At 53.0% G+C, this 57,671-nt stretch carries 55 protein-coding genes and 1 tRNA gene (2 of these 56 cut by a window edge); 35 read left to right on the top strand and 21 right to left on the bottom strand.

Annotation, left to right across the window (positions count from 1 at the left end; genetic code table 11):
• Both CBW42_RS10745 and CBW42_RS10740 read left to right on the top strand, forming a co-directional pair.
• Nucleotides 1-529, top strand: the 3' portion of a protein-coding gene (locus CBW42_RS10745) for an NAD(P)H-dependent glycerol-3-phosphate dehydrogenase (RefSeq protein ID WP_087021199.1). The gene continues 479 nt to the left of window position 1, outside the view; 529 of the gene's 1,008 nt are visible here — the last part of the coding sequence; its start codon lies off the left edge, out of view; the stop codon is at nucleotides 527-529.
• 24 nt (nucleotides 530-553) lie between these two features.
• Nucleotides 554-820: a hypothetical protein gene (locus tag CBW42_RS10740; RefSeq protein WP_087021196.1), complete on the top strand. Its 267-nt coding sequence runs from the start codon at nucleotides 554-556 to the stop codon at nucleotides 818-820.
• 492 nt (nucleotides 821-1,312) lie between these two features.
• Here CBW42_RS10740 and rpmB read toward each other — a convergent pair whose 3' ends face one another.
• Entirely contained in the window at nucleotides 1,313-1,501 is a 189-nt protein-coding gene (gene rpmB / locus CBW42_RS10735; protein WP_087021193.1) for a 50S ribosomal protein L28, read from the bottom strand.
• A gap of 240 nt (nucleotides 1,502-1,741) precedes the next feature.
• Here rpmB and hprK point away from each other — a divergent pair, with 240 nt between their 5' ends.
• Both hprK and CBW42_RS10725 read left to right on the top strand, forming a co-directional pair.
• Complete coding sequence (gene hprK, locus CBW42_RS10730) at nucleotides 1,742-2,680, top strand: HPr(Ser) kinase/phosphatase (RefSeq protein ID WP_087021190.1); 939 nt, start codon at nucleotides 1,742-1,744, stop codon at nucleotides 2,678-2,680.
• 59 nt (nucleotides 2,681-2,739) lie between these two features.
• Nucleotides 2,740-3,468: a phosphatase gene (locus tag CBW42_RS10725; protein WP_087021188.1), complete on the top strand. Its 729-nt coding sequence runs from the start codon at nucleotides 2,740-2,742 to the stop codon at nucleotides 3,466-3,468.
• Nucleotides 3,469-3,697: 229 nt separating this feature from the next.
• Here the strand turns inward: CBW42_RS10725 and CBW42_RS10720 are convergent.
• Nucleotides 3,698-3,771 (bottom strand) — tRNA-Gly (locus tag CBW42_RS10720).
• A 179-nt stretch (nucleotides 3,772-3,950) separates the two neighbouring features.
• Here CBW42_RS10720 and CBW42_RS10715 point away from each other — a divergent pair.
• A complete protein-coding gene (locus CBW42_RS10715; RefSeq protein ID WP_087021185.1) occupies nucleotides 3,951-4,325 on the top strand; it encodes a TetR/AcrR family transcriptional regulator in 375 nt (124 codons plus the stop codon).
• Nucleotides 4,326-4,333: 8 nt separating this feature from the next.
• Nucleotides 4,334-4,522 (top strand): TetR/AcrR family transcriptional regulator C-terminal domain-containing protein, encoded by a 189-nt coding sequence (locus CBW42_RS10710; RefSeq protein WP_133058301.1) that lies wholly within the window; start codon nucleotides 4,334-4,336, stop codon nucleotides 4,520-4,522.
• Between the two features lie 53 nt (nucleotides 4,523-4,575).
• On the opposite strand, the gene CBW42_RS10705 is transcribed toward CBW42_RS10710, so the two are convergent.
• Entirely contained in the window at nucleotides 4,576-4,770 is a 195-nt protein-coding gene (locus tag CBW42_RS10705; protein ID WP_087021179.1) for a hypothetical protein, read from the bottom strand.
• Nucleotides 4,771-5,144: 374 nt separating this feature from the next.
• Here CBW42_RS10705 and pyrR point away from each other — a divergent pair, with 374 nt between their 5' ends.
• From pyrR to CBW42_RS10675, 6 genes are all read left to right on the top strand, one after another.
• Complete coding sequence (gene pyrR / locus CBW42_RS10700; RefSeq protein WP_087021176.1) at nucleotides 5,145-5,696, top strand: bifunctional pyr operon transcriptional regulator/uracil phosphoribosyltransferase PyrR; 552 nt, start codon at nucleotides 5,145-5,147, stop codon at nucleotides 5,694-5,696.
• A 31-nt stretch (nucleotides 5,697-5,727) separates the two neighbouring features.
• Nucleotides 5,728-6,636, top strand: a complete 909-nt coding sequence (gene pyrF, locus CBW42_RS10695; RefSeq protein ID WP_087021173.1) for an orotidine-5'-phosphate decarboxylase — start codon at nucleotides 5,728-5,730, stop codon at nucleotides 6,634-6,636.
• A 71-nt stretch (nucleotides 6,637-6,707) separates the two neighbouring features.
• Nucleotides 6,708-7,805 (top strand): carbamoyl phosphate synthase small subunit, encoded by a 1,098-nt coding sequence (locus tag CBW42_RS10690; protein ID WP_087021170.1) that lies wholly within the window; start codon nucleotides 6,708-6,710, stop codon nucleotides 7,803-7,805.
• Entirely contained in the window at nucleotides 7,805-10,999 is a 3,195-nt protein-coding gene (carB, locus tag CBW42_RS10685) for a carbamoyl-phosphate synthase large subunit (RefSeq protein ID WP_087021167.1), read from the top strand. Before CBW42_RS10690 ends, carB begins: the two co-directional genes overlap by 1 nt.
• A 63-nt stretch (nucleotides 11,000-11,062) precedes the next feature.
• A complete protein-coding gene (locus CBW42_RS10680; RefSeq protein WP_133058300.1) occupies nucleotides 11,063-11,326 on the top strand; it encodes a hypothetical protein in 264 nt (87 codons plus the stop codon).
• A 475-nt stretch (nucleotides 11,327-11,801) separates the two neighbouring features.
• Complete coding sequence (locus tag CBW42_RS10675; RefSeq protein WP_242969856.1) at nucleotides 11,802-11,993, top strand: helix-turn-helix domain-containing protein; 192 nt, start codon at nucleotides 11,802-11,804, stop codon at nucleotides 11,991-11,993.
• Between the two features lie 41 nt (nucleotides 11,994-12,034).
• Here the strand turns inward: CBW42_RS10675 and CBW42_RS10670 are convergent, their stop codons facing one another.
• Nucleotides 12,035-12,757 carry a tRNA 2-thiocytidine biosynthesis TtcA family protein gene (locus CBW42_RS10670; protein WP_087021156.1) on the bottom strand — a complete coding sequence of 241 codons (723 nt, stop codon included), beginning with the start codon at nucleotides 12,755-12,757 and terminating at the stop codon, nucleotides 12,035-12,037.
• Nucleotides 12,758-13,059: 302 nt separating this feature from the next.
• Between CBW42_RS10670 and rplM the strand changes: the two genes are divergently transcribed.
• The 7 genes from rplM to CBW42_RS10635 all read left to right on the top strand — a co-directional run bounded on the left by rplM (nucleotide 13,060) and on the right by CBW42_RS10635 (nucleotide 21,946).
• Complete coding sequence (gene rplM / locus CBW42_RS10665) at nucleotides 13,060-13,491, top strand: 50S ribosomal protein L13 (RefSeq protein ID WP_087021151.1); 432 nt, start codon at nucleotides 13,060-13,062, stop codon at nucleotides 13,489-13,491.
• A gap of 25 nt (nucleotides 13,492-13,516) precedes the next feature.
• On the top strand, nucleotides 13,517-13,924 hold the full coding sequence (rpsI, locus tag CBW42_RS10660; protein WP_087021148.1) for a 30S ribosomal protein S9: 408 nt from the start codon (nucleotides 13,517-13,519) through the stop codon (nucleotides 13,922-13,924).
• A gap of 552 nt (nucleotides 13,925-14,476) precedes the next feature.
• On the top strand, nucleotides 14,477-15,214 hold the full coding sequence (locus CBW42_RS10655) for an isochorismatase family protein (protein ID WP_087021146.1): 738 nt from the start codon (nucleotides 14,477-14,479) through the stop codon (nucleotides 15,212-15,214).
• A 132-nt stretch (nucleotides 15,215-15,346) separates the two neighbouring features.
• The gene (locus tag CBW42_RS10650; protein ID WP_087021143.1) at nucleotides 15,347-17,434 is read left to right on the top strand and encodes a hydantoinase/oxoprolinase family protein; all 2,088 of its coding nucleotides are present in this window, start codon (nucleotides 15,347-15,349) and stop codon (nucleotides 17,432-17,434) included.
• 23 nt (nucleotides 17,435-17,457) lie between these two features.
• Entirely contained in the window at nucleotides 17,458-19,233 is a 1,776-nt protein-coding gene (locus CBW42_RS10645) for a hydantoinase B/oxoprolinase family protein (RefSeq protein ID WP_087021140.1), read from the top strand.
• Between the two features lie 47 nt (nucleotides 19,234-19,280).
• Entirely contained in the window at nucleotides 19,281-19,619 is a 339-nt protein-coding gene (locus tag CBW42_RS10640) for a P-II family nitrogen regulator (RefSeq protein ID WP_087021137.1), read from the top strand.
• Nucleotides 19,620-19,771: 152 nt separating this feature from the next.
• Entirely contained in the window at nucleotides 19,772-21,946 is a 2,175-nt protein-coding gene (locus tag CBW42_RS10635) for a cytosine permease (RefSeq protein WP_087021134.1), read from the top strand.
• 375 nt (nucleotides 21,947-22,321) lie between these two features.
• Here CBW42_RS10635 and CBW42_RS10630 read toward each other — a convergent pair whose 3' ends face one another.
• Nucleotides 22,322-23,200 carry a DMT family transporter gene (locus tag CBW42_RS10630; RefSeq protein WP_087021131.1) on the bottom strand — a complete coding sequence of 293 codons (879 nt, stop codon included), beginning with the start codon at nucleotides 23,198-23,200 and terminating at the stop codon, nucleotides 22,322-22,324.
• Nucleotides 23,201-23,404: 204 nt separating this feature from the next.
• On the opposite strand from CBW42_RS10630, the gene CBW42_RS10625 reads away from it, so the two are divergent.
• Nucleotides 23,405-24,910: a hypothetical protein gene (locus CBW42_RS10625; RefSeq protein ID WP_087021129.1), complete on the top strand. Its 1,506-nt coding sequence runs from the start codon at nucleotides 23,405-23,407 to the stop codon at nucleotides 24,908-24,910.
• Between the two features lie 142 nt (nucleotides 24,911-25,052).
• Here the strand turns inward: CBW42_RS10625 and CBW42_RS10620 are convergent, their stop codons facing one another.
• Nucleotides 25,053-25,967, bottom strand: coding sequence for a S1 RNA-binding domain-containing protein (locus CBW42_RS10620; protein ID WP_087021126.1), 915 nt, complete (start codon nucleotides 25,965-25,967; stop codon nucleotides 25,053-25,055).
• Between the two features lie 180 nt (nucleotides 25,968-26,147).
• On the opposite strand from CBW42_RS10620, the gene CBW42_RS10615 reads away from it, so the two are divergent.
• Together CBW42_RS10615 and udp are read left to right on the top strand one after the other, a co-directional pair.
• Nucleotides 26,148-26,348, top strand: coding sequence for a DUF951 domain-containing protein (locus CBW42_RS10615; protein WP_087021123.1), 201 nt, complete (start codon nucleotides 26,148-26,150; stop codon nucleotides 26,346-26,348).
• A gap of 4 nt (nucleotides 26,349-26,352) precedes the next feature.
• Complete coding sequence (udp, locus tag CBW42_RS10610) at nucleotides 26,353-27,111, top strand: uridine phosphorylase (protein WP_087021120.1); 759 nt, start codon at nucleotides 26,353-26,355, stop codon at nucleotides 27,109-27,111.
• Between the two features lie 62 nt (nucleotides 27,112-27,173).
• On the opposite strand, the gene CBW42_RS10605 is transcribed toward udp, so the two are convergent.
• From CBW42_RS10605 to CBW42_RS10540, 14 genes are all read right to left on the bottom strand, one after another.
• The gene (locus CBW42_RS10605) at nucleotides 27,174-28,346 is read right to left on the bottom strand and encodes a Gfo/Idh/MocA family protein (RefSeq protein WP_087021117.1); all 1,173 of its coding nucleotides are present in this window, start codon (nucleotides 28,344-28,346) and stop codon (nucleotides 27,174-27,176) included.
• 121 nt (nucleotides 28,347-28,467) lie between these two features.
• Entirely contained in the window at nucleotides 28,468-29,874 is a 1,407-nt protein-coding gene (locus CBW42_RS10600; protein WP_087021114.1) for an IS1182 family transposase, read from the bottom strand.
• Nucleotides 29,875-29,982: 108 nt separating this feature from the next.
• The gene (locus tag CBW42_RS10595) at nucleotides 29,983-31,824 is read right to left on the bottom strand and encodes an LTA synthase family protein (protein ID WP_165761142.1); all 1,842 of its coding nucleotides are present in this window, start codon (nucleotides 31,822-31,824) and stop codon (nucleotides 29,983-29,985) included.
• A 155-nt stretch (nucleotides 31,825-31,979) separates the two neighbouring features.
• The gene (locus tag CBW42_RS10590) at nucleotides 31,980-33,161 is read right to left on the bottom strand and encodes an LL-diaminopimelate aminotransferase (RefSeq protein WP_087021108.1); all 1,182 of its coding nucleotides are present in this window, start codon (nucleotides 33,159-33,161) and stop codon (nucleotides 31,980-31,982) included.
• Nucleotides 33,145-34,767, bottom strand: coding sequence for a CTP synthase (locus tag CBW42_RS10585; RefSeq protein WP_087021106.1), 1,623 nt, complete (start codon nucleotides 34,765-34,767; stop codon nucleotides 33,145-33,147). Before CBW42_RS10585 ends, CBW42_RS10590 begins: the two co-directional genes overlap by 17 nt.
• Nucleotides 34,764-35,606, bottom strand: coding sequence for a diaminopimelate epimerase (gene dapF, locus CBW42_RS10580; RefSeq protein ID WP_087021103.1), 843 nt, complete (start codon nucleotides 35,604-35,606; stop codon nucleotides 34,764-34,766). The genes CBW42_RS10585 and dapF overlap by 4 nt, the downstream gene beginning before the upstream one ends.
• A 197-nt stretch (nucleotides 35,607-35,803) precedes the next feature.
• Nucleotides 35,804-36,442, bottom strand: coding sequence for a hypothetical protein (locus CBW42_RS14480; RefSeq protein ID WP_133058299.1), 639 nt, complete (start codon nucleotides 36,440-36,442; stop codon nucleotides 35,804-35,806).
• A gap of 160 nt (nucleotides 36,443-36,602) precedes the next feature.
• A complete protein-coding gene (locus tag CBW42_RS10570; RefSeq protein ID WP_087021097.1) occupies nucleotides 36,603-37,172 on the bottom strand; it encodes an ANTAR domain-containing response regulator in 570 nt (189 codons plus the stop codon).
• Between the two features lie 76 nt (nucleotides 37,173-37,248).
• Nucleotides 37,249-38,571: a glutamine synthetase family protein gene (locus CBW42_RS10565; RefSeq protein ID WP_087021094.1), complete on the bottom strand. Its 1,323-nt coding sequence runs from the start codon at nucleotides 38,569-38,571 to the stop codon at nucleotides 37,249-37,251.
• Between the two features lie 94 nt (nucleotides 38,572-38,665).
• On the bottom strand, nucleotides 38,666-39,388 hold the full coding sequence (locus CBW42_RS10560) for a GltB/FmdC/FwdC-like GXGXG domain-containing protein (protein WP_087021091.1): 723 nt from the start codon (nucleotides 39,386-39,388) through the stop codon (nucleotides 38,666-38,668).
• An 18-nt stretch (nucleotides 39,389-39,406) separates the two neighbouring features.
• Nucleotides 39,407-40,645, bottom strand: a complete 1,239-nt coding sequence (locus CBW42_RS10555; protein ID WP_087021088.1) for an NAD(P)/FAD-dependent oxidoreductase — start codon at nucleotides 40,643-40,645, stop codon at nucleotides 39,407-39,409.
• Between the two features lie 5 nt (nucleotides 40,646-40,650).
• The gene (locus tag CBW42_RS10550) at nucleotides 40,651-41,079 is read right to left on the bottom strand and encodes a 4Fe-4S dicluster domain-containing protein (RefSeq protein WP_087021085.1); all 429 of its coding nucleotides are present in this window, start codon (nucleotides 41,077-41,079) and stop codon (nucleotides 40,651-40,653) included.
• A gap of 18 nt (nucleotides 41,080-41,097) precedes the next feature.
• Entirely contained in the window at nucleotides 41,098-42,603 is a 1,506-nt protein-coding gene (locus CBW42_RS10545) for a glutamate synthase-related protein (RefSeq protein WP_087021082.1), read from the bottom strand.
• A 6-nt stretch (nucleotides 42,604-42,609) separates the two neighbouring features.
• Nucleotides 42,610-43,710, bottom strand: coding sequence for a class II glutamine amidotransferase (locus CBW42_RS10540; RefSeq protein ID WP_087021079.1), 1,101 nt, complete (start codon nucleotides 43,708-43,710; stop codon nucleotides 42,610-42,612).
• A 584-nt stretch (nucleotides 43,711-44,294) separates the two neighbouring features.
• On the opposite strand from CBW42_RS10540, the gene CBW42_RS10535 reads away from it, so the two are divergent.
• The 7 genes from CBW42_RS10535 to CBW42_RS10505 all read left to right on the top strand — a co-directional run bounded on the left by CBW42_RS10535 (nucleotide 44,295) and on the right by CBW42_RS10505 (nucleotide 51,428).
• Complete coding sequence (locus tag CBW42_RS10535; RefSeq protein ID WP_087021076.1) at nucleotides 44,295-46,370, top strand: glutamine synthetase III family protein; 2,076 nt, start codon at nucleotides 44,295-44,297, stop codon at nucleotides 46,368-46,370.
• A 189-nt stretch (nucleotides 46,371-46,559) separates the two neighbouring features.
• Entirely contained in the window at nucleotides 46,560-48,272 is a 1,713-nt protein-coding gene (locus tag CBW42_RS10530; RefSeq protein WP_242969855.1) for an ammonium transporter, read from the top strand.
• 141 nt (nucleotides 48,273-48,413) lie between these two features.
• Entirely contained in the window at nucleotides 48,414-49,418 is a 1,005-nt protein-coding gene (locus tag CBW42_RS10525; protein WP_087021074.1) for an FAD:protein FMN transferase, read from the top strand.
• Nucleotides 49,408-49,794, top strand: coding sequence for a NusG domain II-containing protein (locus CBW42_RS10520; RefSeq protein ID WP_087021070.1), 387 nt, complete (start codon nucleotides 49,408-49,410; stop codon nucleotides 49,792-49,794). The genes CBW42_RS10525 and CBW42_RS10520 overlap by 11 nt, the downstream gene beginning before the upstream one ends.
• An 11-nt stretch (nucleotides 49,795-49,805) precedes the next feature.
• Entirely contained in the window at nucleotides 49,806-50,321 is a 516-nt protein-coding gene (locus tag CBW42_RS10515) for a Gx transporter family protein (RefSeq protein ID WP_242969854.1), read from the top strand.
• 11 nt (nucleotides 50,322-50,332) lie between these two features.
• On the top strand, nucleotides 50,333-50,920 hold the full coding sequence (locus tag CBW42_RS10510) for a sugar O-acetyltransferase (protein WP_087021067.1): 588 nt from the start codon (nucleotides 50,333-50,335) through the stop codon (nucleotides 50,918-50,920).
• A gap of 97 nt (nucleotides 50,921-51,017) precedes the next feature.
• Complete coding sequence (locus tag CBW42_RS10505) at nucleotides 51,018-51,428, top strand: hypothetical protein (RefSeq protein WP_087021065.1); 411 nt, start codon at nucleotides 51,018-51,020, stop codon at nucleotides 51,426-51,428.
• A gap of 58 nt (nucleotides 51,429-51,486) precedes the next feature.
• Here CBW42_RS10505 and ilvA read toward each other — a convergent pair whose 3' ends face one another.
• Nucleotides 51,487-52,698 carry a threonine ammonia-lyase gene (gene ilvA / locus CBW42_RS10500; RefSeq protein WP_087021283.1) on the bottom strand — a complete coding sequence of 404 codons (1,212 nt, stop codon included), beginning with the start codon at nucleotides 52,696-52,698 and terminating at the stop codon, nucleotides 51,487-51,489.
• A 174-nt stretch (nucleotides 52,699-52,872) separates the two neighbouring features.
• Between ilvA and CBW42_RS10495 the strand changes: the two genes are divergently transcribed.
• The 6 genes from CBW42_RS10495 to CBW42_RS10470 all read left to right on the top strand — a co-directional run.
• The gene (locus CBW42_RS10495; protein ID WP_087021062.1) at nucleotides 52,873-53,430 is read left to right on the top strand and encodes a FumA C-terminus/TtdB family hydratase beta subunit; all 558 of its coding nucleotides are present in this window, start codon (nucleotides 52,873-52,875) and stop codon (nucleotides 53,428-53,430) included.
• A gap of 20 nt (nucleotides 53,431-53,450) precedes the next feature.
• Nucleotides 53,451-54,137, top strand: a complete 687-nt coding sequence (locus CBW42_RS10490) for a YjjG family noncanonical pyrimidine nucleotidase (RefSeq protein WP_087021059.1) — start codon at nucleotides 53,451-53,453, stop codon at nucleotides 54,135-54,137.
• A 149-nt stretch (nucleotides 54,138-54,286) separates the two neighbouring features.
• Nucleotides 54,287-55,714 (top strand): 4Fe-4S dicluster domain-containing protein, encoded by a 1,428-nt coding sequence (locus CBW42_RS10485; RefSeq protein ID WP_087021057.1) that lies wholly within the window; start codon nucleotides 54,287-54,289, stop codon nucleotides 55,712-55,714.
• 111 nt (nucleotides 55,715-55,825) lie between these two features.
• On the top strand, nucleotides 55,826-56,371 hold the full coding sequence (locus CBW42_RS10480) for an N-acetylmuramoyl-L-alanine amidase family protein (protein ID WP_087021054.1): 546 nt from the start codon (nucleotides 55,826-55,828) through the stop codon (nucleotides 56,369-56,371).
• Nucleotides 56,346-57,356, top strand: a complete 1,011-nt coding sequence (locus CBW42_RS10475) for a M23 family metallopeptidase (RefSeq protein WP_242969852.1) — start codon at nucleotides 56,346-56,348, stop codon at nucleotides 57,354-57,356. The genes CBW42_RS10480 and CBW42_RS10475 overlap by 26 nt, the downstream gene beginning before the upstream one ends.
• On the top strand, nucleotides 57,353-57,671 hold the 5' end (the start) of the coding sequence (locus CBW42_RS10470) for a polysaccharide deacetylase family protein (protein WP_133058297.1). Its footprint extends 551 nt past the window's final position; only the first 319 of its 870 coding nucleotides appear in the window; it begins with the start codon at nucleotides 57,353-57,355; its stop codon lies off the right edge, out of view. Before CBW42_RS10475 ends, CBW42_RS10470 begins: the two co-directional genes overlap by 4 nt.

The following is a 57,671-nucleotide window of genomic DNA, read 5'->3' as shown; positions in this document are numbered from 1 at the left end:
GCTCGTACAGCAGGCATTTATGAATGACCGATTCCGTGTCTACATCTCGCCGGATATCATCGGTGCAGAACTGGGCGGCTGCTTTAAAAATATCATCGCACTGGCAGCAGGTATTTGTGACGGTGTCGGACTGGGCGACAACTCCAAGGCAGCACTGATGACGCGTGGTCTGACAGAGATTGCGCGCCTTGGTGTCAAATTGGGCGGACGCAGTGAGACCTTTGCCGGATTGTCCGGTATGGGCGATCTGATTGTTACCTGCACCTCGATGCATTCGCGCAACCGCCGTGCCGGTATTAAAATTGGACAGGGCATGGATGCACAGCAGGCGATGAAGGAAGTCGGCGCTGTTGTCGAGGGCTATTATGCAACCGAGGCGGGCTATATGCTGGCAAAGAAGGAAGGCATTGACATGCCGATTACCTGCGCCATGTATGACCTGCTGTATCGCGGCAAACCGGTACAGGAATGCATCCAGAAGCTCATGGAACGCCCGCGCAAGAGCGAGATTGAAGACATCTGGAGATAATCATACAGACAGAGCAGCGGACACATGCCGGAATTTTATCGGCTGCGCCCGCTGTTTTGTGTGAAAATGAAAAATCTCCCTGCTGGGAGGGCGGTTGCTGAGAGCGCATATCTGGGGCGATTTGGCATGAAAAAAGCTCCCTGCGTGTTCGCAGAGAGCCAATTTATTCCCGTTGATATCAAATCAGATTGCGCGGGTAACCTTGCCGGAACGGAGGCCGCGTCCTGCCTGTGGCAGGCGAGCAAAGCGAGAGCGGGCCCCCGGCGAACTGAAATCAAGCGCGGCGCATGAACCGGAGGCAGGAGACCGGTGCCGAAGTCTCCGGCATGAAAAAAGCTCCCTGCGTGTTCGCAGAGAGCCAATTTATTCCCGTTGATATCAAATCAGATTGCGCGGGTAACCTTGCCGGAACGGAGGCCGCGTCCTGCCTGTGGCAGGCGAGCAAAGCGAGAGCGGGCCCCCGGCGAACTGAAATCAAGCGCGGCGCATGAACCGGAGGCAGGAGACCGGTGCCGAAGTCTCCGGCATGAAAAAAGCTCCCTGCGTGTTCGCAGAGAGCCAATTTATTCCCGTTGATATCAAATCAGATTGCGCGGGTAACCTTGCCGGAACGGAGGCCGCGTCCTGCCTGTGGCAGGCGAGCAAAGCGAGAGCGGGCCCCCGGCGAACTGAAATCAAGCGCGGCGCATGAACCGGAGGCAGGAGACCGGTGCCGAAGTCTCCGGCATGAAAAAAGCTCCCTGCGTGTTCGCAGAGAGCCAATTTATTCCCGTTGATATCAAATCAGATTGCGCGGGTAACCTTGCCGGAACGGAGGCACCGAGAGCAAACATTGACATGGCACGGAGTGCCGTTAACGATAGCCTTTACGCGGCGAACGTTGGGCTTCCAAGTACGGTTGGAACGTCTGTGCGAATGGGAAACCTTGATACCAAAAGTTACACCCTTGCCGCAAACTTCACACTTTGCCATCTTTCCTGCACCTCCTTATCTTTATCATTTGAGTAACGGATATTATAATACCACAACAAACAGAGAAATGCAAGAGCAATGGACAAAAATATTTGGCAGATATAAAAAAACAGAGCGGGCGCATTGCATTGACCAGAGGTATCCGTTATAATAATATATACAGTTGAGATATCATATATCCGTACTGCCGGGCTGGCAGAAACGGTGAGAGAAATAGGATAGCATAGGAGGCTGAAGGACATGCAACTGAAAGAATTCAGCGTAACACTTGGCCAGCTGATTACTGAGTTCAAATTTGAAATTATTTACGGCCCGGAAGGGTTTGAGAAAATTGAAATTACCACAGATGACGTCAACCGTCCGGGACTTCAGCTTGCCGGTTATTTTGATTATTTTGAACCAAATCGCCTGCAAATTATGGGAAAAGTTGAGAATACCTATGTAGAACAGTTTGAAAGTGAAAAGCGCTATGAAATCTTCGATCAGCTGTGTTCTACCGGTATTCCGGCTGTCATTATCACACGTAATATTGAAGTATTCCCCGAACTGGTCGAGGCTGCAAAAAAATATGACGTAGCCGTGCTCCGAACCAACGAATTTACGTCATCCGTGATGAACGCGATTGTCGCATCTCTGAAGGTTTCGCTTGCACCGCGCATCACGATGCATGGCGTACTGGTTGAAATCTACGGCGAAGGCGTGCTCATCCTCGGCGACAGCGGCGTTGGCAAGAGCGAGACTGCCATTGAGCTGGTCAAGCGCGGACATCGTCTGATTGCAGACGACGCCGTTGAAATCAAGCGTGTTTCTGACCGTACCTTGGTCGGCACTGCGCCGGAAATTATCCGCCACTTTATCGAGCTGCGTGGTATCGGTATTGTAGATGTCCGCCGTATTTTCGGTATGGGCGCCATCAAGGACACCGAACGCATCGACCTGATTATCAATCTGGAGCCGTGGGTAGAGGGCAAAATGTATGACCGCCTTGGCTTGGACAACCAGTATAATGACATCCTGGGCCTCAGCATTCCGTCGCTGACCGTTCCGGTACGCCCCGGACGTAACCTCGCCGTTATCATTGAGGTTGCCGCCATGAACCATAGACACAAGTCGATGGGCTACAATGCGGCAAAGGAGCTCAATGAGCGCATGATGAAGTCGATGGGTATGAACCAATAAAACGTTTGACACACCGCCTGACAGCTGCTTGTCAGGCGGTTTTTTACAAGGAGGATTGTATGAAAATTGTCGCAGATATGCACACGCACACCAATGCCAGCACACATGCATACAGCTCGCTGCATGAGATGGTGCAGGGCGCAAAACGGCAGGGGCATATTGCCATCGCCATCACGGATCATGGCCCTGCCATGGACGACGCGCCGCACTGGTGGCATTTTGGAGCCAATCGCCCGTTTCCGCACAGGATTGACGGAGTCTATGTGCTGTGGGGCATTGAATATAATATTCTGCCGCCCAACGGCGGCATTGATCCCATTTCCTTGGAGGCGGCAGAATCGCTGGATTATACGATTGCCTCGTTCCATGGGCCGTGCTATTCCCCGGCAGACCAGCGCGCACATGACCTTGCGCTGGATACCATTCTGAAAAATCCACTCGTCATGTGCTTCGGCCATCTGGGCAACAGCAAATTCCCGTTCGACAAGGAAAAACTCATCTCACAGTGCAATCAGTATGGCAAAATCGTGGAGATTAACAACAATTCCACACGCGTGCGCAAGGGCAGCTGGGAGAACTGTACAGAAATCGCAAAGCTGTGCGCAAAATACCGCGTGCCGATTATGGTCACATCGGATGCGCATTCGGAATTTGCTGTCGGGCAGGTGGATGCCGCGCTGGAGCTGGTGCAGTCTGCGGGTGTGCCGGAGGAGCTGGTTATCAATGCAGATGAAAACCGCCTGCGAAATTTCCTGCTGGAACGTAGGGGCATTGATATTTTTGCATGAGGATACCGAAGCGGCAGCCTTCCGACTGCCGCTTTTGTCATTTTGGTTGGATAGAAGCCTGCTGTCAGATCGGACGCAAGTCGGGTTTCAAGGGCTCTCTCAGATTTGGTATCATACGTGCGGACACACGGTCGATCGGTGTGTCCGTTTTTTGTTTGTAGAATATCACAGGATTAGAATAACATCAAAAAAACAACCCTGCATTCATACTGAATACAGGGTTTGATTTTGGAGCAGGTAACGGGAGTCGAACCCGCTTATGCAGCTTGGGAAGCTGCCGTTCTACCGGTGAACTATACCTGCGTATCAGTTTCGTAACATATTTACTATACCATATCTGGAATTCGGTTGCAAGTAAAATATAAATTTTTATGCGGCAGGGCACGGGAATTGCGCATGGAACTGTTGCTTATCGGCACGCTGTATAGTATAATACAAATCAAATAAAATTGTACAGTGAAGGCTGTATTGGAGGAGTATATATGGCAGCGCAGAAAGAAGACAGAAGAATTCGGCGCACAAAGCGGCTGCTGCGGCAGGCGTTGGCGGAGCTGATGAACGAAAAGGAGTTCAAAGATATCACAGTAAAGGAAATTACAGACCGCGCGGATCTGAATCGCGGTACATTTTATTTCCATTACACGGACACCTATGATCTGCGTGAAAAAATCGAGGATGAATTGGTACATGATTTTAAGGAGGTCATTTCCAGCTACAGTCCAACGCCGGAAAATTATTCTGCAAGGCATATGCTGGAGCAGGCTATGGGATATATTCAGGAACAAAAATTTCTGATTCGGACGCTATTTCACAGCAGCAGCGTCGGGATGGCCTGCAAAGCAAATTCACAGTGGTGATCGAGGACATGATTACCAGGGTGCAGGAGCAGCTGAATCTGAATGATACCGGCAAACAGGCAAAATATATCTGCCGGTTCTGCTCGAGCGGCATCATCGGATGCCTGAACATGTGGCTTCAGGAGGGAGAAGGCATGACCGGCAAGACGCTGGTTGACTGTCTGGATGATATGATTAACCGCGCGATTGTGATCTGAAGATCGTATGTAACCGGGGACGGCTTCTGTCGGAAGAGCCGTCCCTTTCTGCATCATTGCACCATTTTGTCGACCGTGTTTGCGGCATCCTGTACCGCCTGACTGACCATGCCTGCCGTTTTGTGCGCTGTGCGTGAGATTGTGCGTCCGGTGTTCGTTCCGGCGAGCGTATAATTGACTGCCATTACTGTTGCGGCAGCACCTGCAAATCCGGTGATGACACCAGTTAGAAAAGAACCTGTACGCATCGCTGCATTCCCCTTTCTCCGAGTCTGGTATCAGCATGCCCGTCGGACGCGAAACGTATGCAGGAAAATGCAGGGGATGGTTTCAAAATGTATATTTTTTGATAACTGGACAAAATATTTGGCGAAAACAGGCGCATCCTGTGCATTTCGACGGAAAGTTTGTCCGCATTTCGGTTTACAAAATCCGCCGTGCGGTATATAATAAAACACAAGAAAAAACTGCACCTTTAAGCCGTTCCCGTGAGTTCGGCAAGGCGTTCGGAACAGTAAGTGAAGAAGGGGAATTGGGTTCAAATTACCCACCTTTGGCTTTTCGGCTTCCCGCCTGTTTGGTGCGGTGAGCCGTTTTTTATTTTCCGATGGGAGGGGAACGGATGAAGCAGGTGAAAAAGGCGGAAATCATGGATGAAAACGCCATGCGGCGTGCGATTAATCGGATTTCATATGAGATCATTGAGCATAACCACGGCAGCACGGGGATTGTTCTGGCGGGTGTGCGCACGCGCGGGGTGTTCCTTGCCGAACGCATTGCGGACAAAATCGGTGAGGTGGAGGGCACACGCCCGCCTCTGGTTTCGCTGGACATCACCGCATTCCGCGACGACAAGCAGGGCGGTACCGATGCCGCACAGCTGCCGGTGATCGAGGATATTGAGCACAGCAGCGTGATTATAGTCGATGATGTACTGTCTACCGGCCGAACAGTGCGTGCGGCGATGGAAGCCGTACTGCATATGGGGCGCGCGCAGTGCATTCAGCTCGCCGCGCTCATCGACCGCGGTCACAGAGAACTCCCCATCCGTCCGGATTATGTCGGCAAGAATCTGCCGACCTCGCGTGCGGAAACCGTTCGCGTTTATATGAAGGAATATGACGGCAGGGATTGCGTCGCCATTCTGACTGACGCAGAAGCCGAACAGGAATAAGACACACACCAATCCACAGGAGGAAGAGATTATGTCTGTCAATGCACTGGTAAGCAAGATTCGCGAGAAAAACAATCCGACTGTTGCGGGGCTGGATGCCCGTCTGGAGTATATCCCGGACCATATCACCGAAAAATATGTTGCAGAGTACGGTAAGACGCTGAAGGCAGCAGCTGCGAGTATGATGGAGTTCAATAAGGGCCTGATTGACGCGCTGTGTGATATCGTGCCGGCGATCAAGCCGCAGGCGGCATATTATGAGCTGCTCGGCCCGGAGGGTGCGATTGTCCTGCGCGATACCATCGCGTATGCACACGAAAAGGGCATGTATGTCATCGCGGACATCAAGCGCAACGACATTGGTGCAACGGCAACCGCCTATGCACAGGCATATCTGGGTCGCAGCGAGGTCTGTGGCGAGAGTCTGCCGGTCTACGACAGCGACTCCTGCACCGTGAATGCTTATCTGGGTACGGACGGCATCAATCCGTTCCTGACTGAGTGCAAAAACCGCGACAAGGGCATTTATGTCCTCGTCAAGACATCCAACAAGTCTTCCGGCGAGTTCCAGAACCGCCTGATGGGTGACCAGCCGCTGTATGTCCGCATGGCGGAGAAGGTCGCGGAATGGGGCGAAGACCTCATGACGGAGTGCGGTTACTCGCAGGTCGGTGCGGTTGTCGGTGCAACCTATCCGGAGGAGCAGAAGATCATCCGCAAGATTATCCCGCACAGCTACTTCCTCGTACCGGGCTACGGCGCACAGGGCGCAACCGCAAAGGATATTGCCAATGCGTTTAATGACGACGGCCTGGGCGCAATTGTCAACTCTTCCCGCGGCATCATGTGTGCATGGAAGAAGTGCGACCTCGATTATCAGGAAGCCGCGCGTCAGGAAGCAATCCGCATGCGCGATGATATCGTAAGCGCAATCCGCTGATCTGCGGACAGCATCTTAATTTCAGTTTGTTAAAGTTTTTTTCACATAGAAGATAAGGAGTGTATGGAACCTTGAAGAAAGCCTATCTCCTGCTGGCTGACGGCACGCTGTTTGAAGGCGTAAGCGTCGGTGCAGAGGGCGCATCTATTGCGGAAATCGTGTTCAATACCGGCATGGCGGGCTATCAGGAAGTGCTGACCGACCCGTCCTATTACGGACAGAGCGTCTGCATGACCTATCCGCTCATCGGCAACTATGGCCTGAATGCAGACGACTTTGAGTCGCGCAAGTGCTGGGTTTCCGGCTTTATCATGCGCGAAGCGTGCGATTATCCGTCCAACTGGCGCTGTGACCGTTCGCTGGATGCCTACCTGAAGAAGGAAGGCGTTGTCGGCCTGGCGGGGATTGATACCCGCCGCCTGACCCGTATTCTGCGCAACAGCGGTGTTATGAACGGAATCCTCTATTCCGAAAGCCATGAGCCGGACGAAGCGATGATCGAACAGATGAAGGCATATAAGGTGACCGGCGCAGTGAAGGCGGTCACCATCTGTGAGCCGGAGGTTTATCCGGCAACGACCGAGCAGAAGCATCGCGTTGCGCTGCTCGACTTCGGTGTGAAGCGCAACATCCAGCGCGAGCTGTGCGCACGCGGCTGTGAGGTCACTGTCATGCCGGCGTACACCGACCCGCAGACCATCCTGAACGGCGGTTATGACGGCGTGATGCTGTCCAACGGCCCCGGCGACCCGTCGGAAAATACCGAGATCATCGAAAACCTTAAGGTTCTGATCGGTTCGGGCATGCCGATTTTCGGCATCTGCCTCGGCCATCAGCTGCTGGCACTCGCCATCGGTGCGGAGACCAGAAAGATGAAGTTCGGTCACCGCGGCGTCAACCATCCGGTCAAGGATCTGGCCAAGGATCGCACCTATATTACCAGCCAGAACCACGGCTATGCGGTTGTGGGCGATACCGTCAACCCGGAAATTGCCCGCGTCAGCCATATCAACATCAACGACAATTCCTGTGAAGGCATTGAGCACATCAACGCCCCGATTTTCACCGTTCAGTATCATCCGGAAGTCAAGCCGGGCCCGCAGGACACTGCGTATCTGTTCGACCAGTTTGTTTCCCTCATGGATGAGAAGAAAGGAGGCGCTCAGTAATGCCGCTGCGCAACGATATTCATAAGGTAATGGTACTCGGCTCCGGCCCGATTGTCATCGGTCAGGCAGCAGAGTTTGACTATGCAGGCACGCAGGCCTGCCGCGCGCTGCGCGAAGAAGGTCTTGAGGTCATTCTGGTAAACTCCAACCCGGCGACCATCATGACGGACAAGGCGATGGCAGACAAGGTTTATATTGAGCCGATGACCATCCCGTGTGTACAGGAAATCATCAAGAAGGAGCGTCCGGACTCCATTCTGCCGACGCTGGGCGGCCAGACTGGTCTGAACATTGCGATGGAGCTGGTTGCCAACGGCTTCCTCGACGAGTATGGCGTCAAGCTGCTGGGTGCAAACCCGACCACCATCGACAAGGCGGAGGATCGCCAGCTGTTCAAGGACACGATGGAAAAGATCAACGAACCGATCATCGCGTCCAAGGTCGTGCACACGGTTGAAGATGCGGTTGCCTTCACCAAGGAAATCGGTCTGCCGGTCATCATCCGTCCGGCATATACGCTCGGCGGCACCGGCGGCGGTATCGCTTATACCTGGGACGAGCTGCGTGAGATTTCCGCTTCCGGCATCCTGTATTCCCGTGTCGATGAGATCCTCGTCGAGAAGTGCATCGCGGGCTGGAAGGAAATCGAATACGAAGTTATGCGTGACGGCAAGGGCAACGTCATCACGGTTTGTAATATGGAAAACATCGATCCGGTCGGCGTCCACACCGGCGACTCAGTCGTTGTCGCGCCGAGCCAGACGCTGTGCGATTATGAGTATCAGATGCTCCGTACCTCTGCGCTCAAGATCATCACGGAGCTGGGCATCGAGGGCGGCTGCAACGTCCAGTTTGCACTCAACCCGGATTCGTTTGAATATGCCGTCATCGAGGTAAACCCGCGTGTATCGCGTTCCTCTGCACTGGCATCCAAGGCGACCGGTTATCCGATTGCCAAGATTGCGGCCAAGATTGCGGTCGGCTATGGTCTGGATGAGCTGACCAATGCCGTCACCGGAAAGACGGCAGCCTGCTTCGAGCCGACGCTGGACTATTGCGTTGTCAAGTTCCCGCGCTGGCCGTTCGATAAGTTTGTCTATGCGGACAAGACCCTCGGTACGCAGATGAAGGCGACCGGTGAGGTCATGGCAATTTCCAACAGCTTTGAAGGCGCCATGATGAAGGCCGTCCGTTCGATTGAAATGAAGGTCGATTCGCTGTCCATGCCGCTGATTGCGAAGATGAGCGACGAGGATATTATCGCCAAGGTCAAGACCTGCGATTATGAGCGCCTGTTCTCCATCTGTGAGGCATTCCGCCGTGGTATCATGACCATCGATGAGGTGCATGAGATCACCAAGATCGACACCTGGTTCCTGCACGGCTTTATGCGCATTATTGACATGGAACATGCGCTGGAGCAGGCGGAAGAAATTACGCCGGAGCTGTATCTCTCGGCAAAGAAATTCGGCTTTACCGACAAGGTCATTGAGCGCCTGTCCGGTAAGTCGGTTGAGAAGGTCACCCGCATGCCGGTCTACAAGACGGTTGACACCTGTGCGGCAGAATTCGAGGCGGAAACCCCGTATTATTATTCCACCTACGATGAGGAGAGCGAAGTTAAGCCGTCCGACGGCAGAAAGAAGATTCTGGTACTCGGTTCCGGCCCGATCCGCATCGGTCAGGGCATCGAATTCGACTATTGTTCCGTTCATTCGGTTTGGGCACTCCAGCAGCTTGGCTGTGAGACTGTCATCATCAACAACAACCCGGAGACCGTTTCCACCGACTTCGATACGGCAGACCGCCTGTATTTCGAGCCGCTGACGCCGGAGGATGTCACGGGAGTTGTCAATGCCGAGAAGCCGGATGCGGCAATCGTTCAGTTTGGCGGTCAGACTGCCATCAATCTGGCAGAGCATCTGGAAAAGCTCGGTGTGCCGATTCTGGGCACCCCGGCATGGAGCATTGACGCCGCGGAGGACCGCGAGAAGTTCGATGTTATCCTGAACAAGACCGGCATTCCGCGCGCCAAGGGTGACACGGTATTTACGGAGGAAGAGGCAGTCGAGGTTGCAGATCGTCTGGGTTATCCGGTACTCGTCCGCCCGTCCTATGTCCTCGGTGGCCAGGGCATGGAAATTGCCTACAAGGAAGAGGATATCCGCGAATACATGCAGGTTATCACCCGCACCAAGATCGAGAACCCGGTTCTGGTCGACAAGTACCTGATGGGTCGTGAAATCGAAGTCGACGCCATCTGTGACGGCGAGGATATCCTGATTCCGGGTATCATGGAGCACATGGAGCGCGCCGGCATCCATTCGGGTGACTCCATCTCTGTATATCCGTCCATCACGATTGAGGATAAGCACAAGAAAACCATCATTGATTACACCAAGAAGCTGTCCAAGGAGCTGGCAGTTCTCGGTCTGGTCAATATCCAGTTCGTTCTGTACAACGATGAGGTCTATGTCATCGAAGTCAACCCGCGTTCGTCCCGTACCATCCCGTATATCTCCAAGATTACGGGCGTGCCGATGGTTGATCTGGCAACCCGCTGCATGTTTGGCGAGAAGCTGCGCGACATGGGCTATGGCACCGGACTGTATCCGGAGTGCGAGCATTATGCGGTCAAGGTTCCGGTCTTCTCGTTCCAGAAGCTGCGTGACCTCGATACCCAGCTCGGACCGGAAATGAAATCGACCGGCGAGGTTCTGGGTGTATCCACCTCGTTCCGTGAGGCTCTGCTCAAGGGCATGATGGGCGCAGGCTATGAGATGAAGAAGAAGGGCAAGGTTCTGATTTCCGTCCGCGATGCGGATAAGCAGGAAATCGTGACGGTTGCCGAGCGCTTTGCCGAGCTGGGCTTTGAGCTGTATGCGACCAGCGGCACGGCAAACGTCCTCAACCGCCACATGGTTGCGACCAACTCTGTCCGCAACGTCGATGAGCCGTCCCCGAATATGATTGACCTGATTGAATCGGGTGATATTGACTATGTCATTACCACTTCTGTCAAGGGTCGTCATCCGGAGCTTGGTGCGGTCAAGATCCGTCGCTCCACGGTTGAGCATGCAATCCCGTGCCTGACGGCGATTGATACCGCAAACGCGCTGCTGCGCTGCCTGGAAGGCGATACGCGCATTGAGTCGTGCGAGCTGGTTGATATCAACACGGTACACCTTCAGTAATTCAGATAAAAATACAAATGACGTTCCCAAACGGCGAGAGCCGGGCGGGAGCGTCATTTTTTTTTGCGGCAATTTAGGGCGAGTGGGGATCGAGTGGGCGGTGTGCAGGCCGAGCGCAAAGATTCTTTCAAGGACATGTTGCAGCCGGAAATCCCATGTGCAGGGGATTGCATCAAGGGTGAGCTGGAAGACGGTTCCCAACTGGTTTTGCAGAGCCTGAAAATGCGTTTGTGCTGTTTGCATGCGCTGGTAATAGGCGTTGTGCGCGTCTGTCTTTGGATCGGAACAGAACGGAATGACAGCGGCATTCTCGAAAAAATAGTCTGATGCTTGTTCTTCCGGCGTTTGGGTCATTCCGACGAGGACGCCGCGGACAAAGCCAAAGCGCAATGCATAGCGCAGGTTTTCCAGGCATAGCTGTTCCGCTTCTGCAAGCATCTTCCGTTGCTGCCGGGTCAGAACGGCAGACAAAGCAGCTGTGGCAATCTGGTACTCGGCTTCGCAGTCCGTGCAGTCGGCGAGGATGGCTCGCAGGAGGTCATTGGTAAGAGATTGCTCTGACCACATAGGCGACTCGTTTTTCTGTGTCATAGTATCATTCCTTTTTATACAACAAACGATATGGCTAAATAATGGCCATATTATATGACTATTATAACAGCCATAATAATCAGTGTAAAGGGAAGCCGGACAAATATTGTCGAGATACTTGATATGTGGCAATAAATGGCATCCTTTTGAATACCGTATGGGAAGGAAGGGCTGCACGGTCATGATTCGATACCGTCCGTTGTGGAAAACGATGGCTGAACAGAAAGCGACTACATACACGCTGCGCGTCAAATATGGGATGAGCCATGCAACAGTGCAGCGATTGCAGGCAGATATGCCGGTATCTACTCATACACTCAATAAGCTGTGTAAAATTCTTAATTGCCGTCTGGAGGATGTTGCGGAATATATTCCGGACGAAGAAGATACTGAAAACGATTAAAAGGACTGCCAACGGCAGCCCTTTTTGCATGTCTGAAAAGATTATTTCTCGCCGTCCAGCTCCCAGCCGCGCAGCGGATAGCGCTGGATTGCACCAAAAATGCGCTGGCGCACACCGTGGTTTTCGCGCTCCAGGGAACGGAGCAGCTGCTTGATTTCCTCGCGCTTGGTGTTGCCGTCCGCCGGGCACGGATTGTGTACCACCGGCAGCTCCAGACGGCGTACCAGAGATTTGATGTATGATTCCGGCGCATAGATCATTGGACGAATGACGGTGATATCCTTGCGGTCGAGATAGGTCTGCGGCAGGAAACAGTTGATGCGTCCCTCATACAGCAGTGACATCATCAGCGTTTCAATGACATCATCATAATGGTGTCCCAGCGCGACCTTGTTGCAGCCGTTCTGTTTGGCGGTGTCGTTGAGCGCGCCGCGCCGCATTTTTGCACACAGCGAACATGGATTTTCTTCCTTGCGGATATCAAAGACAATGGTTTTGATGTCCGTCGGACGGATGATGTATTCTACCTCCAGCTGTTCGCACAGGCGCGCAATCGGGGAAAAATCCATCTCTTCATAGCCCATGTCCAGTGTAATGGCCTTGAGCGTAAAATGATTTGGATAAAACCGGCGCAGGTTGGCAAGCACTGCGAGCAGGGCAAGCGAATCCTTGCCGCCGGATACACCGACCGCAATCGTATCGCCTTCGTTTATCATATGATACTGATCCACCGCACGGCGGACATAAGACAGCATTTTCTGCATGATGAGCCTCCAGATCAATTGTGTCAGTTCTGATTCAGCTTATTATACCGCAGAGGTAGGAATATTGTACAGAGAAAAATTTTAATTTAGGTTTTGAGAATACGAGAGAATACAAGAGAATACAAGAGAAAACAAGAGTTTATTCCGGGGAAAATTAAAATCAGCAAAAAACGTGTTGACTTTGCAAAAAAGATATGGTATAACATTAAAGCACCCGCAAAGTGCAGAAAAAAGTTGCACAGACGGGAAATTGACTTCGTGAATGAAACATTCAGATAAAAATTATAATCGGAGGTTAGATCATGTCCACTTTCATGGCTAAGGCTGAAAATATCGACCGCAAGTGGTATATCGTCGACGCAGCAGACAAGCCGCTCGGCCGTACCGCAGCAACCGTAGCAGCTCTCCTTCGCGGCAAGCATAAGGTAGAGTTCACCCCTAACGTAGATACCGGCGATTTCGTTATCGTCATCAACGCTTCCAAGGCTGTCCTGACTGGAAACAAGCTGGAGCAGAAGTACTATCGCAGACATTCCGGCTGGATTGGCGGCCTGAAGGAGACCCAGTACAAGACCCTCATGGCTGAGCGTCCGGAGCTGGCTGTGGAGCTGGCTGTCAAGGGTATGCTCCCGAAGAATTCCATTGGCCGTAAGGCTGCTACCCGCCTGAAGGTTTATGCAGGCAGCGAGCACAACAACGCAGCACAGCAGCCGATCGTTTGGGCTGACAAGTAATTCTTACAAGGAGGAAATTTGAGTCATGTATACCCCTAAGAAAGCATATTTCTACGGCACCGGCAGAAGAAAGTCCTCTGTTGCAAGAGTTCGTCTTTTCCCGGGCGGCACCGGTGAGATCACCATCAACAACCGTACCCTCGACAACTACTTCGGTCTCGATACCCTGAAGCTGATCGTTCGTCAGCCGCTGGAGGCTACCAAGACCGGCGATAAGTTCGATATCGTCTGCACCGTAACCGGCGGCGGCTTCACCGGCCAGGCTGGTGCAATCCGTCACGGCATTTCCCGTGCACTGCTCCAGGCTAACGCTGAGGAGTATCGTCCGGTTCTGAAGGCTGCTGGCTTCCTGACCCGTGACCCGAGAATGAAGGAAAGAAAGAAGTACGGCCTGAAGGCTGCCCGTCGCGCACCGCAGTTCTCCAAGAGATAATCTGCCGATTCTTTCAGCACAATTTTGTGCGTCTCAGAACGTCAAAATGCAGTTTTTATGCGATCTTTGGCGTCCTAAAATGTTGAGAGCTTTGGAACTGCATTTGCGACAGGCGACAAGCATGTGACAGAGAAGCAGCAAAGCTTTCGGACAAATTTAAAATATTGCAAGGGATGTTTCCGGTAAAAACGGAAGCATCCCTTGTTTTTTATTCTCAGATTGTATGGATGGCATAGCTGCCCAGTATTCAGCAAAATCACATGAAACCGCCTATCACGTTTGCGGCAATTTGTGGAACATGTCTGAAATATGAATAATATAAGAGATATAAATTCATTTTATATCGATGGCAGTCCAGACGTGTCAAATTTCTGTCAGTGTATTACGATGGACAAAAGTGCGAAAACTGTTGAAAAATGCGGCTTGTGATGATATTATCAGATCGTCAAGTACAGAAGATGCTTTTGGAAAGAAAAAAGGCTTCGGACGCTGGACAACCCGGGAAATGAAAGATTGATAACTAATTCCGTCAAATAAGAAAGGAAGATTTCCATGGCAGAGAATAAAGACTTCAAGTTTGTTGACCATTATGAATTCGATGAAGAACTCCTGAAGAAGGCTTTTGCAGAAGCAAGAGCGATTTATAAGGAGCGCGGCTTCATGAGAAAGATGGGCTTCGGCAAGGCGCCGGCAATCACAACCGTTGATATGGCAAAGGCTTGGATGAGTGAAGGCCATCCGTTCACCTGCGATCATTCCGAAGAGGTTTGTGCAGAAGCGCTGAAGGTACTGGAAGCTGCAAGAAAATCCGGTGTGCCGATCTTCCACACAACCACCGGTTTCCTCGGTGAACAGCAGATGGATCTGGGCCGCTGGGATGAAAAGATTCCGCTGAGCACGCTGGATATCAACAGCGACTGGATGGAAATCGACCCGAAGCTGAAGCCGCGTCCGGAAGAGCCGGTTATTCACAAGAAGTATGCATCTAACTTCTTCGGCACGTATCTGGCACAGACGCTGAATTATCTTGGCGTCGATACCCTGATTGTCATGGGTGCAACTGCATGTGCATGTGTACGTCATACAGTTATGGATTCTACCGGCTACGGCTTCAAGACCATCGTTCCGGAAGGCACCGTCGGTGACCGTGTACCGGGCGTTGTCGAGTGGAACCTGTTCGATATGGAAGCAAAGTTCTGTGATGTCGTTCCGGTCGACGAGGTTGTCAAGTACCTCGAAGGCATTGATCCCTCTGTTTACACCAAGCATGAGAGAAAGTTCGATAAGTAAGACGGAGCACGGGTTTACATAACCAATCAATATATCAAAAACATAAACGTACGGACAAAGGTGTCAGGCATAGTTGAGGCGCCAGTGTCCGTACGTTTTTCATTTTTATATTCATATAAGGAGTGATCTGACATGAAGCGAATGGGCGTCGATGTTGGCGGTACATTTACGGATTTTATCTATGTAGACGACAACGGCAAAATTGACGTATATAAGACCTCCACTACGCCGCATGACCCTTCTATCGGTATGATGGAAGGCATCAATGCCATTTGTGACAAGCTGAACATCAAGCATGAGGAAATTGATGAAATTTTCCATGGCACGACCATTGCCACCAATATGGTTCTGGAGCATAAGGGTGCCAGAGCCGGCATGATTACCACAAAGGGATATCGCGATATCATTCATATTGCGCGCCACAAGCGCCCGACCAACTTCTCTATTGTTGAGGATATTCCGTGGCAGAAGTATCCGGTATGCCAGAGACGTGACCGCTATGGCGTTTCGGAACGCGTTGTGGCTCCGGACGGCGCAGAGCTGATCCCGCTGGATGAGGAAGAAGTGCGTCAGGCAGTCCGCAAGATGAAGGCGGACAAGGTGGAAGCCATTGCGGTATGCTTCCTGTTTTCCTTCCTGAATCCGGCACATGAGCAGCGCGTCAAGGAAATCATCAAGGAGGAATATCCGGAGGTATATATCTCCCTCAGCTCGGAGGTTCTTCCGCAGTTCCGTGAATATGAACGCTTTACAACCACGGGTCTGAATGCATACATCGGACCGACCACTGCAAAGTATATCAAGCAGTTGCAGCAGACGCTGAAGGAACAGGGATATCGTGCGAAGGTTCATCTGATGCAGTCGTTCGGCGGCGTAGCTTCCGCTGAATCTGCGCAGGAAAAGCCGGTTAACCTGCTGCTTTCCGGCCCGGTCGGCGGCGTTTTGGGTGCAATCTGGACGACCAAGCTGACCAAGATCAACAATGTCATCACGCTGGATATCGGCGGTACCTCGGCGGATATTTCCGTCCTTGCTGATCTGAACCCGAGCATGAAGCATCTGCTGGACACCAAGGTTGGCGGCTATGCGGCCATGGTTCCGATGATTGATGTCGGTACGATCGGCGCAGGCGGCGGTTCCATTGCCTATATCGATGAAGGCGGCTTCTTCCGCGTCGGCCCGCAGAGTGCAGGCGCTGTCCCGGGTCCGGCATGCTATGACCGCGGCGGCATCGAACCGGCAGTTTCCGATGCAAACATCATCCTTGGCAGACTGGGCACCAAGCTGCTCGGCGGCCGTATGGATATCAAGCCGGAGCTTGCAGAAAAGGCAATTATGGAGCGCATCGGCAAACCGCTGGGCAAGGATCTGTATGAAGCAGCGCTCGGCATCATCGATATCATGAACAACAACATGATTCAGGAAATCGAGAAGGAAAGCGTCAGACGAGGCTTTGACCCGCGTGAATTCGCGTTGTTTGCCTGCGGCGGCGCCGGTTCCCTGCATGCTTGCAGCGTCGCACGTGAGCTGGGCATGAAGAACGTCATTGTCCCGCTGAATCCGGGCGCACTGTGCGCCGTCGGCCTGGTCAACACCGACCTGATGTATGACTACTCCAAGACCGAAATGCAGCTGTCCACGAATGTCAATCTGGATATCCTGGACAAGGACTATGCGATGCTGGAAAAGGAAGCGCATGACCGTCTGGTTGAGGACAATATGGCGGAAGAGGATATTGTGATCCAGCGCGTTGCCGACTGCCGCTATGAAGGCCAGGGCTATGAGATGCGTGTCCCGGTCATCGGCGGAAAGGTTACGATGGAGACCATCGAAAAGATGAAGGAATCCTTCCACACCGTACATAAGAGACAGTTTGGCCGTTCCTACCGCGATGTTGCAGTTGAAATTGTAAACATTCGTGTCATCGGCACCGGTAAAATTGAGGATCTCGAACCGATCAAGATTGGGAAGGGCAATGGTCATGTCGAGGATGCTGTCATCGGCGAGCGACAGGTTACCTTCAAGGTAAATGGCAAGCCGGCGCATATGATGACCAAGATCTATGACAGAAGCCTGTTCAAGGCGGGCGATGACATTCAGGGCCCGGCAATCATCAACCAGATGGATACTACCATTGTCATTGAACCGGATTGTGTCGGTCATGTCAATGATTACGGCATCATTGTCATCGATATCAACGATGCGGGCTCGGAAGACTAAGAGCAAGGAAAGGGACGATATTCATGAGTAAAATGATAGAGAGCTTAAATATCCCCAGAGTGGAAGTCGATCCGGTCACCCTTCAGGTGCTCGGCGGATCGTTTAAGATGATTGCTCAGGAAATGGGCATGGTTCTTTACAGAATGTCTTATTCCAGCATCATTCGTGAGTCCGAGGACATCGGCGCAGGCATCGTCGATACCATGGGACGTCAGCTCTGCGAAAGTGAGAGCACGCCGATGCATGTCGGCTCCATTGGCGGCAATGTCAAGGGCATTCTGACCAGATGGAATCTGGAGGATATCCATGAGGGCGATATTTTCATCCACAACCATCCGTACTACGGCACCTCGCATTCGCCGGACATCCACATTTGTCTGCCGATTTTCTATCATGGCAAGCTGATTAGCTTCTCCTGTGTACAGGCTCATCTGCTGGATAACGGTTCCCATACCGCAGGCATGGATGTCGATGCGCGTGATGTATACGCTGAGACCAGAATTTACTATGCACTGAAGCTGTATGAAAAGGGTCAGCGCAATGAGCAGCTGTGGCGCATGATTCTGGACAATGTCCGCACGCCGTCCATGAATGAAAATGACCTGAAGGCGATGATCGCTTCGGCACGCCACGGCATCAAGCGCTTCACGGAGCTGATCGACAAGTACAGCCTGGAGACTGTGTTCTCTGCAATTGAAGACTGGATGGATTATTCCGAACGCATGCTGCGAAGCGCAATCCGGAAGGTTCCGGACGGCACCTATTATGCAGAGGGCTGGCTGGATAACGACGGCAAGAATCTGGATAAGATGCTCAAGGTCTGCACCACGACCACCATCAAGGACGATACCATTACCATCGATCTGACCGGCAGCGCAGATGAAGTTTATACTGCTTTCAATGCTTCCTTTGAAGGCACGACAAAGACGTCGATCAACTATATCATGCATGCGCTGTTCCTGGATGATGATATTTATCATCAGTACATCCCGCAGAATGACGGCATGGCGCGCCCCGTTACGATTATTGCGCCGAAGGGCTGTATCTTTAACCCGAATTTCCCGCGTGCTTCGTTCTCCCGATTCAATCAGGCGAACCTGCTGGCAGACTGCGTCATGCGGTCGTTGGCAGATGTCATGCCGGACCGTGTTTCTGCCGGCACCAGCGCCCACATTCACTTTGTCAGCTACAATGGCTTTAATGCGAAGAAGGGCGAGTATTGGGTTTACCTGGAAGTCGATGAAGGCTCTTATGGCGGACGCTGTGGCAAGGATGCCATTGACTCCTGTGACGCACTGGTTGCGAACACCCGAAATGTCCCGATTGAAGAGATTGAATGGCATTATCCGCTGCGCGTAGAGCGATATGAACTGAATCCGGAAATTGTTGCACCGGGCAAGTGGAGAGGCGGACTGGGTATTATCCGCGAAACCAGATTCCTTCAGGAAGGTACGGTCACCTGTGAGGGCGACCGCCACAAGGAAGCACCGAAGGGCATTTTCGGCGGCGCAGACGGCAGCTCGGCCAGCATGACCAAAAATCCGTATTCCGAGCATCCGATCAGCCTGGAGTCCAAGCTGTCGGATGAGGAGTTCTCTGCGGGCGATGTTTTGCAGATCCGCACGCCCTGCGGCGGCGGTTACGGCAATCCGTTTGAACGCGATCCGCAGAAGGTTCTCGGCGATGTTCTGGATGACTTCACGACCATCGAAGACGCACGGGAATCCTATGGTGTTGTCATTGATCCGGAAACAATGACAGTTGATAAGGAGGCAACCGCTCAGCTTCGTGCCGGTTGATCTGTGCCTGGTCGCTGTATTTCATAATCCGGAAGGAGAATACAGGGATGAAGAAGATTGAAGTCATTATGAGACCGGAAAAGGTCGGAATTATGAAGGCTATTCTGAGCGAAATTGGCGCCACCGGCGCCATGTTCTCCAGTGTTCAGGGCTATGGCTCGGAACACAGCGAACAGTACATTTACAACGGGGAGCAGTTCTATGAGCAGCTCTTTTCCAAGACCAAGGTTGAGGTTGTTGTGAAAGACGAACTGGTTGAACCGCTCATCAATCTGGTTGTAACCAGAATTTCCAGCGGCAAGATCGGTGACGGCCGTATCTTTGTTTACAACTTAGAGGAGGCTGTAAGAGTTCGAACCGGAGAAAGAGGGGAATCCTCTCTCTGATATAATGTAATGTTCATGTACAGCGGCCGGGCGGACACGATATCGGTTCGCAGGCTGGGCGACTGCATATACTCAACGGCGAGGCATTCTTTATGAATGCCCCGCCGTTCTCTTTTCTTTTGCTGTATGAATGAAAAAAGGATGTGATCTCTGTGAAAGATAATTTAGACGGCAGATCCCGCAACAGCAATACGCTGATTTCAGAGGATATACTGCCGATTACTTCAAAGCGGCGTTCTCTGGGCGGTCTTGGATTTGCAAATATCTGGATCGGCATGGCAATTGTCATTTCTGTATTCAGCTTCGGTGCCAGCGGCATCGAAGGCATGAGCATTTTTGGTGTTGCCAGTGCAACGCTCGTTGCCAATATCATCATTGCCATCGTCGGCAGCCTGACCGGTGACATCGGCGTGGAGCACGGCCTGTCCTTTGCAACTTATCTGCGCGCGCCGTTTGGCATTGTCGGCGTGCATTTTCCGGCTGTAGCGCGCGGCATTGTCGCATCGTGCTGGTTCGGCATCAATACCTATATCGGCTCTACTGCCATCAACTACTTCACCATTGCCCTGTTCGGCATTGACAACTGGTTTATGTGGTTCCTGATTTTCGCAGCAGTGCAGATTGTCAATACCATGCTGGGCATCAAGGCAATCGATAAGTTCGCTTCGTTTGCTGCGCCGTGCATTATCCTGATTACCTGCTGGATGTTCTATAAGGTCAATAACATTGCGGCGATCAACAATATATCTATTCTGGGATATGTCCCGTCACAGCCCACGGCAAACTGCTGGTTGATTACCATGTGTGCAAATACCGGCATGTGGGCAGCGCTCGCGGCGGATATTCCCAACATGACCCGCAGCCTGAAAGCGCCTGTCAATGAAAAGAACTGGTTTAAGCGGAATCGCAACAACTGGATTCCTCAGTTTGCAACGCTGCCGATTATTGAAACCTTCATCGCAGTGATCGGCGCAATTTCGTATCTGACGACCGGAAACTGGAACCCGGTAGAGGTCATTCAGGCGCAGGCGAAGGGTGTCACACTGCTTGTCCTGCTGGTTATGGTTATTCTGGCACAGTGGTCGACCAATACTGCCGCCAATCTGGTTCCACCGGCGATGTGCTTTACCAATGCTTTCGCAAAATGGAATCTTCCGTATAAAATTGCTGTTTTGATTGCGGGACTGATCGGTGTATGCGTCATGCCGTGGAAGATTCTCGATCAGCTGTATACCTATCTCGGCTATTTTGGATCATTCCTGTCCGCACTGGCAGGCATTATGATCTGCGACTATTATATTATTCGGAAGCGCAGGCTGAATGTACAGGATCTGTATAAGCGGGACGGTCAGTACCGGTATCATGGCGGATTTAACGTCTGCGGTATCGTTGCCTGGATTCTCGGCACAGTTGCAGCAAATGTCGGCTCGGACTATGGCTATCTGTTCGGACTGCCGACCGGATTTGTCGTCTATCTGGTTCTGATGAAGACATGGTATCTCAAAAAGTTCCCGCAGGCAGAGGTTGAATCGGGCTATTCCGATGAATATCTCGGCATCTCCGTTGGAAATGATTGGGTTATTCCGGGCTATGAGAGTGTCGCCGGTGTCACAGACGAAACAGGCTCTCTTGTATCCGATATCGATGTCAGCAGGTATACCGGCGGCAAAGAATATGAAGCGGAAACCGGCCACAAGCTCATCATTACCTTTGGCAGACAGTATGGCAGCCGCGGCAAGGAACTGGCTGGTATTCTGGCAAAGAAGCTGGATCTGCCAATTTATGATGAGGATATGATTAAGCTGGCTTCCAGAGAGCTTGATATGGATGAAGAAGATATCAAGAAGATGGATGAAGTTCCGCGCAACGAGCTGGTTCATGCGCTGACCGCCGGCGGCATGTATGCGGCGAAGGAATATGAGTCCGCAACAAGCGATAAAATGTTTGCGATCCAGTCGCAGATTATTCTGGATCTCGCAAAGAAATCCTCCTGCATCATCGTCGGACGCTGCTCCAATTATGTGTTGGACAACGCAAAGATTCCAACCATCGATGTATTTGTCGTTGCAGAACTGGAGGACAGAATCCGGCATATTGCAGAACGTGACCATGTCGATTATGAAAAGGCCAAGGCATATGTATTCAAAACCGAAAAGAAACGCCAGGCATATTTCAATTACTATACGACATATGAATGGGGCAATCCGCAGTATTATAACCTGTGCGTCAATACAAGCGGTGATATGAGCATGGATGAGCTGGCGGAGCATATTGCGGCATTTATTGTGAATAAGCCGAAGACAGCTGCAAAGCAGAATATTGCATAGCATAAAAAATATATCGCACATGCTGGGCGCGTTACAGAATACAGATTCCGTAGCGCGCCCAGATTTTCGATGTCTGCGGGGGGTGCGTTCTTCCCGCAGAGGAGGCGCTTGTGAAATTTCCCAAATGAATGGATCACGCATATAACAGCAGAGGATGCCAGGGCATGTACCCGCTCATTTCCTGTGGAGACCGTTCACATGGTCGTAAGGGGGGAGAAAAAAGGTGGATTTTTTCCCGGCGATGAGAGACCGTTCTCACAGTCGGAGCAAGCACGTTGGAGAGCGGGGCGCGTTCCATAGAGCATTTTCCTGCCGGACAGCAAAAAGTAGCGGAGGATTCCGCTGCTTGCTTATGCAGATGTGGGAAGTGACCCCTTATTGTTTTACTTTCTGTCCGCCGATGTTGAGATAGACAATTGCGAAGACGATGAGCAGCATTCCGATGACCTTGGATGTGGTAAACTGTTCATGGAAGAACAGGGCGCCCACAATTGCGGCTACAAACGGCTCTACCGTCGCAAGGATGGATGCCTTCCCGGCATCAATTCCGCTCAGCCCCTTTGTATAAAACAGGAACGGAAGAACCGTGCTGAACAGGGCGAGACCCAGTGCGGACAGCAGGCTGCTGATTTGAAATAGTTGGGTAATATTTTCTGTTATACCGGAAATCGGAAGCGTTCCGATTGCGGCGATGACAAAGGTATAAAATGTAATGGTGGAGGCATCATATTTGCCGACAATGCATTTGCCGAAAATGCTGTACAGAGCATAGCCGAAGCCGGCGCCAAGGCCGAGAATCAGTACCTTTACGGAGAGCGTTTCTTCTCCACTGAATGCGCCGGTTACGAAGCCAAGGCCGATAAAGGTCATAGCCAGTGCGATGAGTTTCGGAACTGTGACGGACTCATGAAAAAAGATGGCCGACAGAACCATAACAAAAATCGGAGCGGTATACAGCAGCAGAGCAGGCACCGCAGCGCTGCCTGTCACATTGATGGCTTCAAAGTAGCAATAGTTAAAAAATACAATGCTGAAAATTCCTGTTCCAATAAAGTACGGAATATCCCTGATGCGGATTTTCAGCTTGTGACGGTCGGTCAGAAACAGATAGAGAAACAGCAGTAAAGCGGTAAAAAAGGAACGGATTTCCACACATTGCAGCGAATGAAAGCCCGCAGCGTTTAAAATACTGACAAAAATTGAAATGATGCCCCACAGACTTCCTGCGAGGATGATATAACATGCGTTTTTCATAAGGACCTTTCTCTCATTTGAAACAGATTGTTTATTTTAAAAGCAAATTGTATTATAATCAATACATACCATACCGCATGCGGAGATTGCAAGATGGATGCCGAAATTGTCATTTGAAATACAATGACGTTTTTTGACGCGGCTTCTATGGCATGCCGAAGGTGCATGGTATAAGGATTCTTTGCGTAACAGGAAAGGAATAAAATGAAGAATACAGCACTTTCAACACTGGGATTCCTGATGAATTATCTGGATATCCAAACGGTATCCATGTCACAGGCAATTCATGTCGACGCGAGCCTGGTCAGCAAATGGAAAACAGGAAAACGGATGTTTTCCGGGAAATCTGTTTATTTTGATGCGGTAGTCGAGTATATTCTGTCTCAAAGCCAGAAATCGAATCACCAGCTTCTGAAAAATGCCCTGCTTCAGCTCTATCCGCATGAGACTGTTCAGGAAACCGTGGATGTGGAATCGCTGCTCCGTCAGGCGCTGACAAATACCGCTTCGCATGAAGCCTCCAGACAGCACCAGCTTTTGTCAGACAGCACAGACGCTGTTTCCGCACTGATTTTTGAGGGAAACGAAGGACGGCGGCAGGCAATCACAAAGCTGATTGATTATGCAGAGGATATGACGGTTCCGGGTGAAATCATTTTTCTGGACTCGGAAGAATACATCTGGCTGCTGGAGGATGAAGCATTTTCCGACCAGTTTACCGAACGCATTTTTTCCCTGTTGCGCAGAGGCTTTCATGCGAAATTTGTCCTGGATTATTCCTCCTATCGCGATCGCTTTATGCAGCTGTTCAGTGCATGCAGCCCGTTGATTTTTCATCGGAATGTGGAGTGGTATTATTACGAATACTACGATGAACATATTATGAATTTTTCTTTCTTCATTTTAAATCATGCGGTCTCTCTACTGGGCTTGTCCGTGGGCGGAGAAGACCCGTCCACGATGGTATTTACCGATACCTCTCTTGTCATCCGCCACGAGGTTCTCGCAGACCGTATGATTAGGCAGTGCAGCTGTGCGTTTACAACCTTCCATCCGTCAGAGTTTGAAGGTGTCGTAAATGATATTTATCAGTTCAGAAGAAAGGGCGCTTTTTATACCTATCTTCCCGCTCCGGCATTTATGTCGTCCAGAGAATCCCTGATGCGGGAAATTCTAACAGACAATGGGATCAGTGAAGCAGAGATTCAGCAGCAGCTGATGGTAAACAATCGGTTTCGTGAGGTGACATCCTGCCATTTCCTGGAGGGAGAGACACAGCGGGAACCGTTTGTCTTTATTTTTCAGCTCGAGGAAATGCTCCGGCGCATTAAAAAGGACATCTTTATCAGCAGAAGCCTCACCATCCTGAACGGAAAGGAAATACGCATTACAAAGCGCCAATATGCGCAGGAAATCCGCGATTTTGTGCAGGATCTGATGCAGTACGACAATATGCAGATTGTTTTTGTATCTGAAAAAGATAACATCCGGCTTCCTTCGGTCAACTGCTGGTGTAAGCGGAATCTCTGGATGGTTCAGATGGATCAGGAGGGCTTCCGGTTGAGCGATGAAATTGGCATTGTCAATTCGGCCGCGATTGCGCTGGAGAGCTGTGTGAAAAAGGTCCCGCCGGAACGAAAGGAAAAAAATTCGGTTCGCCAGTTTATGCTCGAGCTGGCGGATGAAATGGAATCCGATGTGAACGGATGATTTTTGAAAAGCAGCCTGAATAAAAAAGATGGTCTGGCATAAAGCACAGGATTTTTCTGTGAGGACAGACGCGAGTGCCTGTTTGCACCAAAACAAAACCTCTGTTTCCGAATGGATCCAGAGGTTTTGCTTGTATACTCAGTCACTCATTGATGATATTAAATTGTGTGCGGATCAGACGTGTCGTGCAGCATTCCGGGGAATACTGCCAGAAGGCGAGATGTCCGCTGTCAATATAATACGATAAAGGAGGCGGGACAGCTGGGATATGCCCGATGCGGTCAATGAGATTCAGCTTGATCTTCATGCGTTCCGGCAGGATGGATTTGATGTAGCAGGATACGGTTTCTCCCGGGGATACCGGAAAGCGCTGTTCTGCCAGACCGGATAAATTGGGTGTCAGCTCGATGAACACACCGTAGTCTTCCACACTGCGCACAATGCCGCAGACGGTTTCTCCGGCGGCAAATTGTGCGGCATTCTGTTCCCAGGTGCCCAGCAGCTCACGGTGTGTCAGAGAAATGCGTCCGGTTTCTTCATCCATGCCGGAGATCACGGCGCGCAGCAGCTGTCCGACACTTACACGGTCAGACGGATGGAAAATGCGGCTGACGGACAGGTTTTCAATTCCAATGAGAGAGATCAGACCACAGCCGACATCGACAAACGCACCAAACGGTTCCAAATGCGTCACACGCACCGGCAGGATATCTCCCGGACGTCGTTCCGTAAAAAGCGCGTGCAGTGCTTCCTGTTGTGCCGTGCGGCGAGACAGATAGGCCGTATTGCCCTCAATGCGCTGGACATGGAAGCAGACCGGTTTGCCGACACGTGACAGAATAGCGATTTCCCGTGTCTGCCCGGTATCAATGCCGAGGGCACATTCCTCACGTGGCATCACGCCGGTCAGGCCATCCAGCTGAATCATCAGATTATGCCCCGCGTCACACCGCACGGCAACCGACTGCAAAATACTGCCGTCCTGTGCGGCGGCATATACTTCCTCCCGTTTTGGGATGGTTGTTTCCAGATTTTCCGGTGCATAGCTTGGATGCATAGGTTCCCTCCATTCTCAAAAGTCCATGGCTTTTTGCTCTGCTTTGACTATATGCCGGAAACCGGTCAGACATGCGTGTTAGTTTTTTCCGGACAGGCACGAGGGTTGAGAAGGAAAACCGTTCGCTTGTCTTTCGCAGACAGGTATGCTACACTAAGGACAAAAGCAAGGAGGGAAAAAATGGACATTCGATTGGGCGATATTCTGACAATGAAAAAAGCGCACCCGTGTGGGAGCCGGGAATGGGAGGTGCTGCGTGTCGGTATGGACTTCCGTCTCCGGTGCACTGGCTGTGGGCATACGATTATGATTCCTCGCAGCAAGGCGGAAAAAAATATCCGCGGAGTTGTGCATACGGACGGCACGGAAGGGAAGGAATAATACCATGCTGATCGATGGAAAACAGATGCATTTGCAGTGTACGGCAAAAGAGATCGGACGATATGTCATTCTGCCCGGTGACCCCGGGCGCTGTGCAGCTATAGCGGCGTTTTTCGATGACGCCCATGCAGTTTCCTCTAATCGGGAATTTAACGTCTGGACAGGCTTTCTGGACGGGGAAAAGGTGTCTGTCTGTTCCACCGGAATCGGCGGGCCGTCTGCGGCGATTGCACTGGAGGAACTGGTGGAATGCGGCGCGGATACCTTTATCCGTGTCGGCACCTGCGGCGGTGTGGATGCGTCCGTGCGCGGCGGTGATGTGGTAGTAGCGACTGCGGCTGTGCGGCAGGAGGGCACTTCGCGTGAATATCTCCCGCTGGAATATCCCGCAGCGGCGAGTTATCCGATTGTGCGCGCACTGGCAGATGCCTGCGAGGCGCTGGGCTTCCGCACGCATGTCGGCGTTATCCAGTCCAAGGACAGCTTTTATGGCGAGATCCGGCCACAGTGCATGCCGATTGCGGCACAGTTGCAGGAGAAGTGGAACGCATGGACAGCGGCGGGTGTACTGGCCAGTGAGATGGAATCTGCGGCACTGTTCGTCGCAGGTGCCTGCCTGCATGTGCGCTGCGGCACGGTGCTCAATGTGCTGTGGAACGATGAGAGCGAAGCTCCTGCCGTGCCGGAGGGTGCCGCACAGCGCGGCATTCGTGCGGCTGTCGAAGCCATCCGCAGACTGATCCGGGAGGATAACAGATCATGATCCGTACAACGGCAGACAAGATAACAGCGCAGCCCCGGCATTGATTGGGGCTGCGCTGTTTTTTATCGTACCGGGAAATCTTCCGGCAGCGGGGCAGGACGGTCAAATGTTGTCTGCATCGTGCGGAACTGCTGACTCTGTGCCGAGTCCAGCATGTGTTCCATGACTTCGAGCGAATGCAGAGCCATCGCACCGCTGGCACGCTCCGGACGGTTTTTCGCAATGGCAAGCACCATGTCGATCAGGCCGATGCCGCGGCTGTTTTCCGCATGGCTGGTGGAACGGAACGGGCGGGTAATGGGGATGTGAATCCAGTCTTTGTCCAGATCAGCCTGTGCGCGCGGCATCTGGTACCAGCGGTAATTATCCTGTGTGCGCAGGAGGATGTCACCGCCGAAAATATTCGGGCCGTCCAGCGGGTCGATATCCGGAATGCACAGCGTGCCCTTTGTGCCGTAGAGTTCCATGCGCGGCAGGTTGGAATCCCACACATCAAACGAGAACATCGCGGTACCAATTGCACCGGAGGCAAATTGCATCAGGCCGGTGGTATAGGTGTCCACTTCGACGTCAATCTGTTCCCCGCAGTGCGGCTGGCTGGTGATCGGGCGCGTGTCAAAGGTACGCTTGGACATGGCACAGCAGGTGCTGACCGGGCCGAGCAGGGAGAGCAGGGCGGTGACATAATATGGGCCGATATCCATCAGCGGGCCGGCTCCCTTGTGATAGAAAAACGCCGGATTGGGATGGAATGTTTCACCGCCGTGATAGATGACGAACGCAGAAGCACCGATGACTTCGCCGATGGTGCCTGCATCGAGCACATCGCGGCAGGTTTGCAGGCGGCCGCCGAGGAACGTGTCCGGCGCACAGCCGACGCGCAGATTGTTCTGTGCGGCAAGCTGCATCAGTTCCTGCCCTTCGGCAAAGGAGCCTGCGAGCGGCTTTTCCGTATAGACATGTTTGCCGCATTCGAGTGCGAGCTTGTTGAGCGGATAGTGCATGTCCGGTGTGGTCAGATTGAGGATGAGATCGACATCCGCTTCGCGGATCAGATCCTCTGCACAGGCATACGCCTGCGGAATGCCATATTCGGCCGCTTTGCGCTGGGCTTTTTCCAGTGTACGTGAAGCACAGGCACAGAGTGTGACAAGATCGCTGTATTTTTGAAGCGTGGTCAGATAGACATGACTGATATCGCCGAGACCGACGACGCCGATGCGCAGTTTCTTCATAATGGGGAAACCTCCTTACTGTTGTTACAACCAGTATACCAGTCCGTCGGTTCCGGAGCAAGAAAAAAACGGAAGCAGATTTTTCTGCTTCCGTCAGCCTGTCGAAGAACCCGGCTGCGCATTAAGCGAGAGCCAGATTTTGGCACATATAGGGAAAAAGCCGGAAAACTGGAATAGGGAAATGGATCTTCCACTTCCACATAGCCAGCTTTTTCAGATTCATGGCAGCAAATTTAAGCTTCACCCAGTTGGTAACTTGAGCCAAGCCTCGATATTGTGTATAGCGCATACCATGCTTTTCTTTGGCATCTGCAAATACACGTTCAATCTTTTGTTGTCGGAGTTTATATAAGTCACGATATTCAGTCATATGACGTGCGTCTTCTGCCAACTCTACATAATCAGCCCATACGTGTCTGGTGACAGTCTTTTCAAACTTTGCACTCGATGTACACAGCTCTCTGGTCGGACAATGTTCGCAGACGTATGACCTGCTCTTATATTCACGATATCCATCTTTGTTCGTTGTTGCATAATGAAGTGTTTTATACTCCGGACAGATTACACAATCATAATACTCATCATAAACATATTTCCACCATTCATGACCTTCTTTCTTTATCATTGGACGTTTATATGCTGTAGATAATACTCTTCCACTCTCAAAAATACGTTTGCAAATCGAAGGAGTTTTGTAGGCGCTGTCTGCTACTATCGTTTTATGTTCTGGGTAATGTTCGCAAAGCTGGTCATATAACGGGTCAAATGCTACACTGTCATGTACATTTCCTGCTGTTACTTCTACGTCGAGAATAAAATTATGCTTGTCACAGGCTGTATGCGCTTCGTAGGCAAAACACTTCTTGTGTTCACCTTTATGGAATACGCCGGCATCCGGATCCGTTGTCGAAACTGTTATTTCTTTCTCCTTTGGCGGTGTTGAATCGTCATCATCATCGAATGGCTTTTTGTCGTGTTCTTCGCGATCTCTGTTAATTTCTTCCCGCAGCTCCTTTGCATATCGTTTTGCTTCAACTGGAACAGCTTTTCGTGCTTTTTTCTTCATGTTTGCACTTGCTTTGATATGTGTCCCATCGATAAAAATTGCACTCGTATCCAGAAATCCTTCCTTTGCTGCTGTGTTCAATATCCACCGAAATATATATTCTACAGTTGCTGTTGTAAAACGATGCTTAAAATGATAGCTTACTGTTGAAAAATGCGGCACCTGTTCATTCAATGGATAACCGATAAACCACCTGTATGCAACATTCATATTCACTTCTTCCAGCGTCCGCCGGAGCGATGGTATCCCATATATGTGCTGTATCATTACAATCTTAAACAATACTACCGGATCGATACTTGGCCTGCCGTTGTCCTTGCAGTACAAATCATCTACAAATTCATAAATTTGTTTGAAATCTACTGCTGCATCTATTTTCCTCGGTAGATGATCCTCGGGCACTAACATATCCAGACTTACAATCTCTACTGCCTCTCTGTTTTCCTTCCCTTTTACTATCATTTTATCACCTGTCTTTCTTATCTTTATTATAACAGAAAAAGCCGCCTTTCGGCGACTTTTTCGACAGGCTGACGGAAGCAGATTTTTCTGCTTCCGTTTGTATGTGTGTCAGCTTGCTGCGCTTCCTGCGACGGGAGTGTCGGAGCCGGTGTCCGTGCCGCCCTCATTGTCGAAGACGTATTCGTATTGTACGATTTTATAGTCGTGCAGATCCTGTGCTGCCATTTCCAACGGGACGAAAATACCATCCTTGTTGATGCAGCCGGTTGCCGAAATAACCGGATATTCGTCCTTCAGGCTGTAGACATATTCCTCATATTCGCTCATCTGTGCACCGGCAACGTCGAGCGTCATCGGCCCAAGATAGTTGGCGCTGATGCGTCCGGCATCGTAGCCTTCAATGTCATAGTTCGCCCAGATGAAGAACGGAACGGTGTGTTTATCCATCTCGATTTCTGCATCCGTCTTGGTGGAATACATGGTCAGATGGTTGTAATACGAATTTTCGATGTACGGCATATGGTCGCCGAAGAAGACAATGATCGTCGGCTCATCCTGTTCACTGAAGTATTCCACCAGCTTTTCAATCGCGCGGTCGGATTCCTGAATCAGGGAGAGGTACTGCTTGGTGTACGGATACAGTGAATCATATTCAAACTCGACGGTTTCCGGGAAGTTGGAATAAACCGTATCATAGCCGCAATGGTTCTGCATCGTGACGTTGAACAGGAACAGCGGATCATCCGATTCCGCATTGTTCGATTCATAGGTCTCGATGATCTTGTCAAATGACGAATTGTCGCTGACATAGCGGCGGAGATATTCGGTGGTTTCGTCATCGAAGTCGTCAATGTCGAGGAAGGTATCAAAGCCCATCAGCGGATACGCACGGTTGCGTCCCCAGCCGGAGCCGTAATACGGATGAATGGCCACTGTGCTGTAGCCCTGCTCCGACAGAACCGAAGCGAGGGATTCGGTTTCACCGTGGACATATTGCAGCATCGGATAGCTGCCGGATTTGAAAAATGCGTAAGTATTGCTGGTCAGGAATTCATATTCCGAGTTGCAGGTGCCGCCGCCGAAGGCAGGGACAACCAGCTGTCCGGTGATGGCATTGTCGTCTTCACTCAGCGAGTGAACAAACGGCATCACGTCATCGATGTTTTCCAGATTCAAATCACCGAGGATGGACAGATCTGCAAAGGTTTCATCCATGATGGCGATGATGTTCGGCTGTTCTGTGGCTGTGTCTGCGGTTTCATCGCTGGAGACCGAGGAGAGAATGGTGTTTGCATTCTCTTTGGAATAATCGCTTGGTGCCTCGTTGAACAGCGAATCCATGTTGATGGTGAAGTTGAGTGCCATGCCGTTGCGGCGGTTGGCCGTTACCTGACGCCATGCACTGATGTAGAAGTTATCCCGTCCGACGGTTGCAATCAGCGTAAAGGCGGTCAGCATCACGGCAGAAGCCGCGAACAGTTCCACGCGTTTGCGCACCCGCGGTACAGGGAATTTCATGCGCATTGTGATGACCCACCAGATGATGCAGCCAACCACACAGGCAATGACCTGCGGGGGAATCGTCCAGGTAAAGCCATCGAGCGCCTGTGCTGCGGTTCCTACCGCGTACAGGTCCCACGGGACAACCGGTGAATTGCGGATATCGATCGAATAGTAGTTGATGACGCCAAAGATGAGAAAGACCAGGTTGAGAAAAATGATAGAAAAACGGGTGCGTCCGGTCACCGCGCGGAACAGGAGGAAGACACCATAATAGAACATCAGGTTTACCCAGAAAGCAAAGCTGTTCGGCAGCATGCATTCGCTGTCGCTTCCGCCGAATTCCAGCACCTCCACCATGAGGAAGGTTGCCAGCGGCGTGAGATAAAAGAAAATCATTCCTATGTTGGACGCGAGAAACTGTTTACACAAATTTAACTTATTTTTCATTCTTAAAAGCGCCTCCATTGGACTTAAAACACGGTTATTATACCTTTTGAGTAACAAAAAGTCAAGGGACGCGCAGGAATGGCCCACACGTCCCTTGTGAAAATGTATAGTTTCCGTAAAAAGTTTTAGAAGACGCTTTTTACGTCAGAAAAAGTTCAGGAAAGCAGCTTTTTGATGCGCTCAACGGCTTCCTTCGTCTTATCACGGTCACCAAATGCAGTCAGACGGAAAAAGTTTTTGCCGTTTTCACCAAATCCGGCGCCCGGCGTGCCGACAACGTTGGCATTCTCCAGCAGGTAGTCAAAAAATTCCCAGGACTCCATGCCGTTCGGGCACTTGAGCCAGATGTACGGGGAGTTTTTGCCGCCGGTGTACCAGATGCCGAGTTCATCCATTGCATCTGCGAGAATGCGTGCATTTTCGCGGTAGTAGTCCAGATGCTCCTGTACCTGCTTGACGCCTTCTTCGGTGAAGACAGCAGCCGCACCGCGCTGGACAATGTAAGCGACGCCATTGAACTTGGTGGTCTGGCGGCGCAGCCACATCTTGTTGAGGTTCATGCCCTCAAACTCCAGCTCCAGCGGGACGACCGTGTAGCCGCAGCGGGTACCGGTGAAGCCTGCGGTCTTGGAGAACGAGCAGAATTCAATGGCACACTTCTTTGCACCTTCGATTTCAAAGATGCTGCGCGGCAGGTTTTCGTCTGCTACAAAGCACTCGTAAGCTGCGTCGAACAGGATCACTGCCTGATTTGCCAGTGCATAGTCAACCCATGCCTTCAGGCCGGCACGGTCGTAAACAGCACCGGTCGGGTTGTTCGGGGAGCAGAGGTAGATGATGTCTGCCTTGACAGCCGGATCCGGCAGCGGCAGGAAGCCGTTGGATTCATTTGCATCCATATACAGGATCTTGCGGCCTGCCATCGTGTTGGTGTCGACATAAACCGGATAAACCGGATCCGGAACGAGGACGGTGTTATCCTGATCGAACAGGTCGAGAATGTTGCCGACATCGGACTTTGCACCGTCGGAAACAAAGATTTCATCCGATTCCAGCTGGGTGCCGTGAGAAGCATAGTATGCCTGGATGGCATCCTTCAGGAAGTCATAGCCTTGCTCCGGGCCATAGCCGCGGAAGCTCTCCTGATGGCTCAGCTCATCGACAGCGGCATGCATCGCGTCGATGGAAGCCTGCGGCAGCGGCAGGGTGACATCGCCGATGCCCATGCGGATAACCGGTGCATCCGGATGCGCTGCGGTATAGTCCGCAACCTTCTGCGCGATGGTAGAAAACAGATAGCTCTGTGCAATATTCGCAAAATTATGATTCACTTTCATAGGTTGTATCTCTCCTTTTCATAGATGCTGCAATAAACGCTTTAAACAGCGGATGGGCGCGGTTCGGACGGGATTTGAATTCCGGATGGAACTGAACACCGACATAGAACGGATGCTCCGCGATTTCGACCGTCTCCACCAGCTCGCCGGATGGGGAGGTGCCGGAGATGGTCAGGCCATTGCTCTCAAATTCCTGACGGAACTGATTGTTGAATTCGTAGCGGTGACGATGACGTTCGGAAATATCCTCCTGCTGATATGCCTCTGCCATCTTCGTACCCGGACGGATGTGGCACGGATATGCGCCCAGACGCATGGTGCCGCCCTTCTTGGAAACACCCTGCTGGCTTTCCATCAGGTCGATGACACAGTGCTGGCTCTCCGGGTCAAATTCACCGGAATTTGCATCCTCATAGCCGAGCACGTTGCGCGCATAGGAGATTACGGCAATCTGCATGCCGAGGCAGATGCCGAAATACGGAACCTTGCGGACACGGCAGTATTCTGCCGCGCAGACCATTCCCTCGATGCCGCGCGAACCGAAGCCGCCCGGCAGGATGATACCGTCACAGCCGGAAAGCAGCTTGTCCACAGAGGAGTCATTGATCTCCTCGGAATCAATCCACTCGATTTCGACCTCCGTGCCGTTTTCATACCCCGCATGTTGCAGGGCTTCCGCGACGGACAGATAGGCGTCATGCAGGCGGACATATTTGCCAACCAGGCCGATTTTGACGCTGCCCTTGCGGCTGTCGATGCGGTCGAGCATTTCATACCACTCGCTCATATCTCCCTTGCGGCAGTCGAGCACCAGCTCTCGGCAGACGATATCACAGAAATGACTCTGCTCCAGCATCATCGGTGCCTGATACAGCACCGGCACGGTTCTGTTTTCAATGACACAGTCCGGCTGAACATTGCAGAACATGGAAATCTTGTGGCGGATGTCATCGGTCAGCGGCTGGTCAACACGGCAGACAATCATATCCGGCTGGATGCCCAGGCCGCGCAGCTCTTTGACAGAGTGCTGTGTCGGCTTGGATTTCGGTTCATCCGAGCCGGAAATAAACGGAACCAGCGTGACATGGATGAACAGGCAGTTGCGGCGTCCGACCTCTGTGGATACCTGACGGATCGCCTCCAGGAACGGCTGAGACTCAATGTCGCCGGTCGTACCGCCGATTTCGGTGATGACAACGTCGGCGCTGGTCTTTTTGCCGACCGAATAGATAAACGATTTGATTTCATCGGTGATGTGCGGGATAACCTGGACGGTTTCGCCCAGATATTTGCCGTCACGTTCCTTGTTGAGGACATTCCAGTACACCTTGCCTGTGGTCAGGTTGGAATACTTATTCAGATCCTCGTCAATAAAGCGCTCGTAATGTCCGAGGTCGAGGTCGGTTTCCGCGCCGTCTTCAGTGACATACACTTCGCCGTGCTGAAACGGGCTCATCGTACCCGGATCGACATTGATATACGGATCGAGCTTTTGCGCAGCGACCTTCAGGCCGCGGCTTTTGAGCAGTCGGCCAAGTGAAGCAGCCGTAATGCCCTTACCGAGGCCGGAAACGACACCGCCGGTTACAAAGATATACTTGGTCATGCTTCCACGCTCCCTTCAAATACAGTAGTTGCAGAACCGCTGAGGAACACGGCCTCATCGGTATAACAGATCGTCAGATCACCGCCGCGCAGATGGATTGTGATATCCTCGCCCTTGGGGCAATAGCCGTTCAGGACAGCTGCGACAGCTGCCGCGCATGCGCCTGTGCCGCATGCCCAGGTTTCACCGCTGCCGCGTTCCCAGACACGCATTTGCAGGGTGTGATCGTCGATGACACGGATAAATTCAGTGTTGATGCGTTCGGGGAACATCTCATGGTTCTCGAACGACGGGCCGATTGCGGGGAGGTCGAGAGTTTCGACATCCTCATCGACAAAGACAACGCAGTGAGGGTTGCCCATGGAGACACAGGTGACCGCATACTGTTTGCCGTCCACATCGAGCGGAACGGAAACGGCGAGATCGCCCGTGAACTTTGTCGGAATTTCCGACGGCTTCAGGATTGCCTTGCCCATGTCGACGGTGACACGGACAATTTTGCCGTCTTCTGCGACCATTTTGAGCAGCTTGATGCCGCTGAGCGTTTCCAGCGTCATCTCAGGCTTGTCAATCAGGCCGTTGTCGTACATATACTTACCGATACAGCGCGTTGCGTTGCCGCACATCTTTCCTTCACTGCCGTCCGCGTTGAACATGCGCATTTTTGCATCTGCAACATCAGAAGGGCAGATCAGGACGATGCCATCGCCGCCGATGCCAAAATGACGATCGGACAGACGGATTGCAAGTGCTTCCGGGTCGGCAACCTGCTGATTGAAGCAGTTAAAATAAATATAGTCGTTGCCGCAGCCGTGCATTTTAGTGAAATTCAGCTTCATTTGCGTGTCATCCTCTAAAATCTGTAGAATTGGTTTGCTGCGCCGGGGCGCACAAAATACATTCAGACTAATTATACAGGGAAAGAAAGTCTATTTCAAGGGAGGAAAGCGACAAGATTACGGCGAATTTCCTCCGTTCCTTTGACTGCCGGGCAGACAAAGGAGAGAGTTCTATACAGACGCTCTTTTTTTGCTTGTTATTTCGCAAAGAGAAAGCGGCAAGAGAGCGCGATGCGGATAACGGGAGAATCCGGCTGCCCTGTACGGCAGACGGATTCCAAACACACGTTTTTCTTTTGCTTATTTTTCTGTTTTACAGAAAGAAAGCGGCAAAAAGGCGCGACGCGGATAACGGGAGAATCCGGCTGGCCTGTACGGCAGACGGATTCCAAACACACGTTTTTCTTTTGCTTATTTTTCTGTTTTACAGAAAGAAAGCGGCAAAAAGGCGCGACGCGGATAACGGGAGAATCCGGCTGGCCTGTACGGCAGACGGATTCCAAACACACGTTTTTCTTTTGCTTATTTTTCTGTTTTACAGAAAGAAAGCGGCAAAAAGGCGCGACGCGGATAACGGGAGAATCCGGCTGGCCTGTACGGCAGACGGATTGCAAACAAATGTTTTTCTTTTGCTTATTTTTCTGTTTTGCAAAAAGAAAGCGGCAAGAGAGCGCGATGCGGATAACGGGAGAATCCGGCTGGCCTGTATGGCAGACGGATTCCAAACACACGTTTTTCTTTTGCTTACTTTTCTGTTTTACAGAAAGAAAGCGGCAAAAAGGCGCGACGCGGATAACGGGAGAATCCGGCTGGCCTGTACGGCAGACGGATTGCAAACAAATGTTTTTCTTTGCTTATTTTTCTGTTTTGCAAAAAGAAAGCGGCAAGAGAGCGCGATGCGGATAACGGGAGAATCCGGCTGGCCTGTATGGCAGACGGATTCCAAACACACGTTTTTCTTTTGCTTACTTTTTTTTTTGTAAAAAGAAAAGTAAGTCAGAAGGAGCGGATGATTTCCTCTGCGACATCGCGCTTGGTCTGTCGGTAATTCATGGCGCGTTTTTCGATGTAAGCATGCGCTTCTGGTTCACTCATATGTCGCTCCGCGACAAGAATGCACTTGGCACGATCAATGACGCGGATATCCTCAATGCGCTGGCGCAGCTGACGGTTTTCCTTTTGCAGCGTATAGACACGCATACGCGAGGCATTGACGAGATGCAGCGTCTGATAAAAAAGCGGGCGGGAAATCGGCTTGGTGATGACGAACACACCATCACTTTCCACACGCTCTGCGACAGAATCCGCAAGATCCGATTTAACAAGCATCAGCACGCCTGCCGTTGTGGTATGACAGGCGTGTACAGCAAATTCATGCCCAAATTCGTCTGTCAGCGGTGTATTGATAACAATCAGATCAACATTATTTTCAATTAAAACACGGCGCGCTTCATTGCAGGAGCCGGTGACCAAAATGCGATCGGGCCGCTGTCCGCCGGCCTGTAGCAGCTCCAGAAGCATATCCGCACTTTTCTTGGATGCAGTTACCAGTAATATTTTCTCCAAATTGACACCTCTCTGTGGCGTGGGATTTACACGTTATACTGCCGTGGTACGAAAACAGCAGACACACCACAAGCCGTCAGTAGGCAGAAAAATACAGCGAATCAATCATGGAAGATTTATCCGATGCATCGACATATCTGTTCCATTCGCTTGTCTTTGCCGACAGATACGCATCAATAATTTTCTCCGGAAGAGACCGATGTACAAATTCGCTGTTCTGCGATGCCTTAATTGCTTCATTCAGATTGCTTGGCAGGCAGTCATATTCACGCACGAGCGAAGCGGGTACATCGTACAGATTCAGGTTGCACGGATCACACAGCTTCAGGCCGCGTTCGATGCCTTCCATGCCTGCGCGGATGAGCAGGGAGAATGCAAGATACGGGTTTGCACACGGATCAGGTGAACGCAGTTCCATACGCTGATTGACACCGTGCGCCGCCGGAATGCGAATGAGCTGTGAACGATTCTGATGGCTCCAGGTGATATAGCGCGGTGCCTCATAGTTGCCGAAACGATCATAGGAATTGACCAGCGGATTGAGAAATGCCGAAATCTCATAGCAGCGGGTCAGAATACCCATGATAAAGCTCTCCACAACCGGGGAATGCGATTCATTCGGATTGCAGAACAGATTTTCTCCGTGCTGGAACAGCGACAGGTTGATGTGCAGGCCGTTGCCCGCATGATCGCGGAACAGCTTCGGCATAAACGATGCGTACAGACCGTTGGATGCCGCCAGCGTCTTGACTACACTGCGGAACGTAATCATATTATCCGCCGCAGTTACCGCGGAATCATAGGCAAAATCAATCTCATTCTGTCCGGGACCCTGCTCATGATGGGAGGCCTCCGGGCGCATATTCATCTCTTCCAGCGTCAGGCAGATCTGGCGGCGCACATTCTCACCCTTGTCCAGCGGTGCGATATCCAGATAGGACGCGTTGTCGTGCGGGATCTTGGTCGGCAGACCGTTTTCATCCTGCCGCAGCAGATAGAATTCACATTCCGTGCCGATTTTGACCGAATAGCCCAGACGACGCATGTCCTCCTGTGCCTGCCGCAGAACCTGACGGCCATCGCCCTCGAATGGCGTGCCATCCGGATACTTGATGTCACAGAAAAAGCGCACAACACGGCCCTGTGACGGACGCCACGGCAGAATGGAAAGCGTGGTCGGATCGGGGAACAGCAGCAGATCAGACATTTCAATATTCATGAATCCACGAACAGCGGATGCATCAAAGGAAATGCCTTCTTCAAAGGCACGCGACAGCTCGCGCGGCATAATGGAAATATTTTTCTGCTTGCCAAAAATGTCGCAAAAAGCCAAACGAATGAATTTTACATCATTTTCCGAGATGTACTGCATGACCTCGCGGTAGGTGTAATCGTTCATAAATCCTCCTCTGTTAAAAAACCGCAAAACGGACAGCAAGGAATTCTGGGTGAAATCTGCTGTCCGTATGGGTTTTATACTTGCAAAATAAAAATCAGTTAAAGGTATACATGCGCTTGTACGGGCTGTTGGAGTTCGGTGTCAGGACATAGAACTTCTCGCGCAGGAGCGCTTCCGGATCGCCGCCGAAGTTCTCACAGTAATCCTTGACATATTCCAGAATAGAAGCCTTGTCTTCGTTGGTTGCAACCTCGGCCTTGATCTGAACCGGAACATCCGGATCCTCATCACAGCGCAGGAAAATGCGTCCGCCGTGCATGCCGGTGCCGCAGAAGAAGCCGGTCGGCTGCTTGCCTTCACAGCCCTTGCCAAGGACGATGATAACGCCGCCTGCCTGGTATTCGCCCAGGAAGGAACCGGCCTTGCCGCCAATGACCAGAACCGGAATGTGCTCCTTGTACTGCTTCATGTGAATGCCTGCGCGATAACCGGCATCGCCCTTAATCAGGATCTTGCCGCCGCGCATGCCATAGCCGGTGGTGTCACCACAGTTGCCATCGATGATGATGGCACCGCTGTTCATGGTATCACCGGTTGCATCCTGTGCGTTGCCGTTGACCAGGATGGTGGAGCCGTCGAGATAAGCGCCCAGCGCATTGCCCGGCGTACCGGTGATAATAATGTTCTTGCCTCTGGAGGCCGCGCCGACATAGCGCTGGCCAATCAGATTATCAAGAAAAATCTCAGAATCCTCACAGGCGCGAACCCAGTTGTTGAGGTCTTCAAAATGCATGAGATCTACATTCAGTTTCTTCATAGTGATTCGTCCTTTCCCTTAGTGCGGCTGTGCGAGCTTCTTCGCGCGCTCCGCCTTGGCAAATGCCATCAACTGCGGATGCTGACGAATCAGGTCAAAGTCAATGGTGTCCAGCGGAACCTGATCGCGGATCAGGGAGGTGTAAATGCCGCCGCGATCTACATCGCCGATCAGAATAAAGCCGACCAGCTTATTGTCACGGACAACCAGCTTCTTATAGGAGGTTTCCGTCTTGGTGACAAATTCCTCGCCGTCATAGCTGCCTGCGGTAATCATATGCAGGCCGAGGAATCCGGACGCATTCATCGGGAATGCCTGATCGAATACCTTGTCGCCGCCTGCCATGTTGACGCCGGCAGCTTCGCCCTGCAGGTATGCGTTCGGCAGGATTGCCAGAATGCGGTCAGTGTCCGCTGCGATGTCATGCGAAACCGTGCAGTCGCCGGCAGCGTAGATGTCCGGAACGGTGGTTGCGCTGTGGGTGTCGACCAGAATGCCGCGATTGACCTCACAGCCAATTTCCTCTGCCAGACCCGTGTTCGGGCGGACGCCGACGGCGACAACCAGAACGTCGAAATCCAGCTCCATGCCGCTCTTGAAAATAGCATGGTTCGGTGTGGAGAACTTTGCAACGGAGTCAGACAGATAGAACTTCATGCCCAGACCCTCCAGATAGCTCTGGAGGAAGGAGGAACCGTATTCATCCAGTACATTCGGCAGGATGCGCGGCGCCATATCGACGATGGTCAGTGATTTGGACAGGTGCAGGATACCTTCTGCGCACTTCAGACCGATCAGGCCCGCGCCGATAATCAGTACATCCTTGTCCTTCTGATCGCCCAGCAGGCCAGCCAGACGGTGAGCATCGTCGAGCGTCATGAACGGGGTCTGTGCTTCAACGGTATCCAGACCCTCCATCGGCGGGACAAACGGACGGGAACCGGTGCAGATTGCCAGCTTGTCATAAGAGACCTTGTCACCGTTTTCCAGAACGACAGCCTTTGCGTTCTTGTCAATGCTGGTGACGGTGCGGCCGAGCATTGCGGTTACATTGTTTGCTTCATAGAAATCGCGCGGACGATAGTTCATCTTTTCCTCGGTGGTCTTGCCGAGCAGGAGGTAGGAGATGAGCGGGCGGCCGTAGGTGAAATGCGGCTCGCTGGAAATCAGGACGATTTCACCGTACTTGTCGACCGAACGGATGCCTTCAACCGTGCCGATAGCGGCAGTTGCATTGCCGATGATAACATACTTCACTTTGCTCACCTCTCCTCAAATACAATCGCGTGGTTCGGACATCCGGCAACACACTGCGGCGTGCCGTCTGCATTCTTGGTGCACAGCTCACACTTCTGTACTGCGCCTGCCTCGGAGGTGCTGATGCAGCCATACGGACAGGAGAGAACACAGGTGTAGCAGCCGACGCACTTATCGGAGTCGATGGAAATCACACCGTCCTGAATGGAGAGTGCGCCGGAAATACAGCCCTTGACACACAGCGGGTTGTCACAGTGACGGCAGGAAACAGCGAAGTTGATGCTGTCGCCTTCCTCTACGCGGATGCGCGGGGCGATGGTCTTGCCCTTGAGCGCTTTTGCCATGTCGTCGATGCCGGAATTGGCAAACGCACAGTTGTATTCACAAAGATGGCATCCAAGACACCATTTCTCATTTACATATACTCGTTTCATCTGGTAAGTCTGCCTCCCTTATTCACCGGCGTGCTTGATGCCGAGGATTTCCAGTTCCTTTTCGTTGAGGCCGATGCCGCGGAGCATCAGGCGGTTGCCGCGCAGAGCCTCGATGGAGTTGATGCCCATGCCGCCCATCATCTCGCGGATCTCATGACCCCAGGCGGTGAGCAGGTTAATCAGGCGTTCGGAACCGATGTCCGGATTCAGGCGTTTTACCAGTTCGGGGCGCTGGGTTGCAATGCCCCAGTTGCACTTGCCGTTCTGGCAGGTGCGGCACAGATGGCAGCCGAGCGACAGCAGGGCAGCGGTTGCGATGTAAACTGCGTCCGCGCCGAGTGCAATCGCCTTGACGATGTCTGCCGAGTTGCGGATGGAGCCGCCGATGACGATGGAAACATTGTCGCGGATGCCCTCGTCTCGCAGACGCTGGTCAACTGCTGCAAGCGCAAGCTCGATCGGGATGCCGACGTTGTCGCGGATGCGGGTTGGAGCAGCGCCCGTGCCGCCGCGGAAGCCGTCGATGGCGATGATGTCAGCGCCGGAACGCGCAATGCCGGAGGCGATTGCCGCGACGTTGTGAACCGCGGAAATCTTGACGATAACCGGCTTCTTATATGCGGTTGCTTCCTTTAAAGAATACACCAGCTGGCGCAGATCTTCAATAGAATAAATATCGTGATGCGGTGCCGGGGAGATGGCATCCGTGCCTTCCGGGATCATACGGGTGCGGGAGATATCCGCCGCGACCTTGGCGCCCGGCAGGTGTCCGCCGATGCCCGGCTTTGCGCCCTGGCCGATTTTGATTTCGATTGCGGCGCCGGCATCCAGATAATCCTTTTCAACACCGAAACGACCGGATGCAACCTGAACGATGGTGTTGCCGCCCCACTTGTAGAAGTCCTCATGCAGGCCGCCCTCACCGGTGTTGTAGTAGGTGCCCATCGCCTTGGAAGCGCGTGCCAGAGACTCATGTGCGTTGTAGCTGATGGAGCCGTAGGACATTGCGGAGAACATGACCGGAATGTCGAGCTCCAGACGCGGCGACAGGTTCGGGATGATCTTGCCGTTTTCATCGCGTTCAATCGTGGTCGGCTTCTTGCCGAGGAAGGTGCGGATTTCCATCGGCTCACGCAGCGGGTCGATGGACGGGTTGGTAACCTGAGAAGCGTTAATCAGGATCTTATCCCAGTAAATCGGGAAGTCCTTCGGGTTGCCCATAGAAGACAGCAGGGTGCCGCCGGAATTTGCCTGACGGTAGACCTCCTGAATGGTCTCGCCGGTCCAGTTTGCATTTTCGCGGAACTGATGGTTGGTCTTGGTGATCTTCAGTGCGCGGGTCGGACACAGGGAGACGCAGCGGTGGCAGTTGACACATTTGCTCTCGTCGGAGACCATTTTCTGAAGATCGGTATCAAAGTGATGTACTTCGTTCGCGCACTGGCGCTCACATACCCGACAGGCGATGCAGCGGTCCGGATTGCGCAGAACTTCGAACTGGGGATATAAATACTCAATAGCCATGATGGATTATTCCTTTCCTTGCGCGTCTTCGTTTAAGGTTACAATAACCGGCTCGCCGCCGCGCGGCGCCCAGATCTTATCCAGCTCCGGCTGGATGACGCGGATTGCCGCTTCCTCGGAGGCGATATAGACGTCTTCGCCCTTTTCACCGACAACCATGGAGCGGAGCTTCAGGCGGTCGTTGAGCGCCATCACGCCGCCGGTGAAGCCGAGCATGATGGAGAACGGGCCGTTGATGAGCAGGCCTGCGAATGCGTCGCGCAGGTAGGTATATTCTGCCTTCTGCTCCGGTGGCATCTTTTCGATGGTGGACCAGAACGGAGCGGCGACAACATGTGCAGCCTCCTCCAGCGTCAGGCCCTTTCTGCGGATCAGGTAATCAAAGATATAGGTAATCGCCTCGGTATCGGTCAGCAGGTCACATTTGTAGCCGTGCATCTCGATGGAACGGCGGTTTGCATCATAAGAGGAAATTTCGCCGTTGTGGACGATGGTGAAGTCGAGCATGGCAAACGGATGTGCGCCGCCCCACCAGCCGGGGGTGTTGGTCGGGTAACGGCCGTGTGCCGTCCAGGAATATGCTTCATATTCTTCCAGGCGGTAGTACAGGCCGACATCCTCCGGGAAGCCGATGGCCTTGAATACACCGCAGTTCTTGCCGCTGGAGAAGACGTAAGCGCCCTTGAATTTATGGTTGATGTTGGTGACACAGCGGACAACGAATTCGTCCTCGGACAGCTGGGTTTCAATCAGCTTATAGCGGCGCGGTACAACAAAGTAGCGCCAGATCAGCGGCTCGTCCGTAATGGACGGGTGCTTGCGGGTGGGGATGCGGGACATGGATGCGATTTCAAAGTGCTCCTCGAGGAACTTCTCGCAGACATCCTTGACGGACGGATCATCGTAAAACAGATGGAACGCATAGCAGTCCGCGTATTCCGGATAGATGCCGTAGGCCGCGAAGCCGCCGCCCAGGCCGTTGGAACGGTCATGCATCGTGGAGATGGAGCGGATGATTTCGGTGCCGTCCGTCCGGCGGCCGTCCTTGTGGAAGATGCCCGAGATCGCACATCCCGAAGGGATATGGTATTGACCTTCTTTTAGCATGGTAGATTCCTCCTAATATTACTTCACATTATCAATAGGATACGAGTCTGTGTACTGAATGATGTCTCTGCCGCATAGGATATACATATATTATTGTATACCGTAAGAAATACACCGTTGTATTGATACGAAAAGCCGGGAGCATGCCCCGGCAGTGCCGCAAAAACAAAAAGGCGTTCATTCCATAACATACCGGCCACGCGGCCTCTGTGCTATGGAATGAACGCCATTGTTCATTGCACTTATTCTATAATAAAGGTCGGGAAACGTCAAGCACTTTGCATAAGAAAAGTGAGTGATTTTGTAGATTTCATACAACCTGCATAGAATCTCTACTCAAAAAGGAGCATGAATGGGGCAAAATAGTAAAACTTGACCAGATTTGGAGTAAAGTTTTAAAAATTGAGTTGACAGATTCGGAACCGGAGGATATAATAGACAGCGTAAACAGCAAAGGCGCTGTGGATGTTCAAATCCGCGGCGCCATTTTTATTACTCGGGTAGAGATCTTAAGTAGTATAATCTAATTAAGAAGCAGTACGATTCTAATTCAAAAGATACATTGCATGGAGGTGCGTTGTACAATGGTTAACATTCCGGAGATATTCGCCGAGAACGTATTTAATGAAAACGTAATGCGCGACAAGCTGCCGAAGGAAGTCTTCAAGAAGCTGATGAAGACCATCGACCTCGGCGAGCCGCTCGACGTAAGCATTGCAAACGTCGTTGCGAACGCAATGAAGGATTGGGCGGTCGAGAAGGGCGCCACCCATTACACCCACTGGTTCCAGCCGATGACCGGTATCACCGCGGAGAAGCATGACTCCTTTATCACCCCGACTGCGGGCGGCAAGGTCATCATGTCGTTCGGCGGCAAGGAACTGATTCAGGGCGAGCCGGATGCATCCTCGTTCCCGTCCGGCGGCCTGCGCGCAACCTTCGAGGCACGCGGCTATACCGCATGGGATCCGAGCTCCTATGCCTTTGTCAAGGACGGCACCCTGTACATCCCGACTGCATTCTGTTCTTATACCGGTGAAGCGCTGGATAAGAAGACCCCGCTGCTGCGCTCCATGGACGCGATCAGCAAGCAGGCATGCCGCGTGATGAAGCTGTTCGGCAAGGATGTCAAGCGCGTTACCACCACCGTAGGTCCGGAGCAGGAATACTTCCTGGTTGACAAGAAGTATTACGACCAGCGCAAGGACCTGATCTTCACCGGCCGCACCCTGTTCGGCGCAATGAGCCCGAAGGGTCAGGAGATGGAAGATCATTACTTCGGCACCATCAAGCCGCGCATCGCCGCATTCATGGCTGACCTCGACGTTGAGCTGTGGAAGTACGGCTTGCTGGCTAAGACCAAGCACAACGAGGTTGCACCGGCACAGCATGAGGTCGCACCGATCTTCTCCACCACCAACATTGCAACCGATAACAACCAGCTGCTGATGGACATCGCAAAGAAGGTTGCCCTGAAGCACGGCATGGTTTGCCTGCTGCATGAGAAGCCGTTCGACGGTGTCAACGGCTCCGGCAAGCACAATAACTGGTCGATGTCCACCGATATGGGCGAGAACCTGCTGAATCCGGGCAAGGATCCGAAGGACAATGCACAGTTCATGCTGATTCTGACCGCTGTCATCACTGCGGTTGACAAGTATGCGAAGCTGATGCGTCTGTCGGTTGCTTCCGCAGGCAATGACCATCGTCTGGGCGCAAACGAAGCACCTCCGGCCATTGTTTCCGTATTCCTCGGCGACGAGCTGGAGCGCGTCGTCCGGGACATCATCGACGGCGGCGAGTCCGCAGTCGGCGGTCAGGCTAAGATTGAGCTCGGCGTTACCACCCTGCCGGTATTCCCGAAGGACAACACCGACCGCAACAGAACCTCTCCGTTTGCGTTCACCGGCAACCGTTTTGAGTTCCGTATGCCTGGTTCTTCCCAGTCCATCGGCTGCATCAACATGATGCTGAACACCGCAGTTGCTGACGTATTCAAGGACTTCGCTGACGAGCTGGAAGGCGCAGAAGACTTCCAGAAGGCTCTGAATGCTCTGATTAAGCGTGAGCTGACTGCACATCAGCGCGTTATTTTCAACGGCAACGGCTATGATGACAGCTGGATTGAAGAAGCTGAGAAGCGCGGCCTGCCGAACCTGCGCAGCACGCCGGAAGCACTGGCTGCATACGATGAGTTCGTTGACCTGTTTGAGGAGACCGGCGTTCTGAGCGAGGCTGAGCTGAAGTCCCGTCAGGAGATCCTGCTCGACGAGTACGCAAAGACCATTGCAATCGAGTCCCGCACCATGGTTGATATGTCCAAGAAGGACATTCTGCCGGCAGTTTCCAGCTATGTCAAGGAGCTGTCCGACATCGCGTGCAACAAGAAGACGCTGGGTCTGAATGCGGATCTGGAAATCAAGCAGATCGAGAGGCTGTCCGCTCTGGCATCCGATGCCTACGACAAGACCGCTGCACTGGAAGAGGTTATCGCAGGTGCGGCTGATGTCGAGGGTGCACAGAACGCCGCAAACTATGAGCATGAGACCGTCATCCCGGCAATGGATGCCCTGCGTGCAGTTGCCGACGAGATGGAAGTCAACACGGCTGAGAAGTACTGGCCGTTCCCGGCATACGACAAGCTGCTGTTCGGCATCTGATTTCTCACGACACATAAACGTATCATTCAATATTGTTTCTGACACAATGGCGTGTACACAGTCTCCCGATCATGGGGAGGTGTATACGCCTTTTTTTCTATGGCTGCATACAGGCGCATCTGTGCATTAGGGAGCACAGATATGCCGGTTTGTACGATATAAATTTCTTGATAAAGGGGAATATTCAACATGGATACCACTTCGATTATGAGTGTTCTGGCGGATCATGCAGCCGCCATTGACACCTCGTGGACCCTGCTTGGCGCTGCCCTCGTATTCTTCATGCAGGCAGGCTTTGCAATGGTAGAGACCGGCTTTACCCGTGCAAAGAACGCCGGCAACATCATCATGAAGAACCTGATGGACTTCTCGCTCGGCACTCCGATTTACTGGCTGTTTGGCTTTGGTATTATGTTCGGCGGCACTGGCGCTCTGATCGGTGGCTTCGACTTTATGACCAACGGCGGCGACGGCGGCTACACCACCCTGATTTTCCAGACGGTGTTCTGTGCAACCGCTGCTACCATCGTTTCCGGTGCAATGGCTGAGAGAACCAAGTTCTCCTCCTACTGCATCTATTCCATGATTATCAGCGGCATTGTCTATCCGGTTTCCGGACATTGGGTCTGGGGCGGCGGCTGGCTTGCACAGATGGGCTTCCATGATTTCGCAGGCTCCACGGCGGTACACATGGTCGGCGGCGTTGCAGCTCTGATCGGTGCTGCATTCCTTGGCCCGCGTATCGGCAAGTTTGGCAAGGACGGCAAGCCGAAGGCAATTCCGGGTCACTCCCTCACCCTCGGTGCACTGGGCTGCTTCATCCTGTGGTTCTGCTGGTTTGGATTCAACGGTGCTTCCACCGTTGCTATGACCGACGGCGCATACGAGACCGCATCTTCTGTTTATGTTACCACCAACCTGGCGGCTGCTGTTGCAACCGTTACCGTTATGTGCATTACCTGGATCCGTTATAAGAAGCCGGATGTCTCCATGACCCTGAACGGCTCTCTGGCAGGTCTGGTAGCAATCACTGCGGGCTGTGACATGGTCACCCCGTTCGGCGCTGCGGTCATCGGCATCTGCGCAGGCTTCGCTGTTGTATTCGGCATTGAATTCGTTGAAAAGGTTCTGAAGATCGACGACCCGGTCGGTGCTGTTGGCGTACACTGCATCAACGGCGCACTGGGCACCATCCTGACCGGCCTGTTCGCTGTTGACGGCGGCCTGTTCTATGGCGGCGGTGCACACTTCCTGCTGGTTCAGATTCTCGGTGTCGTTGCAGTAGCTGCATGGGTTGCAGTTACCATGACCATCGTATTCTGGGTCATCAAGCACACTGTAGGCCTCCGCGTAAGCGAAGAAGAAGAAATCCGCGGTCTCGACATCATGGAACATGGCCTGACCTCCTCCTATGCTGACTTCATGCAGATTCCGACGGTCAATGGCCTGTATAAGCCGGAAGGTGAGTATGCTCCGGTAACCAATCCGGTTCCGGTTGCTGAGGCTATCCCGGCAACGGAGGTTCCGTCCACCGGCGAAGACGGACACAAGCTGTCCAAGGTTGTTGTCATCTGCAAGCAGTCCCGTTTTGAGGACCTCAAGAATGCTCTTGAAGAGATCGGCGTAGCTGGTCTGACCATGACCAACGTCCTCGGCTGTGGCGTAGAAAAGGGCGCGACCGAGTTCTACCGCGGCGTTCCGGTCAACGCAACCCTGCATCCGAAGATCAAGCTCGAGATGGTTGTCAGCCGTGTACCGGTTGAACAGGTTGTTGATACCTGCCGCAAGGTTCTTTATACCGGCCATATCGGCGACGGCAAGATCTTCATCTACGATGTACAGAATGTCATCAAGGTTCGTACCGGCGCGGTCGGCTACGATGCTCTTCAGTACGAAGACTAATCAGATTATCATCCTTCTATCAATCCCTAATACATGTTCAAGGCAGAGACCCGTACCGCTTCGGCGGCGCGGGTCTTTCGCTGTTGTAATTGGACAGGCGGCGTATTATAATAAAAAGGACTTTTAACTGGAGGATTTGCAATGAAAAAACGATGGCTTGGCGCCGTGGCAGCCGCTGTGCTCATGGCGGCGGTGCTGGCGGGCTGCGGGCAGAAGGAAGTTTCACAGGATTTTTATGCGATGGATACCGCAATGAATATCCGGGCATACGGTTCCCATGCACAGGATGCGATCAACCAGTGCGTGCAGTATATCAACGGACTGGAGCAGGATATTTCCCGCACGCAGGAGGACAGTGAGCTCTATGCACTCAACCACGCGGACGGCAAACCGGTGGAGCTGTCCGAACAGACGGCGGATGTGCTGGGACAGGCACTCCGGCTTGCGGAGGAAACGGAGGGATGCTTTGACCCGACGACCGCGCCGCTGTCTGATCTGTGGGGCATCGGCACAGAACAGGCGAAAGTTCCCGCGCAGGCAGAGATTGACGAGGCGCTGGCGCTGGTCGGCTATCAGCGTGTACAGCTCGACGGAACGTCTGCATCGCTTCCCGCAGGCGCACGCATTGACCTCGGCGGTATCGGCAAGGGCTATGCCGCCGACCATGTCGCACAGCTGCTGCGCGATGCTGGCATCAAGCAGGCGGTCATTACGCTCGGCGGAAATATTTATGTCCTCGGGGAGAAGGAGGACGGCGTGCCATGGACAGTCGGCATCACCGACCCGGACAATCCGGGCGACTATTTTGCGACGCTCAGCGTCAGTGATACCAGTATTGTAACCAGCGGCGACTATGAGCGCTATTTTGAGCAGGACGGCAAGCGCTACTGTCATATTTTCGATCCGAAAACCGGTTGGCCCGCCGAGACTGACCTGCGCAGTGTGACCGTGGTTTCCGCATGCTCGACAGAGGCGGACGCCTACACGACCGCGCTGTTTGTCATGGGCTATGACCGGGCACGGGCATTTTGCGAGGAACATGATATTGAGGCAATTTTTGTCCGGAACGATCAGACCGTCTATGTCACAGACGGTCTCAGGGACAAATTTTCCCTGACCAGCTCGGAGTATACCTATGAAGAATAAAATTCCGCTGAAGGCGGGGGATTTTGTCATTTTTGCCGCGATTATCGCGCTGGCATGCGGTATCTGGATTCGGTTGGCATTGATGCAGACCGACCAGACCTATGGCGAGATTCTGGTGGATGGCGAGCTGTACCGGCAGATCAAGCTCGGCGGAACAGAGCAGGAAACCATCGCATTTGAGGGCCGCACAGGCGAGGTCACGATTGAAATCGACGGCGACCGCATGCGCTTTGTTTCATCTCAGTGCCCCGATCATACATGCGAACGCACCGGCTGGATTTCGCGTGTCGGACAATCCGCCGTGTGCCTGCCCAATCGGGTCATGATAAAAATTACCGGAAGCAATCCGGACGGCGTGGATGCCGTCGCGCAGTGACAGGAGGGCGCATGAACAAGACAAAACGCATCGCGCTGTGCGGGATGCTGACAGCGCTGGCGCTGGCATTGTCGCTCGCGGAGCGCATGATCCCGCTGGAATTTCTCATCCCGATTCCGGGCATCAAGCTCGGGCTTGCAAATGTTGTGACGATGTTTGCCCTGCTGTTCCTGACACCGAAGGAGGCGTATGCAATTTTATTTTGCCGCGTCGTGCTCGCGGCGCTGTTTGCCGGCAGCATCACACAGCTGCTGTTCAGTCTGGTCGGCGGCACGCTCGCATTGACGATGACCTGGCTGCTGCTGCATAAGCAGAACAAATGGTTTTCTTTTTACGGCATCAGTGCGGCGTCGGCGGCGATGCACAACATCGGGCAGGTGCTTGCGGCGATGCTGGTCATGCAGTCGGCAGATGTCATCGCATACCTGCCCTTGCTGCTCATTTCGGCAATCCCAATGGGCTTTGTCACCGGTGCGATTCTGGATGTACTGCAAAAACATATGCGACATTTGAAGCTGACGGAATGAAAGGAAGAAAGATGGACATCCTTACCATAATGAAATCAGACAGGCCATACAGTGCATCAAATTTTGATATGCCAACGCAACTGCAAAAAAAGGCCAAGCGCCTGTGCTGGGAATACAATATGTGCTGCCCGGACGACGAGGCCAAACGCGCAGAGCTGTTGAAGCAGCTGTTCGGCACCTGCCATCCGCTGACATTCATCCAGCCGGCATTCCAGTGCGATTACGGATTCAATATCCATACGCACGGTCTGACGGTGGTCAATCACAATGTCGTCATTCTGGACACTTCGCCGGTGTATATCGGTGCAAACGCTTTTCTCGCGCCGGGCGTATGCCTCTCCTGTGTTGGACATGCGATGGATGCGGAGCAGCGCGCGCAGGGTATTCTGACCTCTGCGCCCATCACGCTGGAGGATGATGTCTGGATCGGCGCGAATGTGACGGTCTGCGGCGGTGTGACGATTGGAAAGGGAAGTGTCATCGGCGCAGGCAGCGTTGTGACGCGCGACATTCCGGCGGGTGTCGTCGCGGCGGGAACGCCGTGCCGGGTGCTGCGTCCCGTGACGGAAAAAGACCGGGTCGAACCGGTTACGGTGTGACAAAACAGTTCGGATATCCTGTTTTGCCGTTTCCTGTATAAAATCCTGTGCATATCGGAAAACTAAAGGCAAATTTCAGCCTTTGGAGGTAATATGCATGAAAAAAAGAATGGGTGCACTGTGCCTGTCGCTTGCGCTGCTGTTGACGATGCTTGCAGGCTGCGGCACGGCGAATACAACAACGAACGGCACGACAACTGGCAGCGGCTCTGGCGTCGTCGATGGCAACAACGACGGCATTGTGGGAAATGACGGCACCGGTTACGACAACACTGGTGTGAACGGCGCCACTGGCAGCGGTTACACGGACGGCACCGGCACGGTTGTCGATGGCAACGGAACCGGTACGGTATCCGGTGACGTGAGAAGTGCGGTGGATGATGTTGGACGCGCCGTTGAGGACGGTGCGAATGCGGTCGGCGATGCTGTAACCGGCAATAACGCCACGACCAATAACGCTGCGACCAACAATGCCAATACGGCAAACAACACAACCGCCAACCGGTAAACAGCAATAAAGAAGCCCGTGTTCGTGAGAACACGGGCCTTTCTGCGTGGAGATACAATTACGGGTTTTCGCCGAGTGTGACCTTGTAGCCGTTGTTTTCGATGGCATGCATCAGTGCTTCACCGTGCTCCTTGCCGCCGACTTCGCAGACGACATGGACAATCGCCTCGTCGATGTCGAGGTTTGCGTTGACGCGGTCATGCTGGAACATGATGATGTTCGCGTTCTGCGATGCAATGATGCCGGCGAGACGCTCAAGCGAGCCGGGAACATCCGGCATGACGATGGAGAACTTCATGTGGCGGCAGCGGGTGACGAGACCCTTTTCGACGATGCGGTGGATGAAGCTCACATCAATGTTGCCGCCGGACAGCAGGCAGACAACCTTTTTGCCGCTGAAGTCATATTTGCCGGACAGCAGTGCGGCGAGGGAAGAGGCACCTGCCGGCTCGACAACCTGCTTGGTGCGCTCGAGCAGCAGCAGGATGGTGGATGCAATGTCATCATCCGATACAGTAATCATGTCATCGACAAAGGCATTGATGTGTTCCATCGTTTTCGTGCCCGGGCACTTGACCGCAATGCCGTCGGCAATCGTGTGGACGGATTCGGACGGATGGATGCCGTCCTGATGGAATGAATTTGCAATGGCCGGAGCGCCCTCTGCCTGTACGCCGATGACCCGGATGCGCGGGTTGATCTGCTTGACACAGGCCGCGACACCGGACAGCAGTCCGCCGCCGCCCGCCGGAACAAGGATGACATCGACGGCCGGAAGATCGCGCAGAATCTCAAGGCCGATGGTGCCCTGACCAGCCATGACATCTTCGTCGTCAAATGGATGGATGAACGTCGCGCCGGTCGCCTCGACGATTTCCATCGCCTTGGCATAGGCATCATCATAGCACGAGCCGGAGAGCACGACATTCGCGCCGTAGCCGCGTGTCGCGGAAACCTTTGCAATCGGCGTGGAGCGCGGCATGCAGATGGTTGCCGGGATGCCGATGCTGTTTGCTGCGAAGGCAACGCCCTGCGCATGGTTGCCCGCGGAGGAGGCGATGACAGAGGTCAGCTCGCCGCTCTCGTACAGCTTCATAATTTTGTTATATGCACCGCGCACCTTAAAGGAGCCGGTCTTCTGCTGGTTTTCACACTTGAGGTAAACTTCTGCGCCGGTCATGCCGGAAAACGTGGTAGAAGAGGCAAGCGGAATATAATGAACGACTGGCTGTAAGCGCTGCGCCGCCTCGTCAATGTCTTTGATGCTGATCATGGATACTTTGGTTCCTCCCAGAAAAAATATGCGAGTAAATAAGACTGTAATATTGTAGCACTGCGTCCGGATGATTGCAAGCGCATGCACGAGATTCTGTGCGTTTCAGTTGTATTTCACCGGTTTCCCTGATATAATGAAACGAGAACCAACAGGAAAGAGGTTTATCAAATGGCACATTATGATCTGAATACATCACAGCTGCGCGAATATGTCGGCATCCTGCGGGCAGGTGATACGGTTTCCCTGACCGGTACGGTATATACGGCGCGCGATGCGGCACACAAGAAGATTCTTGCGGCACTTGAAGCGGGCGAGGCAGTTCCGTTCGACCTTCAGGATTCTGTTGTTTACTATGCGGGTCCGACGCCGGCAAAGCCGGGACAGGTCATCGGCTCCTGTGGGCCGACAACCTCTGGACGCATGGATCCGTTTTCCCCGACTCTGATTGAAAAGGGTCAGGTCTGCATGATCGGAAAGGGCGTGCGCAATCAGGCGGTACACGATGCCATGCAGAAATATGGCTGTGTGTACATGGTCGCCATCGGCGGCGCGGGCGCGGTCATTGCCGATTCGGTCAAGTCGCTCGAGGTTGTCGCCTATGACGAGCTGGGCTGCGAGTCGGTCAAGCGCCTGACCGTGGAAAACTTCCCGGCAATCGTATCGATGGATGCGCAGGGCGGCAGCTTATATGCCACCGGCATTGCGCAGTTCCGCACAGCAGAGTGAGCAGGACGCGCTGGAGCTGCGTGCTGCTCGACATGGATGGGACATTTTTCGACTTCCCGGCCTGTGAGCGCCGCGCGTTTTTCCGCACCATGCAGGAATTTTCCATTGAGGCGGATGAGGACATGTATCAGCGCTACCGTGTGGTAAACAAGGCGGCGTGGAAGGAACTGGAAGAGGGCAGGCTGACGCATGAGCAGCTGCGTCCCGAACGCTTCCGCCGCCTGATGGCACAGCTGGGGCGCACCTTTCCGGACGGCGTCACGGCGGAACAGGTGGCCGCGTACAATGTGCAGCGCATTGCCGAGGGCGATATCCTGTATGACGGCGCGCGTGAGCTGTGGCAGCGCATCTATCGCCAGTACCGCGTCTGCGTGCTGACCAACGGCTCCGATCTGACGCAATACAACCGGCTGAAGTGTGCCGGTCTGCTGGAATATACGCATGCGGTCGTTACCAGCCAGCGGGCGGGTGTCGGCAAGCCGGCTGCCGGAATTTTTCAGCTCGCCCTTGCGGAACTGGGCTGCCCGGATAAGCGCGAATGCGTCATGGTGGGAGATTCGCTCGAGGCGGATATCCGGGGCGCAGAAAATTTTGGCATCGACACGATTTGGTATAATCCCACAAAAGAACGTCCGAAAACTATGCAGGTTGCCAAAGAGGTGAATGATTATTCCGCGTTGGCGCTTGCACTCGGGCTGGAAAAATAAAAACACGTTCTCAAAGCATACACAAAACATTATCATTTTCGAAGCCGCAGACAGAGAGCGGTGAGATTGACAACCAACCTTTGTTACGATACAATACATTTTGTTAAGAATAAGACAAACTTCCAATGCAGGGAAAGGGAGAACTGTTCATGAGAAGCTTTGAAACCGACGTACAGTTAATAAAATATAAGGTTCTGCGCGCCGTCGCAGAGCATGCATTGCAGGAGAGGCTGGACGACTGTTATTATACCGTGCCGCAGGAGGTTATTCCGGGCAAAAAGGCAACCATGCGCTGCTGTGTCTATAAGGAGCGCGCGATTGTCGGTGAGCGTGTACATAACGCCCTCGGCGGCGAACGCGGAAGCCATGTCATCGAGGTCATCGATATCGCCTGTGACGAATGTCCGGTCGACCGTTATTCGGTCAGCAACTCCTGCCGCGGCTGTCTGGCACACCGCTGCATGAAGGTCTGCCCGCGCGGTGCGATCAGCAAGGGCGATGACGGACGCGCAAAGATTGATCCGGACAAGTGCATTCACTGCGGACGCTGCGCAAAGGTCTGCCCGTACGGTGCGATTACTGAGAATGTCCGTCCGTGTGAGCGCAGCTGCAAGGTCGGTGCGATCAAGATGAACGACCAGCAGAAGGCGGAGATCAATTACGACAAGTGCATCAGCTGCGGCGCCTGCGTCAGCCAGTGCCCATTCGGTGCGGTCGTCGATAATTCTTATATGGTAGACGCGATCAAGCTCATCCAGCAGGCAGATCACCGCGGCTATTACACCGTTGCGATTGTTGCTCCGGCCATTGCCTCTCAGTTCAAGGGCGCGACAGTCGGACAGGTCAAGCAGGCACTGCGCCATCTCGGCTTCCACGACGTTGTCGAAGCGGCACTCGGTGCGGACATGGTTGCAAAGAAGGAATCAAAGGAGCTGGCGGAAAAGGGCTTCCTGACGTCGTCCTGCTGCCCGGCATTCGTGCGCTATATCAAGCAGCATGTGCCGGAAATGGCGGAGCATATTTCGCACAACCTGTCTCCAATGGCAGAGCTGGGCAAATACATCAAGGAAAACAGTGCGTGGCCGGTCAAGACGGTCTTTATCGGGCCTTGCACCGCGAAGAAATACGAGCAGAAGCTGGACACCGTCAAGCCTTGGATTGACTGCGTCATCACATTCGAGGAGCTTCAGGCGCTGCTGGATGCGGCAGGCCTTCCGCCGGAGGAGCAGGGCGAACTGCCGACGGACGATGCATCGTATTTCGGCCGTATCTTTGCGCGTTCCGGCGGTCTGACCGAGGCGGTTGCGCAGAGCATTAAGGAGCAGAACATCGACTTCGAGCCGAAGGTTGCCGTGTGCAGCGGCATCGAACAGTGCAAGGTTGCGCTGCTCAAGGCGAAAATGGGCAAACTCGCAGAGAACTTCATCGAGGGCATGGCGTGTGAGGGCGGCTGCATCAACGGTGCGGGCACCATCAGCCATACGCCGAAGGATAAGCTGACTGTCGACAACTTCGGTAAAGAAAGCCGCAAGGAAGGCATCAACATGTCGGTCGGCAGCTACGAGACCAAATTCTAAATCAGATCATCAGAACCGCCGGGAGTGCTGCTCCGGCGGTTTTTTTGTATTCAGCGAGCTGTCTGGTGCATAGGATAGGGGAGATGACATTTGGAAGAGAGGAGCAGGACAATGCCGATTGTTTTTTTGAGCCCGTCAACACAGGAATACAACCTGTTCTATGATGGGAATGGGTCGGAAGAATATTATATGAATCTGATTGCGGATGCCATGGTTCCCTATCTGGAGGCATCCGGAATTACCGTCGCCCGCAATACGCCGGAGGACACAGCGCTGACCAGTGCGCAGAAATCCAATGAAGCGGGCGCACAGCTGCATCTGGCGCTGCATTCCAACGCCGCGCCGGAAGAACTGGCGGGACAGCTGCGCGGCACAGATGTATATTATTACACAGGCAGCACACAGGGGCAGCGCGCCGCGGATATCATTGCGAACAATCTCAGCCTGATTTCCCCGACGCCGCAGAAGGTCGATATCATCCCGACGACACGTCTGGCGGAGCTGCGCCGCACCACTGCCCCGAGTGTGCTGGTGGAAATTGCATACCACGACAATCCGGACGACGCGAACTGGATTCGCGGCAATATCCGCGACATTGCACGCAATCTGTCTGCATCGGTTGCGGATTTCTTTGCCGTTCCGTTCCGGCAGCCGTAACGTGGTGCGGCTGCGGAGCTGGCTCCTGCCGGTCGCAGCTGTGGCAGCTGCCGGACTTCTGGTGTTTGCGGGATACCGCATGTCTGTGGACACCGCCGTACCGGCGGGCGACTATATCCATTATGTGCAATTTGATGTGCCTGCTGCGGCATTGGAACGCGCATGGGAGGCGGATGTGCGCACGGAGGGCGAGGTCGGCTGGGTGGATCTGCTGTCTGCGCTCGCCTGCCGGTATGGCGGGGACTGGTCGCAGTACAGGTCGGCGGATCTGGACGCCATTGCTGCGGAAATGGAGTGCGGACAGAGCGCGGCGGAGGCCGGGAAATATTTTTCCTATTATCGTGAAGCTTATGGCGCGGTGCTGGATGGCCTGCTCGGTGATTTTTCCGAGCAGCAGACCGATGATGCGGGAAATACCGTCTGGCAGTACAAATACGGGCTGAAAGCATTTTGTCCGATTGCGAAGGGCTTTTCTTACAGTGAATCGGACGATTTCGGCGCGTCGCGCAGCTATGGGTATAAACGTCGGCATCTGGGGCACGATATGATGGGGCTGACTGGTACGCCGATTGTCGCTGTGGAGTCGGGAACCGTTGCGATGCTCGGCTGGAATCAGTACGGCGGATGGCGCGTGGGCATCCGGAGTGATGATGGAAGGCGGTACTGGTACTATGCGCACCTGCGGCAGGACCGCCCATATGCCGCCGGACTTGCGGAGGGGCAGCGCGTCACGGCGGGTGACGTCATCGGCTATATGGGGCGTACCGGATATTCCGCAACGGAAAATGTCAGCAATATTGTCACGCCGCATCTGCACATCGGTCTGGAGCTGATTTTTGACGAGAGCCAGTTTGAATCCGACAATGAAATCTGGGTGAACCTGTATCCGCTCATGCAGCTGCTGGCAAAGCATACCTGCGAGACCGTGCGAGCGGAGGACGGCGAGTATACCCGGCGGTATGCCTTCGAGGAGGGGACAGGGTGAAGAGACATAGGTGGGAAGCCGTGCTGCTCATTTGCCTGCTGGCTGCGGCGGGCATCTGCGTGTCGCACGGAAACGTACAGCAGGCCTCGGCGGTATCGGAAGTGATTTCCATACCGGTTGCGATGTACCACAGCGTGACGGATGAGGGCAAGTCACCGGGACAGTATGTCATTTCCCCGTCCATGCTGGAGAACGACCTGAAGTATTTGTCGGAGCGCGGGTATCATACCGTCACGGTTACGGATCTCGTGGCCTATGTGACAGCAGGCACGGCGCTGCCGGAAAAGCCGGTAATGCTGACATTTGACGACGGCT

This window comes from Butyricicoccus porcorum, from assembly GCF_002157465.1.
GTDB classification, from domain to species: domain Bacteria; phylum Bacillota; class Clostridia; order Oscillospirales; family Butyricicoccaceae; genus Butyricicoccus_A; species Butyricicoccus_A porcorum.
The sequence above is the reverse complement of the archived record's forward strand: the minus strand, read 5'-3'. Positions and strand labels throughout refer to the sequence as shown.

What these genes read in the sequence shown, in the direction of transcription:
- CBW42_RS10590 (WP_087021108.1), bottom strand. Translation starts at nt 33,161, where the DNA reads ATGAAAGTGAATCATAATTTTGCGAATATTGCACAGAGCTATCTGTTT.
- CBW42_RS10565 (WP_087021094.1), bottom strand. Translation starts at nt 38,571, where the DNA reads ATGAACGATTACACCTACCGCGAGGTCATGCAGTACATCTCGGAAAAT.
- CBW42_RS10595 (WP_165761142.1), bottom strand. Translation starts at nt 31,824, where the DNA reads ATGAAAAATAAGTTAAATTTGTGTAAACAGTTTCTCGCGTCCAACATA.
- CBW42_RS10740 (WP_087021196.1), top strand. Translation starts at nt 554, where the DNA reads ATGCCGGAATTTTATCGGCTGCGCCCGCTGTTTTGTGTGAAAATGAAA.
- CBW42_RS10645 (WP_087021140.1), top strand. Translation starts at nt 17,458, where the DNA reads ATGAGTAAAATGATAGAGAGCTTAAATATCCCCAGAGTGGAAGTCGAT.
- CBW42_RS10515 (WP_242969854.1), top strand. Translation starts at nt 49,806, where the DNA reads ATGAACAAGACAAAACGCATCGCGCTGTGCGGGATGCTGACAGCGCTG.
- rpsI (WP_087021148.1), top strand. Translation starts at nt 13,517, where the DNA reads ATGTATACCCCTAAGAAAGCATATTTCTACGGCACCGGCAGAAGAAAG.
- pyrR (WP_087021176.1), top strand. Translation starts at nt 5,145, where the DNA reads ATGAAGCAGGTGAAAAAGGCGGAAATCATGGATGAAAACGCCATGCGG.
- CBW42_RS10600 (WP_087021114.1), bottom strand. Translation starts at nt 29,874, where the DNA reads ATGATAGTAAAAGGGAAGGAAAACAGAGAGGCAGTAGAGATTGTAAGT.
- CBW42_RS10540 (WP_087021079.1), bottom strand. Translation starts at nt 43,710, where the DNA reads ATGCTAAAAGAAGGTCAATACCATATCCCTTCGGGATGTGCGATCTCG.
- rpmB (WP_087021193.1), bottom strand. Translation starts at nt 1,501, where the DNA reads ATGGCAAAGTGTGAAGTTTGCGGCAAGGGTGTAACTTTTGGTATCAAG.
- CBW42_RS10655 (WP_087021146.1), top strand. Translation starts at nt 14,477, where the DNA reads ATGGCAGAGAATAAAGACTTCAAGTTTGTTGACCATTATGAATTCGAT.
- CBW42_RS10485 (WP_087021057.1), top strand. Translation starts at nt 54,287, where the DNA reads ATGAGAAGCTTTGAAACCGACGTACAGTTAATAAAATATAAGGTTCTG.
- CBW42_RS10530 (WP_242969855.1), top strand. Translation starts at nt 46,560, where the DNA reads ATGGATACCACTTCGATTATGAGTGTTCTGGCGGATCATGCAGCCGCC.
- CBW42_RS10550 (WP_087021085.1), bottom strand. Translation starts at nt 41,079, where the DNA reads ATGAAACGAGTATATGTAAATGAGAAATGGTGTCTTGGATGCCATCTT.
- udp (WP_087021120.1), top strand. Translation starts at nt 26,353, where the DNA reads ATGCTGATCGATGGAAAACAGATGCATTTGCAGTGTACGGCAAAAGAG.
- CBW42_RS10535 (WP_087021076.1), top strand. Translation starts at nt 44,295, where the DNA reads ATGGTTAACATTCCGGAGATATTCGCCGAGAACGTATTTAATGAAAAC.
- hprK (WP_087021190.1), top strand. Translation starts at nt 1,742, where the DNA reads ATGCAACTGAAAGAATTCAGCGTAACACTTGGCCAGCTGATTACTGAG.
- CBW42_RS10670 (WP_087021156.1), bottom strand. Translation starts at nt 12,757, where the DNA reads ATGCAGAAAATGCTGTCTTATGTCCGCCGTGCGGTGGATCAGTATCAT.
- CBW42_RS10605 (WP_087021117.1), bottom strand. Translation starts at nt 28,346, where the DNA reads ATGAAGAAACTGCGCATCGGCGTCGTCGGTCTCGGCGATATCAGTCAT.
- CBW42_RS10675 (WP_242969856.1), top strand. Translation starts at nt 11,802, where the DNA reads ATGGCTGAACAGAAAGCGACTACATACACGCTGCGCGTCAAATATGGG.
- CBW42_RS10480 (WP_087021054.1), top strand. Translation starts at nt 55,826, where the DNA reads ATGCCGATTGTTTTTTTGAGCCCGTCAACACAGGAATACAACCTGTTC.
- CBW42_RS10650 (WP_087021143.1), top strand. Translation starts at nt 15,347, where the DNA reads ATGAAGCGAATGGGCGTCGATGTTGGCGGTACATTTACGGATTTTATC.
- CBW42_RS10620 (WP_087021126.1), bottom strand. Translation starts at nt 25,967, where the DNA reads ATGCATCCAAGCTATGCACCGGAAAATCTGGAAACAACCATCCCAAAA.
- CBW42_RS10710 (WP_133058301.1), top strand. Translation starts at nt 4,334, where the DNA reads ATGATTACCAGGGTGCAGGAGCAGCTGAATCTGAATGATACCGGCAAA.
- CBW42_RS10505 (WP_087021065.1), top strand. Translation starts at nt 51,018, where the DNA reads ATGAAAAAAAGAATGGGTGCACTGTGCCTGTCGCTTGCGCTGCTGTTG.
- CBW42_RS10725 (WP_087021188.1), top strand. Translation starts at nt 2,740, where the DNA reads ATGAAAATTGTCGCAGATATGCACACGCACACCAATGCCAGCACACAT.
- CBW42_RS10545 (WP_087021082.1), bottom strand. Translation starts at nt 42,603, where the DNA reads ATGGCTATTGAGTATTTATATCCCCAGTTCGAAGTTCTGCGCAATCCG.
- CBW42_RS10525 (WP_087021074.1), top strand. Translation starts at nt 48,414, where the DNA reads ATGAAAAAACGATGGCTTGGCGCCGTGGCAGCCGCTGTGCTCATGGCG.
- CBW42_RS10585 (WP_087021106.1), bottom strand. Translation starts at nt 34,767, where the DNA reads ATGACCAAGTATATCTTTGTAACCGGCGGTGTCGTTTCCGGCCTCGGT.
- CBW42_RS10630 (WP_087021131.1), bottom strand. Translation starts at nt 23,200, where the DNA reads ATGAAAAACGCATGTTATATCATCCTCGCAGGAAGTCTGTGGGGCATC.
- pyrF (WP_087021173.1), top strand. Translation starts at nt 5,728, where the DNA reads ATGTCTGTCAATGCACTGGTAAGCAAGATTCGCGAGAAAAACAATCCG.
- CBW42_RS10520 (WP_087021070.1), top strand. Translation starts at nt 49,408, where the DNA reads ATGAAGAATAAAATTCCGCTGAAGGCGGGGGATTTTGTCATTTTTGCC.
- CBW42_RS10560 (WP_087021091.1), bottom strand. Translation starts at nt 39,388, where the DNA reads ATGAAGAAACTGAATGTAGATCTCATGCATTTTGAAGACCTCAACAAC.
- CBW42_RS10715 (WP_087021185.1), top strand. Translation starts at nt 3,951, where the DNA reads ATGGCAGCGCAGAAAGAAGACAGAAGAATTCGGCGCACAAAGCGGCTG.
- CBW42_RS10705 (WP_087021179.1), bottom strand. Translation starts at nt 4,770, where the DNA reads ATGCGTACAGGTTCTTTTCTAACTGGTGTCATCACCGGATTTGCAGGT.
- CBW42_RS10615 (WP_087021123.1), top strand. Translation starts at nt 26,148, where the DNA reads ATGGACATTCGATTGGGCGATATTCTGACAATGAAAAAAGCGCACCCG.
- rplM (WP_087021151.1), top strand. Translation starts at nt 13,060, where the DNA reads ATGTCCACTTTCATGGCTAAGGCTGAAAATATCGACCGCAAGTGGTAT.
- CBW42_RS10625 (WP_087021129.1), top strand. Translation starts at nt 23,405, where the DNA reads ATGAAGAATACAGCACTTTCAACACTGGGATTCCTGATGAATTATCTG.
- CBW42_RS10495 (WP_087021062.1), top strand. Translation starts at nt 52,873, where the DNA reads ATGGCACATTATGATCTGAATACATCACAGCTGCGCGAATATGTCGGC.
- carB (WP_087021167.1), top strand. Translation starts at nt 7,805, where the DNA reads ATGCCGCTGCGCAACGATATTCATAAGGTAATGGTACTCGGCTCCGGC.
- dapF (WP_087021103.1), bottom strand. Translation starts at nt 35,606, where the DNA reads ATGAAGCTGAATTTCACTAAAATGCACGGCTGCGGCAACGACTATATT.
- CBW42_RS10510 (WP_087021067.1), top strand. Translation starts at nt 50,333, where the DNA reads ATGGACATCCTTACCATAATGAAATCAGACAGGCCATACAGTGCATCA.
- CBW42_RS10640 (WP_087021137.1), top strand. Translation starts at nt 19,281, where the DNA reads ATGAAGAAGATTGAAGTCATTATGAGACCGGAAAAGGTCGGAATTATG.